Annotated in this window: 40 protein-coding genes; 6 read left to right on the forward strand and 34 right to left on the reverse strand. The window is 70.3% G+C overall.

Features of this window, described 5'->3' with window-relative positions; all coding sequences use genetic code 11:
- Positions 1–153 precede the first annotated feature (153 nt).
- The 3 genes from CJ197_RS09625 to CJ197_RS09635 all read right to left on the reverse strand — a co-directional run bounded on the left by CJ197_RS09625 (position 154) and on the right by CJ197_RS09635 (position 5,487).
- The gene (locus CJ197_RS09625) at positions 154–843 is read right to left on the reverse strand and encodes an endonuclease/exonuclease/phosphatase family protein (RefSeq protein WP_102236529.1); all 690 of its coding nucleotides are present in this window, start codon (positions 841–843) and stop codon (positions 154–156) included.
- Positions 840–4,415, reverse strand: coding sequence for a DNA polymerase III subunit alpha (gene dnaE, locus CJ197_RS09630; RefSeq protein WP_102236530.1), 3,576 nt, complete (start codon positions 4,413–4,415; stop codon positions 840–842). The genes CJ197_RS09625 and dnaE overlap by 4 nt, the downstream gene beginning before the upstream one ends.
- Before the next feature lie 112 nt (positions 4,416–4,527).
- On the reverse strand, positions 4,528–5,487 hold the full coding sequence (locus CJ197_RS09635) for a hypothetical protein (protein ID WP_102236531.1): 960 nt from the start codon (positions 5,485–5,487) through the stop codon (positions 4,528–4,530).
- Positions 5,488–5,608: 121 nt separating this feature from the next.
- On the opposite strand from CJ197_RS09635, the gene CJ197_RS09640 reads away from it, so the two are divergent.
- Positions 5,609–6,364: a DUF6308 family protein gene (locus CJ197_RS09640; protein WP_102236532.1), complete on the forward strand. Its 756-nt coding sequence runs from the start codon at positions 5,609–5,611 to the stop codon at positions 6,362–6,364.
- A gap of 22 nt (positions 6,365–6,386) precedes the next feature.
- Here CJ197_RS09640 and CJ197_RS09645 read toward each other — a convergent pair whose 3' ends face one another.
- The 24 genes from CJ197_RS09645 to CJ197_RS09760 form a co-directional block, all read right to left on the reverse strand.
- Positions 6,387–7,172, reverse strand: a complete 786-nt coding sequence (locus tag CJ197_RS09645) for an alpha/beta hydrolase (RefSeq protein ID WP_233190804.1) — start codon at positions 7,170–7,172, stop codon at positions 6,387–6,389.
- Positions 7,173–7,303: 131 nt separating this feature from the next.
- A complete protein-coding gene (locus tag CJ197_RS09650; protein ID WP_233190806.1) occupies positions 7,304–8,068 on the reverse strand; it encodes a hypothetical protein in 765 nt (254 codons plus the stop codon).
- Positions 8,069–8,415: 347 nt separating this feature from the next.
- Positions 8,416–9,345: an RluA family pseudouridine synthase gene (locus CJ197_RS09655; RefSeq protein WP_102236534.1), complete on the reverse strand. Its 930-nt coding sequence runs from the start codon at positions 9,343–9,345 to the stop codon at positions 8,416–8,418.
- On the reverse strand, positions 9,342–10,055 hold the full coding sequence (gene lspA / locus CJ197_RS09660; RefSeq protein ID WP_233190807.1) for a signal peptidase II: 714 nt from the start codon (positions 10,053–10,055) through the stop codon (positions 9,342–9,344). Before lspA ends, CJ197_RS09655 begins: the two co-directional genes overlap by 4 nt.
- The gene (locus CJ197_RS09665) at positions 10,052–10,741 is read right to left on the reverse strand and encodes a DivIVA domain-containing protein (protein ID WP_102236536.1); all 690 of its coding nucleotides are present in this window, start codon (positions 10,739–10,741) and stop codon (positions 10,052–10,054) included. Before CJ197_RS09665 ends, lspA begins: the two co-directional genes overlap by 4 nt.
- 128 nt (positions 10,742–10,869) lie before the next feature.
- On the reverse strand, positions 10,870–11,160 hold the full coding sequence (locus CJ197_RS09670) for a YggT family protein (protein WP_102236537.1): 291 nt from the start codon (positions 11,158–11,160) through the stop codon (positions 10,870–10,872).
- Positions 11,161–11,169: 9 nt separating this feature from the next.
- A complete protein-coding gene (locus CJ197_RS09675; RefSeq protein WP_102236538.1) occupies positions 11,170–11,652 on the reverse strand; it encodes a cell division protein SepF in 483 nt (160 codons plus the stop codon).
- Between the two features lie 160 nt (positions 11,653–11,812).
- Complete coding sequence (gene pgeF, locus CJ197_RS09680) at positions 11,813–12,550, reverse strand: peptidoglycan editing factor PgeF (protein WP_233190808.1); 738 nt, start codon at positions 12,548–12,550, stop codon at positions 11,813–11,815.
- Complete coding sequence (ftsZ, locus tag CJ197_RS09685) at positions 12,547–13,878, reverse strand: cell division protein FtsZ (protein WP_102236539.1); 1,332 nt, start codon at positions 13,876–13,878, stop codon at positions 12,547–12,549. The genes pgeF and ftsZ overlap by 4 nt, the downstream gene beginning before the upstream one ends.
- A 196-nt stretch (positions 13,879–14,074) precedes the next feature.
- On the reverse strand, positions 14,075–14,968 hold the full coding sequence (locus tag CJ197_RS09690) for a cell division protein FtsQ/DivIB (protein ID WP_233190809.1): 894 nt from the start codon (positions 14,966–14,968) through the stop codon (positions 14,075–14,077).
- Between the two features lie 143 nt (positions 14,969–15,111).
- Positions 15,112–16,644 carry a UDP-N-acetylmuramate--L-alanine ligase gene (gene murC / locus CJ197_RS09695; RefSeq protein WP_233190811.1) on the reverse strand — a complete coding sequence of 511 codons (1,533 nt, stop codon included), beginning with the start codon at positions 16,642–16,644 and terminating at the stop codon, positions 15,112–15,114.
- Positions 16,641–17,771 carry an undecaprenyldiphospho-muramoylpentapeptide beta-N-acetylglucosaminyltransferase gene (murG, locus tag CJ197_RS09700; RefSeq protein ID WP_102236542.1) on the reverse strand — a complete coding sequence of 377 codons (1,131 nt, stop codon included), beginning with the start codon at positions 17,769–17,771 and terminating at the stop codon, positions 16,641–16,643. Before murG ends, murC begins: the two co-directional genes overlap by 4 nt.
- A complete protein-coding gene (ftsW, locus tag CJ197_RS09705; RefSeq protein WP_102236543.1) occupies positions 17,768–19,162 on the reverse strand; it encodes a putative lipid II flippase FtsW in 1,395 nt (464 codons plus the stop codon). The genes murG and ftsW overlap by 4 nt, the downstream gene beginning before the upstream one ends.
- On the reverse strand, positions 19,159–20,661 hold the full coding sequence (murD, locus tag CJ197_RS09710) for a UDP-N-acetylmuramoyl-L-alanine--D-glutamate ligase (protein WP_102236544.1): 1,503 nt from the start codon (positions 20,659–20,661) through the stop codon (positions 19,159–19,161). The genes ftsW and murD overlap by 4 nt, the downstream gene beginning before the upstream one ends.
- Positions 20,658–21,758: a phospho-N-acetylmuramoyl-pentapeptide-transferase gene (gene mraY / locus CJ197_RS09715; RefSeq protein ID WP_102236545.1), complete on the reverse strand. Its 1,101-nt coding sequence runs from the start codon at positions 21,756–21,758 to the stop codon at positions 20,658–20,660. The genes murD and mraY overlap by 4 nt, the downstream gene beginning before the upstream one ends.
- Positions 21,755–23,236, reverse strand: a complete 1,482-nt coding sequence (gene murF / locus CJ197_RS09720) for a UDP-N-acetylmuramoyl-tripeptide--D-alanyl-D-alanine ligase (RefSeq protein WP_102236546.1) — start codon at positions 23,234–23,236, stop codon at positions 21,755–21,757. The genes mraY and murF overlap by 4 nt, the downstream gene beginning before the upstream one ends.
- Before the next feature lie 2 nt (positions 23,237–23,238).
- Positions 23,239–24,825 (reverse strand): UDP-N-acetylmuramoyl-L-alanyl-D-glutamate--2,6-diaminopimelate ligase, encoded by a 1,587-nt coding sequence (locus CJ197_RS09725; RefSeq protein WP_102236547.1) that lies wholly within the window; start codon positions 24,823–24,825, stop codon positions 23,239–23,241.
- 7 nt (positions 24,826–24,832) lie between these two features.
- Complete coding sequence (locus CJ197_RS09730) at positions 24,833–26,599, reverse strand: penicillin-binding protein 2 (protein WP_102236548.1); 1,767 nt, start codon at positions 26,597–26,599, stop codon at positions 24,833–24,835.
- A 1-nt stretch (position 26,600) separates the two neighbouring features.
- Complete coding sequence (locus CJ197_RS09735) at positions 26,601–27,113, reverse strand: hypothetical protein (RefSeq protein WP_102236549.1); 513 nt, start codon at positions 27,111–27,113, stop codon at positions 26,601–26,603.
- 1 nt (position 27,114) lies between these two features.
- Positions 27,115–28,107 (reverse strand): 16S rRNA (cytosine(1402)-N(4))-methyltransferase RsmH, encoded by a 993-nt coding sequence (gene rsmH / locus CJ197_RS09740; protein ID WP_102236550.1) that lies wholly within the window; start codon positions 28,105–28,107, stop codon positions 27,115–27,117.
- Positions 28,108–28,297: 190 nt separating this feature from the next.
- The gene (gene mraZ, locus CJ197_RS09745; RefSeq protein WP_102236551.1) at positions 28,298–28,729 is read right to left on the reverse strand and encodes a division/cell wall cluster transcriptional repressor MraZ; all 432 of its coding nucleotides are present in this window, start codon (positions 28,727–28,729) and stop codon (positions 28,298–28,300) included.
- 445 nt (positions 28,730–29,174) lie between these two features.
- Entirely contained in the window at positions 29,175–29,594 is a 420-nt protein-coding gene (locus CJ197_RS09750) for a DUF3040 domain-containing protein (protein WP_102236552.1), read from the reverse strand.
- Positions 29,595–29,671: 77 nt separating this feature from the next.
- On the reverse strand, positions 29,672–30,925 hold the full coding sequence (gene dinB / locus CJ197_RS09755) for a DNA polymerase IV (RefSeq protein ID WP_102236553.1): 1,254 nt from the start codon (positions 30,923–30,925) through the stop codon (positions 29,672–29,674).
- Positions 30,926–30,976: 51 nt separating this feature from the next.
- The gene (locus tag CJ197_RS09760; RefSeq protein ID WP_233190813.1) at positions 30,977–31,459 is read right to left on the reverse strand and encodes a hypothetical protein; all 483 of its coding nucleotides are present in this window, start codon (positions 31,457–31,459) and stop codon (positions 30,977–30,979) included.
- A 207-nt stretch (positions 31,460–31,666) separates the two neighbouring features.
- Here CJ197_RS09760 and CJ197_RS09765 point away from each other — a divergent pair, with 207 nt between their 5' ends.
- The gene (locus CJ197_RS09765; RefSeq protein WP_102236554.1) at positions 31,667–32,524 is read left to right on the forward strand and encodes a spermidine synthase; all 858 of its coding nucleotides are present in this window, start codon (positions 31,667–31,669) and stop codon (positions 32,522–32,524) included.
- Between the two features lie 71 nt (positions 32,525–32,595).
- Here CJ197_RS09765 and CJ197_RS09770 read toward each other — a convergent pair whose 3' ends face one another.
- Together CJ197_RS09770 and CJ197_RS09775 are read right to left on the reverse strand one after the other, a co-directional pair.
- Complete coding sequence (locus CJ197_RS09770; RefSeq protein WP_010534039.1) at positions 32,596–32,799, reverse strand: cold-shock protein; 204 nt, start codon at positions 32,797–32,799, stop codon at positions 32,596–32,598.
- Positions 32,800–33,081: 282 nt separating this feature from the next.
- A complete protein-coding gene (locus tag CJ197_RS09775; protein ID WP_102236555.1) occupies positions 33,082–34,050 on the reverse strand; it encodes a proteasome assembly chaperone family protein in 969 nt (322 codons plus the stop codon).
- Positions 34,051–34,207: 157 nt separating this feature from the next.
- Between CJ197_RS09775 and CJ197_RS09780 the strand changes: the two genes are divergently transcribed.
- On the forward strand, positions 34,208–36,451 hold the full coding sequence (locus CJ197_RS09780) for an AAA family ATPase (protein ID WP_102236577.1): 2,244 nt from the start codon (positions 34,208–34,210) through the stop codon (positions 36,449–36,451).
- A 211-nt stretch (positions 36,452–36,662) separates the two neighbouring features.
- Here CJ197_RS09780 and nrdR read toward each other — a convergent pair whose 3' ends face one another.
- Both nrdR and CJ197_RS09790 read right to left on the reverse strand, forming a co-directional pair.
- Positions 36,663–37,130, reverse strand: a complete 468-nt coding sequence (gene nrdR, locus CJ197_RS09785; RefSeq protein WP_102236556.1) for a transcriptional regulator NrdR — start codon at positions 37,128–37,130, stop codon at positions 36,663–36,665.
- 28 nt (positions 37,131–37,158) lie between these two features.
- Positions 37,159–37,560, reverse strand: coding sequence for a LysM peptidoglycan-binding domain-containing protein (locus CJ197_RS09790; protein WP_233190815.1), 402 nt, complete (start codon positions 37,558–37,560; stop codon positions 37,159–37,161).
- Between the two features lie 256 nt (positions 37,561–37,816).
- Here CJ197_RS09790 and lexA point away from each other — a divergent pair, with 256 nt between their 5' ends.
- Positions 37,817–38,515, forward strand: coding sequence for a transcriptional repressor LexA (lexA, locus tag CJ197_RS09795; protein ID WP_102236557.1), 699 nt, complete (start codon positions 37,817–37,819; stop codon positions 38,513–38,515).
- Positions 38,516–38,588: 73 nt separating this feature from the next.
- On the opposite strand, the gene CJ197_RS09800 is transcribed toward lexA, so the two are convergent.
- Entirely contained in the window at positions 38,589–40,610 is a 2,022-nt protein-coding gene (locus CJ197_RS09800) for an ATP-dependent DNA helicase (protein ID WP_102236558.1), read from the reverse strand.
- A 103-nt stretch (positions 40,611–40,713) separates the two neighbouring features.
- On the opposite strand from CJ197_RS09800, the gene CJ197_RS09805 reads away from it, so the two are divergent.
- Positions 40,714–41,611, forward strand: a protein-coding gene (locus CJ197_RS09805; RefSeq protein ID WP_369801532.1) for an IS5 family transposase whose coding sequence is annotated in 2 segments (ribosomal slippage) — positions 40,714–41,049 and positions 41,051–41,611 — 897 coding nt in all. Because the reading frame shifts where the segments join, the coding sequence is not laid out codon by codon here.
- A 211-nt stretch (positions 41,612–41,822) separates the two neighbouring features.
- Here CJ197_RS09805 and CJ197_RS09810 read toward each other — a convergent pair.
- Both CJ197_RS09810 and CJ197_RS09815 read right to left on the reverse strand, forming a co-directional pair.
- Positions 41,823–42,695, reverse strand: a complete 873-nt coding sequence (locus tag CJ197_RS09810; protein ID WP_158239428.1) for an alpha/beta fold hydrolase — start codon at positions 42,693–42,695, stop codon at positions 41,823–41,825.
- A gap of 118 nt (positions 42,696–42,813) precedes the next feature.
- On the reverse strand, positions 42,814–44,382 hold the full coding sequence (locus CJ197_RS09815; protein ID WP_102236561.1) for an MFS transporter: 1,569 nt from the start codon (positions 44,380–44,382) through the stop codon (positions 42,814–42,816).
- A 99-nt stretch (positions 44,383–44,481) separates the two neighbouring features.
- Here CJ197_RS09815 and CJ197_RS09820 point away from each other — a divergent pair, with 99 nt between their 5' ends.
- The gene (locus tag CJ197_RS09820; protein WP_102236562.1) at positions 44,482–45,111 is read left to right on the forward strand and encodes a TetR/AcrR family transcriptional regulator; all 630 of its coding nucleotides are present in this window, start codon (positions 44,482–44,484) and stop codon (positions 45,109–45,111) included.
- Positions 45,112–45,265 lie beyond the last annotated feature (154 nt).

Genomic DNA, 45,265 nt, shown 5'->3' on the forward strand with positions numbered 1-45,265 from the left:
ACCAAGCGGTGAGCAGGGACGACGATAGTCGACCGAGCGGCCCGAAGGCACCCGGCATCCGCATGGTCACCCAGTGGTCACCCAGGTTTCACCGCCGGGGTGACTACATGGCGGGCACCCACAGCTCCTATGGACAGCGCGACGGGGGCGCCGTCACGTCTCGGCTGGGGCGGCGGCGCGGGTGTTCATGTCCCCCAGCAGGACAGCGGGGCCGCGCAGCGGAGCCAGGGCCGTCGCGAGATGCGCCGCCTGCGCAGCGCGATGCTGCGCGGTGAAGGCATCGAGATGGGTGGTGATCACCGTGGCCTCTCCCCCACCGCGGCCGGCCAGATCCACGCGCGCAGCGAGCGCGACCCGCGGCTCGGGATCCTTTCCCTCCACCCCGCGGGCCGACGGGAGCGGAATCCGGCCGGGAAAGGCAGCGGACGCGGTCACGGATTCGGCGTCGGGGGCGGGGGCGCTGTGGATGGGGTCGTCGGGGACGGGGGCATCGGGGGCGGGAGTGCCGTCAGACCTCCGGTCCTGCACGGGCAACTCGAGGGGTTCCAGCGGGAGCTTCGAGAGCAGCGCCACGCCGTATTCGCGGGGCTCTGCCCGCCCGCTCGGCGCGGGCAGCGTGATCGCGGGCGCATACAGGGCGTCCATGCTGAGCCCTTCCGCGAGGCGCCCCGGCTGATCCTCGTAGCCGGAGCGTTCCCCGAACCGGCGGTCGACCTCCTGCAGGGCGACCACATCGGCCTCGGTGCCGCGGATCACCTCGAGCGTGCGCGAGAGATCCAGTCGGTTGACGGCGGAGGCTCCATGGCGGATGTTGAAGCTCACCACCCGGAGCCTGCTGCTCATTGCAGGCAGCCCGGCCCCAGCAGCGCCTTCAGCGAGGCATACAGCGCCGCCGACGGGGTGACCGACAGGCGCTTGTCCAGCTGCATGAGGGTGGCTCGCCCGGGCTCCTGCAGGCGCAGCCGCACTTCGGAGGAACCGGGGTTGTCCTCGAGCACGCCGCGCAGCTCCTCGGCCACACGCTGGGTGGCGCGCGCCGCGGGCAGCGCGATGACGACCGGCCCGCCGACGCCGCCGCCGGTCTCCGGGATCGTCATCTCCATCACGCGCAGCTCCGGCATGCCCTTGGAGGTGTCCACCCGGCCCTTCATGGAGACGATGAGGTCCTCAGCGAGCTCGGTCGCGACGGTCTGATAGGTGGAGGGGAACAGCAGGCAGTCGATCGACCCCTCGAGGTCCTCGACGGTGGCGATCGCCCACATGTCGCCCTTCTTCGTGGTCTTGCGGGCCAGCTGCGTGATGAGCCCCGCGATCGTGACCATCTGTCCATCCTGCACGGCGCCATCATCGGCGAGCGCGGAGATGCTCGTGGTGGAGTTCTGAGCGATGACATGCTCGAGCCCATACAGCGGGTGGTCGGAGACGTACAGGCCCAGCATGTTCCGCTCGAAGGCGAGCTTCTCCTTGCGGTCCCATTCCGGCAGGTCCGGGATGGTGATGGTCGCGGCAGACCCGGAGGCCATCGCCTCGCCATCCTCCCCGGCCGCGCCGCCCAGCATGTCGGCGAACAGGTCGTACTGGCCCTGGGCCTCCTTGCGCTTGATGTCCACCACCGCGTCGACCGCATCCTCGTGGACGAGCACGAGGGAGCGACGGTTCGCGCCCAGGGTGTCGAAGGCCCCGCCCTTGATGAGCGATTCGATGGTGCGCTTGTTGCACACGGACAGCGGCACCTTGTCCAGGAAGTCAGTGAAGGAGGTGAAGGCACCCTTCTCCTCGCGGGCGGCGATGATCTCCTCGACCACGTGGGCGCCGACGTTGCGGATCGCCGAGAGGCCGAAGCGGATGTCATCCCCCACGGCAGAGAAGTACAGGCCCGATTCGTTCACGTCCGGAGGCAGCACGGTGATGCCGCGGTGGCGGCAGTCCCCCAGGTACAGGCCCAGGCGGTCGCGGTTCTCCTGGGTGGAGGTCAGCAGCGCCGCCATGTATTCCGTCGGATAGTTCGCCTTGAGGTAGGCGGTCCAGTAGGACACCACCCCGTAGGCGGCCGAATGCGATTTGTTGAAGGCGTAGTCGGCGAACGGCAGCAGGGTCTCCCACAGGGCCTGCACGGCGGCGTCGGAGAATCCGTTCTCCTTCATCCCCGCTTCGAAGGAGACGTACTGCTTGTCCAGCTCCGCCTTCTTCTTCTTGCCCATCGCGCGGCGGAGGATGTCCGCCTGGCCCAGCGAGTAGCCGGCCACCTTCTGGGCGGTCTGCATGACCTGCTCCTGGTAGACCAGCACACCGTAGGTCTCCCCCAGGATCTCTGCGAGCGGCTCCTCGAGCTCGGGGTGGATCGGGGTGATCTCCTGCAGCCCGTTCTTGCGCAGCGCGTAGTTGGTGTGGGAGTTCATGCCCATCGGCCCGGGCCGGTAGAGCGCGGAGACCGCGGTGATGTCACCGAACCAGTCCGGTTTCATCTGCCGCAGCAGGGTGCGCATGCCGGAGCCATCCAGCTGGAACACGCCGAGCGTGTCGCCCTTCTGCAGCAGCTGGTAGGTGGCCGGGTCATCGAACGGCAGGGTCTCGAGGTCCGGGGCCTGTTTGCCGTTGCGTTCGATGTTCTCCACCGCATCGGAGAGCACGGTGAGGTTCCGCAGCCCCAGGAAGTCCATCTTGAGCAGGCCCAGGGTCTCGCACGTGGGGTACTCGAACTGGGTGATGATCTGCCCGTCGGAGGGGCGGCGCATCATCGGGATGATGTCGGTCAGGGGGTGGCTGGACATGATGACCGCGCAGGCGTGCACGCCCCAGCCGCGGGTGAGGCCCTCTACGCCCTTGGCAATCTCCACGACCTTCTGCACATCGGGGTCCTCATCGTGGAGCCGACGGAACTCCCCGGCCTCCGCGTACCGCTTGTGCTCGGGGTCGAAGATACCCGCGAGCGGGATGTCCTTGCCCATCACCGCCGGCGGCAGCGCCTTGGTGATCCGGTCGCCCATCGCGAAGGGGTAGTCCAGCACCCGGGCGGCATCCTTGAGGGAGTTCTTCGTCTTCATGACGCCGTAGGTGACGACCTGGCTGATGCGGTCATCGCCGTACTTCTGCTCCACGTACTCGATAACCTCGCCGCGGCGACGGTCGTCGAAGTCGACGTCGAAGTCCGGCATGGAGACACGGTCGGGGTTCAGGAAGCGCTCGAACAGCAGGCCGTGCTCGAGGGGATCCAGGTCCGTGATCCGCATGGCGTAGGCGACCATCGACCCGGCGCCGGAGCCGCGCCCGGGACCGACGCGAATGCCCTGTTCCTTGGCCCATTTGATGTAGTCGGAGACCACCAGGAAGTAGCCGGGGAAGCCCATCTGGAGGATCACGCCCACCTCGTAGTCGGCACGCTTCTGGACCTCATCGGGGATGCCCGCCGGGTAGCGGTACTCCAGGCCGCGCTGCACCTCCTTGACGAACCAGGACTCCTCGTCCTCGCCGGAGGGGGTGGGGAAGGTGGGCATGTAGTTCGCGCCCTCGGCGGTGGTGGCGAAGGCGACGTCGCACATCTCGGCGATCCGCAGGGTGTTGTCGCAGGCCTCAGGCAGTTCGCGGAACAGCTCGCGCATCTCGCGGGCGGACTTCAGGTAGTAGCCGGAGCCGTCGAACTTGAAACGGTCCGGGTCTGCCAGGCGCGACCCGGAGTTGATGCACAGCAGCACATCCTGGATCGTGGCGTCGGCTTCGGTGACGTAGTGCAGGTCGTTCGTGGCGACCAGCGGGGCGCCGATCTGCTTGCCCACCTCGAGCAGGTCCTTGGTGACGCGCTGCTCGATGGAGAGCCCGTGGTCCATGAGCTCGATGAAGTAGTTGTCCTTGCCGAACATGTCCTGGAACTCGCCGGCGGCCTTTACGGCCTCATCGAACTGGCCCAGGCGCAAGCGGGTCTGGATTTCCCCCGACGGACAGCCGGAGGTCGCGATGAGGCCCGGGGCGTACTTGGCGAGGATCTCTCGGTCCATGCGCGGCCACTTGCCCATCTGCCCATCGAGCGAGGCCGCGGAGGCCAGGCGGAACAGATTGTGCATGCCCTCCGTGGACTGCGAGAGCAGGGTGAGGTGGGTGTAGGCGCCGCGGGCGGAGACGTCATCCCCGGCGGCCTGCTGTTCCTTGGTGCCCCACTGGACGCGGGTGCGGTCGTGTCGGCTGGTGCCGGGGGTCACGTACGCCTCCACGCCGATGATCGGCTTGATCCCGGCGTCGGTCGCAGCCTTGTAGAACTCGTAGGCGCCGAACAGGTAGCCGTGGTCGGTGATCGCCACCGCCGGCTGCCCCTGGTTCACGGTCTCCGCAACGAGCTTGTCGATCTTCGCGGCGCCATCCAGGAGGGAGTAGTCCGTGTGGACGTGGAGGTGGACGAAGTCATCGGATCCCGCAGCAGCCATGCGGTCCAGGGTAGCCGCGGGGGGCGACGGATGAGAGGGCCGGGCAGGTCGCAGAAGTCACCCCGGCGGGTCGACGGCGGGGCGCATCGGGTGCAGGTGAAGAATCGCCGAATCACTGAGCACCATCGGGGCGATCAGCTGGCTCATCGGCTCTCTCTGCGGCCAGCAGATGCGGGAGGCCGGCAAGATCCGAGAAGCGGGCAGCGAGCTTCATCGTCAGCGGGTCCTCCGGGCCTCCGTGCCGACGCTCGAGCGCGGTGATCTCCGATATCGCGTCAGCGCACATCGGCTCACCCGCGCTCGCAGCACCCAGAAGCAAGCAGCAGAAGCTCAGGTAGTAATACTCCTCAGGCACCTCCTGCGCATCTTCTCGCAGTGCCGCAGATTCACGCACCTTACGGGCAGCAAGAAGAATCGCTGGCGCCGCTGAGACGGGGAGCGGCGTGACTCTGGGCGTCAGCAGACGGAGAACCTGCAGCATCCAATAACCATTGATCGGAGATGGAAGCTTATCGCCGTCTCCGCCCACATAATGCTCGACCTCCGCACTGAGATACCGGCCCACCTGCTCTCCCGAAGCTCGTTCGAGAAGCATATCGGTGAGCGCCTCCGGTTGGATCTCCACCCCGACGTCGTAGAGGTCGTCACGGATCCAATGCAGCGGCTCGCGGCCCTCGGCGTCCCGACGCACCGCGAGTTCGACGTATTCCACAAGCGTCGACTCGAGCGTCGCTCGAGCCTCAGCCTCAGCAGCCAGTGAGGCGAGAAGCTGATTCGGATCGTCGTCATCGGCGACGAGGCAGGCGACAAGCACCGCCGCGCCATGAACACACAGATGCTGTGAGGCGGCGAGCGGATCGTTGTACCGAGCTCCGCAGGTGCAGTGGAGCGTCACCGGCCACGACAGCGAGATCCTGGCAACGTGCGGTGGCACCGTTGAGACGATCCCCTCCGCGACGTTGGAGCTATTGTCCATCAGGTAGTCCACGTTCGAGGCACGACGCACAGCCTCCGGAAGGACGTGGAGCCCGGCGAGTCTCGTGAGGTCGCTGAGGCGGATCTCTTTGCTCATGGCAGAAGCATCGCGGACGGGTGTGACAGTGCGAGAGCTGGAGCGATCCGTTAGGTATGTCGGAGCCCGCTCGTACGCTTCTACCCATCTCAGACCGGCGCGTCAGCGAGGAGAAGCCGCCATGACCGACATGAACCTGCCGCGGATCCTGCAGGACGATAAGTCCACGCATCAGGAGGCGGTGGACCGCCTCAGGGACTACTGCTTCTCGACCCGCCTCCTCCCCGCGAAAAGCGGCGCACACGCAAACCCGCTGACATTGCCGTACTTCACGGGATCTCGCTTCGAAAGCTTCGGTCAGCAGCCGGGGACCGAGAACGAGATCACGGCATCAGATCTTCTGTCACTCTCCCTGCTGTCTGTACCCATCAAGGCGGACGCGACGCTCATCATCATCGAGGAGCGCAGAAGCCGCATCACAGAGCTCTTGCAGGAGCTGCCGACGGACAAGGACCTCGGCGAACTGGATGAAGAGACGTTCTGCTCGATGCTCGGTGCAGAACGGACGGCGGGATCGGCCAGTCCTGGCCAGGAGCTCTGGGATCTCCTGCGTGGCAATGGGCTCGACGGGAGGATCGGCATGGGACCGGTGCGGGTGAGCAAGCTACTCGCGCGCAAACGGCCGCGGCTCGTGCCGATCTACGACACGCAGGTCGCGACGGCCTTCGATCTCCGGGACTCACGCGGATACTGGAAAGAGTTCCACAGCATCATGCGACCCGAGGTCGGGCTCGCCGATCGCCTCAGCCGCATCCGCACTGAAGCAGGGGTTGTCGAGTCGGACATGTCCCTCCTCCGCGTGATGGACATCCTCGTCTGGCATGCGCAGAAGTACACGGACGAGACGTGGCGGGATCGCGTGCTCTCCACGCCGTGAGTTGGCGACACGCGCCAGTCCCTCACCCCAGCAGGAACTCCGCCACGCGCGTGATGTAGCCGGGCCGGTCCGCGAAGTAGGAGCCGCAATGGCCTGCACCCTCGGTGAGCTGGAGCGTCGTCCCCTCCCCCGCGGCGGCGGCGAGCTCGTGGGCATGTGCGACGGGAACAACCTCGTCGGCCGTGGAATGGAACAGGAGGACCGGGCGCGGAGCGATGCCTCTGATCGCCTCCGTCGGCCGCACCTGCGCAAAACCGTAGCCATACACGGCGCGGGTCGCGGCATCGACCAGACTCGCCGCCGCGCCGGGCAGGCGCATCGCCGCAGCGGCCGCGGCGATCACCCCGTGCATGTGGGCGAAGGCGGAGTCCGCGACCACGCGTTCGATGCCGTCGTCCTCTGCCGCGACCAGCAGCGAGACCGCCGCGCCCATCGAGAACCCCACAAGCGAGATGCGCGCCCCCGGCACCCGGTCTCGTACCCAGGCGATTGCGGCGCGCAGGTCCTGCTGCTCGTGGAAGCCGAGTGACTGCTTCCCGTCGCCGGACTCGCCGTTGCCGCGGAAGTCGTACAGCAGCACGCTTATCCCGGCTCGTCGCAGCCCCGTACCGATGCCCAGCAGCTGCGACTTGTCGCCACGAAACCCGTGGGAGGCGATCACCACGTCAGCGCTGCCGGGCGCTTCCATCCACCAGCCACGCAGCTGTGCCCCATCAGCCGCGGTGAACTCCACGTCCTCGAACGCGGTCTGCAGTTCGAAGGGCGTGAAGGTGTACAGCAGCTCGGGACGATGGGGGCCGTTGATCATGCGCGCTCCCACCAGCCCACCCGCGACGCTGAGGACGGCGGCACCTGCGGCGGTGGTACCGAGGACGGATGCGAGCCGAGAGCTGGACCAGCGAGGCCTGATGCCCGCCGCGTCACGCGAATGCTGTGCGCTCATGCGTCGGGCCCGTCCTGTTCCGCGTCGCGCTCGCGCCGCATGTCTGCCACCAGGGCGTTCATGTAGTCGTGGACGTCCTCGTAGCTGAGCGCCTGCTCGTCGCGGCGCGGTGGGATGCCTCCCTCGAAGGCACCGCCGTGCCAGGCCATCGAGTCATCCGGCAAGCTCGGGTCATCATCGCGCCACAGGTCCAGCGGGATGTGGTGTGCGGCGAGGTCACGGGCAATGACATCGGCCCCGGCTGCATCACCGGCCCGTTGCAGCACGTCCACGAGCAGGGACTGCGCCGCCCAGGCCGTCGCATCGAGCTCCCGGTCCGCGCCCGGTGTGATCGACTCCTGCACCAGCGCGATGAAGCTCGCCGCGAGATCCTCCGCGCCGTCCTCGTGATGGTCCTTCGCGACCCTAAGGGCGACCTGCGGCACGAGCTCTCGCACCTCCCACAGCACTGCGGCGCCCACCAGGGCCATGCCGACGCCGGTCGGGAAATCCGGGTCGAGCGCGATCGCGGAGGTGGGGGCACGGCCCGCCCGACGGGCGTCATCGGCGGCGAGAAACGCCTCCACGGCATTGGCGATCGCGGCGCGCGCCCGCTCGGGGTCCCGCAGCGTGACCTCCGCATCACCGCGCGGCAGGCCCAGCCGACGGGCCACGCGCTGGAACGGGAAATCCGGCCGGTCCAGGCTCGAGGCGCGGGCACGGTCGAGGGCGGAGTGCTCGTCCGGAGCGGCGCGGTAGGCAGGGCGGGGATCCTCGCTCATCGCTCCACCGTACCCGGGCCAGGTAGCGCGCTCGCGCGCCCGCTCACGGCGCCCGCTCACGGCTCGGCCAAGTCGCTATCGTGCCGCCACGCCGCCGCTGGTCGACACGCCGTCACGCCGTCACGCCGTCGGCGGCCACCACGCCGACACGCCAACGCAGGCCGCCGAGTGCACCGATCTGAGCCGAATCGGGCACGAAACGGTGCACTCGCGCGTGGGAGATGGCGTGTCGAGCGCAGGAAGGAGGTTCAGACAGGCGGGGAGCACCAGCAGGAAGCGGGTCAGTGCCCAGGCCAGCGGCCGATGGGCACAGCGCCCCGGACGGTGCGCCGAGCAGGCGCTGGGGCTCAGTGTCCTCGCAGGCGATCCAGGGCCTGCTGCAGGTCTTCCGGGTAGCGGGAGGTGAAGGTGACCTCCTGGCCGCTGGCCGGGTGGATGAAGCTCAGCTCCATCGCGTGCAGCCACTGGCGTTCGAGCCCCAGGCGCGTGGCGAGCGTGGGGTCCGCGCCGTACAGCGGATCCCCCACCAGGGGGTGGTGCAGCGCGGAGAAGTGCACGCGGATCTGGTGGGTGCGGCCGGTCTCGAGCTCGATGCGCAGCAGCGTCGTGCCCGGCAGCTCCTCGAGCGTCGAATAGTGCGTGATCGAGGGCTTCCCGCCGCGCGCCACCGCGAACTTGTAGTCATGGTTCGGGGACCGGCCGATGGGCGCATCGATCGTGCCCTCGGGCTGATCCGGGGCACCCTGGCAGATGGCGTGGTACACCTTGCCGACCTCGCGGGCGCGGAAGGCATCCTTGAGCGTGGTGTATCCGCGTTCGGTGCGGGCGACCACCATGAGCCCGCTCGTGCCCACGTCGAGGCGGGAGACGATGCCCTGCCGTTCCGGGTCGCCGCTGGTGCGGATCGTGACCCCGGCCGCGGCCAGATGCCCCAGCACCGTGGGCCCGGACCAGCCGGCGCTGGGATGCGCGGCAACCCCGACGGGCTTGTCCACCACGACGATGTCCTCGTCCTGGTGGATGAGGCTCATGCCAGGGGCGATCTGCGGACTCACCTGCACCGCGGGCTTCTCCTCGGGCAGCTCGACGTAGAGCATCGCCCCGGGTGCGAGCCGCTGCGATCGGGTGGCGACCACGGCGCCGTCGATCTCCACGAGCCCCGCGGTGACGAGGTCCGCCGCCCGCGTCCGGGAGAGTCCCAGCATGCGCGAAAGGCCGACATCCACCCGCTCTCCGGCCAGGCCGTCCGGGATCATGAAGGTGCGCGAGCTGCTCACGATTCCCCCTCACGGCGCGCCGACGTGGGCTCCGCATCCACCGGGCCCGCGTCACGCAGCGTCCGGTCCGCGCGTTCCTCCCCCTCGTCGCGCGTGGCGTCCTGCTCCTGCGCGGCCTCGTCGGACCGACGTGCCTCACGCTCGGCGGGCTCCTCGGCCTCGGCACGCGCCGGGTCGGCGGCCACGCCGAACAGGCCCAGCGCCACCACGAGGATCGCGCCGCCCACCACGGCCATGTCCGCCACGTTGAACACCGGCCAGTTCGGCAGTTCGAGGAAATCCACGACGGCGCCGCGGAACGGCCCGGGCTCGCGCAGCAGACGGTCATAGATGTTGCCGAGTGCCCCGCCCAGGATCAGCCCGAGCGCCGCCGTGTACCACAGCGAGCGCACCGAGGTGACGGCAAAGATGATCACGCCCAGGACGATGAGGATCTGCAGGATCGTCACCACCGGGGTGATCTCCGCGCCCATTCCCCAGGCTGCCCCCGTGTTGTACAGCAGGGTCAGCTGCAGCAGCTCGCCGATCAGCGGCTGCGGCTCCAGCAGCGGCAGGTTCGCCTCCGCCCAGTTCTTGGTGATCTGGTCGATCACCGCGAGGACCGCGCCGATCAGCCCCATCAGCATGAGCACTCGGGCACGGCTCAGACGGCGACGAGCGCCGGACCCCTGGGGCCCGACGCTCGCCGCGGTGGAGCGATGGGAACTCACAGGCCGAAGTTCGCCTGCTTGTCCTGCGTCTCGCTGGTGTCGAGATCGCGCAGCTGGTTCTCCAGGTAGTTGCGCAGACGGTTGCGGTAGTCGCGCTCGAAGTTGCGCAGGCCCTCGATGGTCTTGTCGAGCTCGGCCTTGCGGCTCTCGAGGTCGGCGAGGGTGGTGCGGGACTTCTCCTCGGCCTCGCCGACGATACGGCGGTGCTCCTCATTGGCCTCGGCGATGAGTCGATCGCGCTCATCCTCACCGTTCTGCACGTACTCATCGTGCAGGCGGTTCGCCAGGGCGATGATGCCCGCGGCGTCGGTGGGGCGATCAGCGCCGGCGGCGGGAGCCTCGGCGACCGGGGCGGGCTGCTCGTCGGCGACCGGCTCCACGGCGGCGGTGTCCTCCTCCGCCGGGGCAGGCTGGTCCTGCGAGGCATCGGCAGGAGCGGCGAACTCGTCCTCGTGCACGTCCTGGCTGCCATCGGCCGCGGCCGCAGCGCCGGACTCGAGCTCGGCGATGCGGTTGTGCGCCTCCTCGAGCTCCTTCTTCAGGCGCTCGTTCTCCGCGATCAGCTCCTTCAGACGAGGCTCGACATCGTTGTCGAGGAAGTTGTCTACCTCGTCCATGTCGTAGCCCTCGGAGAAGCGGACCGGGGTGAACCGCTGATTCTGCAGGTCTTCAGGCATCAGAGCCATGGGTCACCTTTTCATCGTTCTCAGTCATGGATGCGCTGATGCGCGCAGTGCGTTCAGCCTAACCGATCACGGCCCCTCGGCGAATCAAGGCAGGTCCCGACGCTGCCGAGAGCCCGGCCTTTCTCAGTTCACAGCGCGAGCGGCGCGAGGATGCGCAGCAGGATCCAGCCCACCAGCAACAGGAGCATGAGGCTGAGGTCCAGGGCCACGGCGCCGATGCGCAGCGGTGGGATCAGACGGCGCAGGAACTTCACCGGTGGGTCCGTCAGCGTGTAGACCACTTCGAACAGCACCAGCACCATTCCGCGGGGCCGGAAGTCGCGCGAGTACCCCCGGATCCACTCGAGCACCAGGCGCGCCAGCAGCAGGAGCAGATACAGCAGCAGCGCGATATACGCCACCCCTGCCAGCAGCTGCACGGCGGCCGCTCAGCTCTGGTTGTAGAAGCTGCCCTCGTCGGCGGAGGTGTCTCCGTCGACCTGGACGAACTCCGGGGAGAGCAGGAACACCTTGGAGGTGACGCGCTCGATCGTGCCGCGCAGACCGAAGACCAGGCCGGCGGAGAAGTCCACCATGCGCTTAGCGTCGCCGTCCTGCATGTCCGAGAGGTTCATGATCACCGGCACACCATCGCGGAAGGACTCGCCGATGGCCTTCGCGTCGTTGTAGGAGCGCGGGTGGATGGTCGTGATGCGGTGCATCGACTCCTCCGCGGCCGGGGACATGGTCACCACATTGTGATTGTGGTGCTGACGGATCGGGGTCACCTGGGCCTCCCGTTCTCCTGCGGGCTCGGGACCGCGCTCGGTGCGGCGGGACGGGTAGGTCTCCTCCGGCCCGTCCTCGTAGTACTCGTCGTCGACCTCATTGGCGAGGCCGAGTGCGACCATGGCGTTGCGCCAGCTTCCCATCGCAGTTCTCCCAGTTGTTGTTCGCGCTGACCTGGGCTCCGGGGAAGCACGGGGAGTGCGTGGGAGCCCTTGTGCTGCAAGCTACCGCAGCCTGTTCCCAGCGCCGGGGAGGTGCCCGGCGTGTCGTGGGTGTGTCGGGCGTGGCACGGCCGACGAGCGCTCAGGCCCGATGGATCACTCCGGCGAAGCGCCCCGTGCGCGAGCTGCGGCGGTAGGAGTAGAAGCGCTCGTCCTCGAGGGTGCAGGGCGCAGCCGCGTCGATCCCCTCACCAGGCACGCCGGCACTGACAAGGGCCTGCACCGCACCGGCCCGCAGATCCAGGGCCGGGGTGCCCCAGGAGGTGGTGGCGGCCGTGGCACCAAGCCGCCCCGCGGCGTCCTCGCGCATCGCCGCAGGCACTTCGTAGCAGTGCCCGCAGATGGAGGGGCCGATGGTGACCTCAAGGTCCGCGGGCTGCGCACCGAGCTCCCCCATGGCATGGACGGTCTGCTGCAGGATGCCGTCCAGCAGGCCGCGCCGACCCGCATGCGCTGCGGCGATGACGCCGGAGACCGGATCGGACAGCAGCACGGGCAGGCAGTCGGCGACCATGATCGCGAGCGCCACATCCGTCCGATCGGTCACCAGAGCATCGGCGGTGCGCAATGGCACATCGCCGGTGACCGGCAGGGTGTGCACGTCAGCAGAGTGGACCTGCTCCACGAACACCAGCGGCAGCCCGACGTGCGCGGCCAGCAGCTCGCGGTTGCGCGCCACCGCGGCGGGCTCATCGCCGACGTGGCGGGCGAGGTTCAGCCCCGCGTGCTCCCCCGCGCTGACACCTCCGCGCACGGTGGTGAACAGGGCACGGGCCCCGCGATGCCGCGAGGCCCGTGCCAGGTCAAGACCGGGGGTCACTTGAGGAACGAGGGCAGATCCAGGTCGTCGTCGTCCTGCGGGGGCTCCTCGATGTGCGGGGGCCGCTGCGGGGAGTGCTGCTCCGGGGCGCGCGGGGCCGGCTGCGGGGAGTAGCCGCCGCCCTGCGGGGCGTCCTCGGCATCGGCCGCATCGAGCACCTCGGTCTCGGGCTCCGGGGCGCTGGGCCGGGACGGCGAGAACGTCTGCTGCGGCTGGCCCCAGGCACCGGCGGCGGCCGCCGGGCGCGGCACCTCGGAGCGCTGCTCGGAACCACGCTGCGGCTCCGGCCGCGGCGGCACGGCGGGACGCTCTCCGGCGCCGCTCTGGTCGCCGCGCGGAGCGGGACGCTGCTGCGGGGCGACGTCGGGGCGCGGGGCGGGGTTGCCGCCTTCGAAGCCGGCGGCGATGACGGTCACGCGCACCTCGTCGCCCAGGGCGTCGTCGATCACGGAGCCGAAGATGATGTTCGCATCGGGGTGCGCGGCCTCCTGCACCAGGCGGGCGGCTTCGGAGACCTCGTACAGGCCCAGGTCGCTGCCGCCCTGGATGGACAGCAGCACGCCGTAGGCGCCGTCGATCGAGGCCTCGAGCAGGGGGCTGGAGACGGCGAGCTCGGCGGCCTGCAGGGCCCGGTCATCGCCGCGGGCGGAGCCGATGCCCATCAGGGCGCTGCCGGCTCCCTGCATCACGGACTTCACATCCGCGAAGTCGAGGTTGATCAGGCCCGGAGTGGTGATGAGGTCGGTGATGCCCTGCACGCCGGACAGCAGGACCTGGTCGGCGGACTTGAAGGCGTCGAGCATCGAGACCTGCTTGTCCGCGATGGACAGCAGACGGTCGTTGGGGATGACGATGAGGGTGTCCACCTCGGCCTGCAGGGCGGCGATGCCGGACTCGGCCTGGGTGGAGCGGCGCCGTCCCTCGAAGGTGAAGGGGCGGGTGACCACACCGATGGTCAGCGCGCCGAGGCTGCGGGCGATCTTGGCGACCACGGGGGCGCCGCCGGTGCCGGTGCCGCCGCCCTCACCGGCGGTGACGAAGACCATGTCGGCCCCGCGCAGGACCTCCTCGATCTCCTCGGCATGGTCCTCGGCGGCCTTCTTGCCCACCTCGGGGTCTGCGCCGGCGCCGAGCCCGCGGGTGATCTCCTTGCCGACGTCGAGCTTGACGTCGGCGTCGGACATCAGGAGGGCCTGGGCGTCGGTGTTGATCGCGATGAACTCGACGCCCTTGAGGCCGGACTCGATCATGCGGTTGACGGCGTTGACGCCGCCGCCGCCGACGCCGACGACCTTGATGACTGCGAGGGAGATCTGGGTTCCGGCCACGTTTGGTCCTTGCTCTTGTCGTTCCTGGTGGAGAGGGCCCGCGGGCCGCCTGGTCTCGATCCTCCGAAACCCTCGACCTCGAGTTGAGGTTCAGACTTCGGGGCTCCTCTCCTTTCCCTCGACGCTAAGGACCGGTGCGACCTGGTGCAAACACCACGGGTGCGTGTCGCCGAGCGGAGCACCTCCGGGGCAGCGTTCAGCGGGTGACGGGCGCAACCGGGGAGGAGACGTCGATGACGCTGCCGGGCTCACCCAGCAGCGCCTGGACCACATCGGCCTTGAGCGCGGCGTCCTCCGCATCGCCCCACACCACGGTCTTGGTGCCGCCGTCCTCGAGCTGGAGGGTGAGGGTCACATCGGCGTCGGAGGAGGCGGTGATCTCGGTGGTCGCGCCGCGCAGCGGATCAGGCAGGGTCTCCAGCACCGCGATCATCGCGGCGGCGGCGCCCTCGGGATCGGCCGACGGGGTGGTGATGGCCAGCGGCATGAGCGATGCGCCGTCCGCCGCGGCCTCGGGCAGCTCCTCCCCCGTGCTGTCCAGGATGGCGGTGGTGCCGTTCGAGCGCTTCAGCTGTGCGACCGGGGTGCCTTCGGTGACGGTGACGACCACCCCGTCGGGCCAGGAGCGCTCCACTTCGGCGGTGCTCACCCCGGGGACCGCTTCGACATCGGCGCGGATCTGGTGTGCGGGCAGCAGCAGCAGGGGGCCGTGGGCCTGCTGCGCGGCGGCCTGCTCCACGGCGGCGGGGTCGACGTAGCCGGTGCCCTGCACGTCGATGCGCGCGATCTGCAGGGCGGGGAGGAACACGGCGGCGGCGAGCGCCGCGCCGAGCACCAGCGCCAGGCCAGCGAGCGAGGCGATCATCTGGCGCCGACGGCGCCGCCAGGGCCGCCCGGTCACGAGCTCGCGGAACCGGTCGGCGGCCTCGACCACCCGGCCGCGCGCGGGGGTCTCCTCGGCGGGGGCGGGCTCGGGGCGGGGCCGTCCGACGCTGCGCGATCCCTGCGTCGGGCGGGTGAGGGTCCCCTCCGCCGTCGACGCGCTGCTCTTCGCCTGCCGAGGTGCAGGTGCGGTCGGCGGTGTGGCCACACCGGCAGGCGTCGGCGATGATGTTCGCCGCCGCCGCGCCGTCCCCTGCGGCGCCGTCCCCTGCGGCGCCGTCCGCGGCGGAGTGGGCCGGGCCGACGACCGGCCGGTGCCGCGGGGGCGCGGGGCGCTGGGCCGACGAGCCATCACGGGGCCTCCGCGGCGGCGAGGGCGGTCATCACGCCGGGGGTGAGCTGGTCGATGCTGCCCGCGCCGAGCATGAGCAGCACATCCCCCTCGGCAGCGACCGCAGCGACCGCCGCTGCCGCCTGGTCATCCGCCTCCAGCGAGGTGACCTGATCTCCGGCGAGCTCGGTGATGGTGCGCGCAGTGACGGTCGGGTCGGGGTCCTCGCGGGCGGCGTAGATCGGCAGCACCCAGGTGCGATCGGCGTCTTCGAGAGCACTGGCGAACTGTGCGGCGAAGTCGCGGGTGCGGGAGAACAGATGCGGCTGGAACACGGTGAGGACGCGCCCGCCCTGCTGCGCGGCGGTGACGATGCCGCGGGCGGCGGCGATCGCGGCAGCCACTTCCCGCGGATGGTGGGCGTAGTCATCCACCACCGTCACCCCTGCGACGGTGCCGGCCACATCGAAGCGCCGGGCGGCCCCCGTGAACCCGGCGAGCCCCGCGGCGAGGGCCCGGGGATCGGCCGACGGGTCCGCGGCTGCGGTCGCGGCGAGGGCGCCGAGCGCGTTCAGGGCATTGTGGTGGCCGGTGACCGACAGCTCAAGGTCGAGCGGACCCGCGGGACTGTACACGGTGATCGCAGTGCCGCGCGGGCCGGGCTGTTCGCGGACCAGGCGCCAGGCGGCGTCCTCGGCCGTGCCATAGGTGAGGACCGCGATGCCCCGTGCCGCGGCCCGGTCCCCGAGGGCGCGGGCCCCGTCGTCATCGGCACACACCACGAGGGTGCCGCCGCCCGCGATCCGGGCGGTGAGGGCATCGAAGGCCGCGGTGAGATGCGCGGCATCGCCGTGGAAGTCCAGGTGATCGGGCTCGAGGTTCGTCACCACGAGGGAGCGGGGCGTGAAGGCGAGGAAGGAGCCGTCGGACTCATCGGCCTCCACGACCGCCAGACGCTCCCCCGCCGCATCGCCGCGCGCCGGATCCGCAGCGAACCCGGCGTTGCGGCCGAGGTCGGGGACGGCCGCGCCCAGCGCCCAGGCGGGATCGTGCCCCGCACCACGCAGCGCCGCGACGGCCATGCCGGTGGTGGTGGTCTTGCCATGCGTGCCAGCGACGGCCACGAGCTCTCGCGAGCCCAGCAGCCCGGCGAGCGCCGCGGCACGGTGGATGACGGGGATGCCGCGTTCGCGGGCGGCGCGGACCTCGGGGTTGTCCGCCCGCACGGCGGTCGAGACAATCACGAGATCCAGGTCCGGGGCGAGCAGCGCGGCGTCGAAGCCGATGCCGATGCGGGCCCCGGCCGCGCGCAGGGGGCCGATGAACTGGCCGTCCTGGGAGTCAGAGCCGCTGACGGTGTACCCGGCCTCGAGCGCGAGGCGGGCCACAGCGCTCATGCCGGCACCGCCGATGCGCACCACATGCACGGAGCGCACCGGCAGCTCGGCGGGCCAGTCGGGTCGGGTGATGACCTCGCCGGGACGCAGGATCGTGCGAGGCGTCAGGGGCTCATCAGCACTTACCTGCCCAGTGTCCATCGGCCCAGCGCTCATCGGCCCATCTCCTGGTCCGCGGGCGGCAGGGGCGGCTCCTCACCGCGGACGGCGGCGATGATGACATCGGCCATCACCTCCGCGGCGTCGGTGATGCCGAAGGCGCGGGCGGCGCGCGCCATCTCATCGCGGCGGTCGCCGTCGCGCAGCAGCGGCAGCACGGCGGTGCGCAGATGCTCCGCATCCAGCTCGGCATCGGGCACCATGAGCGCTCCCCCGGCCTCCACGACATCCTGGCCGTTCAGAGCCTGCTCGCCGTTGCCGATCGGCAGGGGCACGAGCACGGCCGGTAGGCCGACGGCGGTCAGCTCGCACACGGTCCCTGCTCCAGAGCGGGTCAGAGCGAGGTCCGCGGCGGCATAGGCGTCTTCCATCGCGGAGACGTATTCGAGCACCCGGTAGCCGGGGACCTCGGTGATGCCCTCGGCCTTGCCGCGGCCGGTGATGTGGAGGATCTGGGCGCCGGCGGCGGTGAAATCTTCGGCGGCCTCGGCCACGGCGGTGTTCAGCCGCTGCGCGCCGAGGGAACCGCCGGTTGCCAGCAGCACGGGCCGGGCCGGGTCCAGGCCGAAGCCGCGCAGGGCGTCATCGCGGCGGGCGGCGCGGTCCAGATGGGCGATGCCCTCACGCATGGGCATACCGATGCGGTGCGCGCCGGGCAGGGTGGAGCCGGGGAACGCGGTCAGCACCGCGGCGGCGCGGCGGGCACCGAGACGGTTGGCGAGCCCCGGCCGGCGGTTGGCCTCATGCACCACCAAGGGCCGTCGCAGCGAGCCGGCCGCGAGGTAGGCCGGCGGGCACACGTATCCGCCAAACCCGGCGACCACGTCGATTGCGCGGTCGCGCAGCAGGCGCCGCACCTGCCGCACGGTGGCGGCGAAGCGGACCGGGAAGCGCACCGCGGCCCCGTTCGGACGGCGCGGGAAGGGGACCTTCTCGATGGTGGCGAGCTCGTACCCGGCGGCGGGGACGAGATCCGCCTCGAGTCCCTCGGCGGTGCCGAGCACGAGGATCTCCGCCTCGGGGGTGCGGCGGGAGAGCTGGGCGGCGGTGGCGAGCAGCGGCGAGACATGACCGGCGCTGCCGCCGCCGGCCAGCAGGATGCGGGGCGCGGCGGTGGTGGTCATCGGGTCCTTCGAGATGCGGTACGGCGGGAGCGCCCACGGCGGCGGCGCGTGCGGGTCCGTCCGGACGCGGGCTGGGTGGGGGGCGCAGAGGTGGAGCGGGCGGGGGCGGGCAGGATCGAGATGGAGCGGCGCACCGTGCCCATGCGGGCGCCGATGGCTTCGGCGGCGCCCGGTTCGCGCCGCGCGAAGGACAGCAGCACGCCCAGCGCGGTCATCGAGGCCAGCAGTGCGGAGCCACCGGAGGAGATGAAGGGCAGGGGCACGCCGATCACGGGCAGCAGCCCGGTGACCACCATCATGTTCACGAAGGCCTGCCCCAGCAGCCAGGCGCTGATACCGGCCACGGTGATCTGCTGGAAGTGATCCTCCAGGCGGTTGATCATGCGGAACATGATCAGGGCCAGGGCCGTGAAGAGGGCGAGCACGCCGAGGGTGCCGATGAGCCCCAGCTCCTCGCCGATGATCGCGAAGATGTAGTCGTTCTCGGCGGCGGGCAGGCGCCCCCACTTCTGGCGGGATTCGCCCAGGCCCACGCCCCACCAGCCGCCTTCGGCCAAGCCCATCATCCCCTGCTGGGACTGCAGGCAGGAGTCGCCTTCACAGGTGCCGTGCAGCCAGTTGTTGATGCGGGCCATCCGGTTGCCGCTGGTGATGGTCAGGGCGATCACTCCGGCCAGGCCCACGAGGCCGGCACCGACGAACCAGCGGCGCGGCACTCCCGCCACCCACACGGCGCCGGCCACGAGCATGCACATCACGAGCGTGGTGCCGAGGTCATGCCCCCACACCACGAGCCCCAACGCGAGTCCCGCACCGGGCACAAGGGGGAACAGCAGGTGCCCGGGCCGGTTCAGCAGCGGTCGCTTCATGGCGAGCAGTGCCCCGAGCCAGATGGCGAGCGAGAGCTTGAGGAACTCCGAGGGCTGGAGGGTCTGGCCGGCGATGCGGATCCAGTTGCGGTTGCCGTAGACCTCCCAGCCGAGGCCGGGCACATGCACGAGGCACTGCAGCCCCAGGCCCAGGGCAAACAGGATCCAGGCGGTGCGCCGGTAGAAGCCCGGGGGCAGGATCGCCGCGGTCACCAAGCCCACCAGACCCATGGCCGCGAAGGTGCCCTGGCGCAGCAGGCCGGCGAATCCCGAGTCGCCGCGGGAGATGTTTCCCACCGAGCTGGAGGACAGCACCATCACCAGGCCGATCCCCACCAGCAGGGTGCCCACCACGATGAGGGCGTAGAAGTCCAGGGCCGGGGAGCGCAGCCACCCGGCGAGCTCCTCGCGGGCGCGGCCGCCGATATTGCCCAGCGGCTGTTCCTCATCGGGACGCAGCACCTGGGTGGAGCGGCGGCGCGGGGCCTGTGAGGCACGGCGCCTCGTGTCCTCCATCGTCATGCGCGCTCTCCTGGCAGTCGGGACACGGCCGCCGCGAACAGATCCCCCCGTTCCGCATAGTCACGGAACTGGTCAATGCTGGCGGCGGCGGGGGCCAGCAGCACCACATCACCCGCGGTGGCGAGCTCGTGGGCAGCGGCGACAGCCTCCTGCATGAGCCGGGATCTGTTCCCGACATCGTCAGTGTGGCCCGGATCGACCCGGTGGACGGGGACCTCGGGCGCGTGTCGGGCAAGTGCCTGGGTGAACGCGGCGGCCTCCGTGCCCAGCAGCACCACGCCCACAAGACGCGAGGCATTGTCGGCCACGAGCGCGTCGACGTCCGCGCCCTTGGTATCCCCACCGGCGATCCACACGGTGCGCTCGGCTGCGCGCAGCGACGCGGAGGCAGCAGCGGGATTGGTGGCCTTCGTGTCATCGACGTAGCTCACGCCGTCGATGGTGGCCAGGTGCTGGGCACGGTGTCCGCCCAGCTGATAGCTGCGCAGGCCCTGCTGGACAGCGATGGGCTCCACGCCGTAGGCGCGGGCGAGCGCCGCGGCGGCCAGGGCATCGAACACCAGGTGGGGGCCGACGCCGTGGGGCGCGAGGTGGGTAAGGTCCTCGAGGGTGGCGAGCTCGGCGGCGGCGCGGCGACGCTCCGCGATGAAAGCGCGATCCACAAGGATGCCGTCGACCACCCCGAGCTCACTGAGCGCGGGGGTGCCGAGCGTGAGGCCGATGGCTCGCGCGCCCTCGGCCACATCGGCCTGTTCCACGAGGTGCCGGGTGGCGTCATCGGCGACGGTGTAGACGCAGGCGGTGCGCACGCCCTCAAAGATGTGGCCTTTCGCGGCGGCGTAGGCCTCTGCGCCACCGTGCCAGTCCAGGTGGTCCTCGCTGATGTTCAGCACCGCGGCGGCCTCGAGGTCCAGATGCTCGGTCCAATGCAGCTGGAAGCTGGACAGCTCGAGGGCCAGCACGTCATACCCCTCGGGGTCCAGGGCCGCTTCGATCACCGGCAGTCCCACGTTGCCGCAGGCAGTGGCGCGCAGTCCGGCCGCGCGCAGGATCGAATCGAGCATCGTCACGGTGGTGGTCTTGCCGTTGGTGCCGGTGACGCCCAGCCACGCGGGACCGTCGGCGGCCTGCATGCGGCGGGCGAGCTCCACCTCGCTCCAGATCGGGATGCCGGCCGCGGCGGCGGCCGCCAGCAGCGGCTGATCGGGCCGCCACCCCGGGGAGGTGACCACGAGGTCGATCTCCCGATCCGTGGGCAGAGCGGTGGTGTGCTCGGCGCCGAGGCGTACCTCAACCCCGAGGACCTCGAGGATGCGGGCGCGTTCGCGCACCTCCTCGGTGTCCTTGCTATCCACGGCGAGCACGTGGGCGCCGCGCTGCATCGTCTGGTCGGCCACGGCGTAGCCGGAGACCCCGAAACCGGCCACGAGGATCCGCAGACCGCTGACGTCCAGGCCGGGCCACGGCCGCTGCAGGACGGGCACGACCGGGGCGGTCATGCGTTCAGCCCCGGCAGCGCATCGAGGTAGAAGATGCCCAGACCCAGTGCCGCCAGCACACCGGCGACGATCCAGAACCGCACCACAATGGTGACCTCGTTCCAGCCCTTGAGCTCGAAGTGGTGCTGCAGCGGCGCCATGCGGAACACGCGCTTGCGGGTGAGCTTGAAGCTGGTGACCTGGATGATGACCGACAGGGAGATGGTGACGAACAGGCCGCCGATGATGGCGCCGAGGATCTCGGTGCGGGTGACGATGGTCAGGCCCGCGATCGCCCCGCCCAGGGCGAGGGAGCCGGTATCGCCCATGAAGATCTTCGCCGGAGAGGTGTTCCACCACAGGAAGCCGACGCAGGCGCCGATGATCGCGGCGCACAGCACAGCCACGTCCAGCGGATCGCGCGCAGCGTAGGCGGTCGCGGGATCCGCGGCGCCCTCAAGGATGTTCATGCTCTGGCGCCACTGCCAGAAGCTGATCACCAGGTAGGCGGTGGTGAACAGGATGGTCGCGCCCGTGGCCAGGCCGTCGAGCCCATCGGTCAGGTTCACGCCATTGGACCAGGCCGCGACGAGGAAGTTCGCCCACAGCGCGAAGAGGATCACGCCGATCACGGTGCCGAGGAACGCCAGGTCCAGCCAGGTGATATCCCGGACGAAGGAGATCATCGTCGAGGCGGGCGTGCGGCCGAGGTCATCCGGGAACAGCAGGGCCAGCAGTGAGAAGGCGGTGGCCACGACGAACTGCCCGAGCAGCTTGTAGCGGGGTCGCAGTCCGGTGGAGTCCTGCTGGGAGATCTTCAGGAAGTCATCCAGGAAGCCCACGATGCCCAGGCCCACGGCGAGGAACAGCACGAGCATCACGGAAGCGCTCGGTGATGACCACAGCACCAGGTGGGTGCCGAAGTAGGCGATGAGGACCGCGAGGATGATCGCGACGCCGCCCATAGTGGGGGTGCCGCGCTTGGTGGCGTGCGTGGTGGGGCCGTCATCGCGCACGAATTGTCCGTAGCCGCGGGCGGAGAGGAAGCGGATGTACAGCGGGGTGCCCAGGAATGACAGCACCAGCGCGGCGGCACCGGCGACGAGGATCGCGATCATGCGTTCTCTCCCGTCCGTGCGTCGGTCTCACAGGGGTGGCTGGCCTGCAGATGCTCCAGGAGCGGAGCGGTGATGCGGCGCAGTCCTGCGTCGCGCGAGGACTTCACAAGGACGACGTCACCGGGCTGCACCACCCGTTGTAGCACGGCGATCGCCTCATCGACGTCGGCGAGCAGCTCGGACTCCCCACCGAAGCTGCCCTCGAGGCTCGCTCCATGGTGCATGGCCGCCGCCCCGGAGCCGACGGCGTACAGCTGGGAGATGTTCAGCCGCACGGCCAACCGACCGATCTGGTCGTGCAGCATCGTGGACTCCTCCCCCAGCTCGAGCATCTCGCCGAGCACCGCGATGGTGCGGTGGCTGCGGCCCAGGTGGGCGAGGGTCTTGAGCGCCTGCCGCATGGAGTCGGGGTTCGCGTTGTAGGCGTCATCGATGATCATCGCGCCGCCGGCGCGGTGGACCTGCATGCGGTGCCCGGAGCCCAGACGCGCATCCTGCAGGGCCGCTGCCGCGGCGGCGGGGTCCACGCCTACGCTGATCGCGGCGGTCAGGGCGGCCAGGGCATTGCCGGCCTGGTGCTCGCCGAGCAGGTCCGGGCGCACCGCGTGCTCGCCGGGCGGGATGGGGGCGCCGTCCACGGTGGTGAGCCCCGCGGGGATCTGCAGGGTGAAACCGATGCGTGCCTCATCGTCCAGGGTGAGGTTCTCTCCGCGCACCTGCCCGGCATCGAAACCCCACGTGACCGACGGGGCGTTCGTGCGCTCGGCCATCGCGGCGACGCGGTGGTCCTCGGCGGCCAGCACAGCGCGGCCCGTCGGCTCGAGCGCCTCGACGAGCTCGCCCTTGGCCTGGGCGATCGCCTCCACGGACCCGAATTCGCCCAGGTGTGCGCTGCCGACATTGAGCACGAGCGCCACATCGGGGCGGGCGATCGCGGTGAGGTGGGCGATGTGGCCGATACCGCGGGCGCCCATCTCGAGCACCAGGAACCGGGTGGCGGGGGTCAGGCGCAGCACCGTCAGCGGCAGACCCAGCTCATTGTTGAAGCTGCCGACGGGGGCGATGGTCTCCCCGGCGCTGGCGAGCACGGTGCCCAGCAGGTCCTTGGTGCCGGTCTTGCCGGCGCTGCCGGTGATCGCCAACACGGTGAGCTGCGGGTTCTCCCGGCGGGCGCGCTCCAGCTGCGCACGGGCCAGAGCGGCGAGTGCCTCCTGGACGTCGCTCACCCGCACCGCGGGCAGGGTCAGATCCTCCGGGACGGTGCTCACCAGGGCCAGGGTCGCGCCGGCCGCGCGTGCGGCCTCCAGGTAGTCGTGGCCGTCGGCCTGCTCCCCGGCGAAGGCAGCGAAGAGATCACCGTCCCGCACCTCGCGGGAGTCGATGCGGGCGATCCCGGTGACCGTCTCGTCGCCGCGGGCACCGCCGACGAGCTCACCACCGGTGAGGTCAGCGATCTGCCGTGCCGTGGTCTCGAGCATGCTCAGCGTCCTTCGTCCGTGGGGGTGGTCTCGGCGGCTCCGTGCGGCGCAGCGGCGGCCGTGAGGGCCTCGCGCAGCTGGGCGCGGTCATCGAACGGCTGGACGATACCCCTGATCTCCTGTCCGCTCTCGGCTCCCTTGCCGGCCACCAGGATGGTGTCGGACACGTCGGCGATCTGCACCGCACGCCGGATGGCCTCTGCGCGGCCGTCCACCACGAGGACCTGGGCGGGGCTCGTCGCGGGAATGCCGGCAGCGACCTGCTCGCGGATCGCGGCGGGGTCCTCACTGCGGGGATTGTCATCGGTGACGATCACCACGTCGGCGAGCCGCCCGGCGACCTCCCCCATCAGGGGGCGCTTGGTGCGATCCCGGTCCCCGCCGGCCCCGATCACAGCGATGATCCGACGGGTGCTGGGCACCGCGCGCAGGGTGCCGAGGGCCTTCTCGAGGGCATCGGGGGTGTGGGCGAAGTCGACGACGCCGAGCACGGGCTGCTGGGCGACGGCCTCCATGCGGCCGGGCACGGTGCCGTGGGCGGCGAGCGCCGCATCGACCTCGTCTCCATGGTGTCCGAGGCCCGCGAGCAGCAGGTGCGCGGCGACCGTGTTGGCGACGTAGTGCGCTCCGGGCAGAGCGGCGTGCAGCTGCCGGGATCCCTCCGGGCTGTCGAGCTGGAAGGTGCTGCCGTACCCGTCGGGACGCACCTCACGGACGGTGTGATCAGCCTCGGTGCCGGGGATGGTCGCATAGGTCGTCACCGGGATCTGGGCCTCCTCGGCGAGGCGGCGGCCCCAGGCATCGTCCACGCAGATCACGCCGCGCCGGGCATGCGCAGGGGTGAACAGCTCGCGCTTGGCGGCGTAGTACTCCTCCATCGTCCCGTGGAAATCCAGATGGTCCTGGCTGAGGTTCGTGAACAGCGCGATGTCGTAGATGACCTCGTCAGCGCGGTGCAGGACGAGGGCATGGCTGGAGACCTCCATCGCGGCGATCTGCACACCGTCCTCAACCATGCGCGCGAAAATGCCGTGGACCTCCGGGGCCTCCGGGGTGGTGCGAACGGTCGCGATACGGTGCTCATCCCCATCGGCCCCGGTGTAGGTGGTGCCGGAGGTGCCGATCATGCCGCTCGGCACACCGAGGGCCTGCAGCGTGTGTACCACGGCGGTGGTCACCGAGGTCTTGCCGTTGGTACCGGTCACGCCGATGATGGCGAGCTGCCGGGCGGGTCGGCCCAGCACGGCAGCGGCCGCGAGCGCAGTGACGGCGCGGGGATCGTTGACCACCAGCGCGGGAAGGCCCGCCTGCGTGCAGCGCGGAGCCCCGGCGGCGTCGGTCAGGGCGAGGGCGGCCCCGCGCTCCTGCGCCTGGGCGGCGAAGTCGGCGCCGTGGGCGTTCGCACCGGGCAGGGCGCACCACAGGTCCCCCTCCTGGACGGAGCGGGAGTCGAGGGTGACACCGGTCAGCCACACTGCGGGGGCAGGGGGCTCCACACAGAGCAGCTGGGCAAGGTCAGTGGAGCTCATGCCTGCCGGGGTGCGGGGGCGGGCAGGCTCAACCGGACGGTTCTCATCGGGAGAGGTCATGCTCAGCTCACCACTCGTTCTCGAGCTCGCGGCCGGGCTGGCCAGTGGGGGCGATGCCCTGGTTCTGCAGGGCGAAGGCGGTCAGCTCCGAGAACGCCGGCGCGGCGGCCCGGGAGCCGGAGATGTAGCTGTTCAGCCCGAAGACGAACACCCCGACCACGAGCTCCGGGTCATCGGCCGGTGCGAAGCCGATGAAGGAGGCGGTGTAGGTGCCTCCGGGCACCTGGGCGGTGCCGGTCTTGCCGGCCACGGCGTAGCCCGGGATCGCGGCCGCATGCTCATCATCATCCACGGCGTTGTCCATCAGCTCGCGCATGGTCGCGGCGGTCTCGGAGGAGACCACGCGCGTCTGCTCGGGCTCACCGAGGGGCTTGATGCTGCCATCGGCCTGCCGCACTCCCTGGATCAGGGAGGGCTGCACGCGCACCCCGTCATTGGCGAAGGTGCCCACGGCGGAGACCATCTGCAGGGCGTTCACGGAGTAGCCGTGACCGAAGGCGGTGGTGTAGCGGGTGCGGCCGGACCACTGCGACACGGGGTGGACCACCCCCGCGGCCTCAGCCGGCAGTTCGATGCCGGTGCGCTCCCCCAGACCGAAGGCGCGCAGGTAGTCGTAACGCACTTCGGGGCTGACGGTCTCGGCGATCTGCACCGTGCCCACATTGGAGCTGTTCTTGAGCACCCCGGCGGCAGTCAGCCGCTGCTCGGGGTGCTGATGGGAGTCCTTGACCCGCTCACCCTCGAACCACATCTCGTAGGGGATCTCGTACTGGCTCTCCGGGGTGACCGCCCCTTCCTCGATCGCTGCCGCGAAGGTGAAGAGCTTGCCCGTGGATCCGGGCTCGAAGACATCGGAGATGGCTCGGTTGCCGCGGTACTCCTCATCCGCGGCCCCGGGGTCATTGGGGTCGTAGGTGGGGTGCTCGGCCAGGGCCAGCACCTCACCGGTACGGGCATTGAGCACCACGGCGCTCGCCCCGGTGGCACCCCAGCTCTCCATCGCCGAGGCCGCCACCTGCTGCGCCTTCCATTGCAGGTCACGGTCGATCGTGAGCGCCACATCGCTGCCGTCGACGGCCTCGGTGGTCTCCTGCTTGCCCGTGGGGATGATCTGGCCCTGCGCACCCCGCTCATAGCTGGTGCGCCCATCGGTGCCCCGCAGCTGCTCATCGAAGGTCAGCTCGGTGCCGGCCCAAGCGGTGCCGTCGTCACCGACGAAGCCGAGGACGTTGCCGCCCACGGCTCCGGCGGGATAGATCCGCTCGGGCACCCGATCGGAACCGATCCCGGGGATCTTCAGGGACATGGCGGCATCGCGGACGGCCGGCTCCACCCCTTTGGCGAGGTACTGGAAGCCACGCTCGCCGGTGAGGGCCTCGCGGGTCTTCGCTGTGGACCAGCCGAGCACGGGCGCGAGGTCCCGGGCCGCCGCCTCCACACCCTCCAGCGGATCGTCGTCGCCGTACCCGGTGTACTGGTCCACCTGGAGCTGGTTGACCCACATGTCGTAGCGCTCCACGGAGCTCGCGAGCACCTCGCCGCGGCGATCCACGATGTCTCCGCGCATGGCGGGGATGACACGGGTGACGGTGCGCTGCTCGACGGCCTCCTGGGCGAGCGCCGTCGCGTCCAGGCCCTGCACCCACACCAGGCGCCCGGACAGCGCGAGCACCGCCACCATGATCATGACGATCAGGAGGCGGTGGCGGGTGCTGGGCTCCCCCACCCGGGCGGGTGGGATCAGCCCTCGGCGCCGACGTCGCGCTGCGGCCATATCAGTTCCCTTCGTTCCCCATGCCGTGGTAGGGCTCGGGCTCGTCGTAGATCTGGGCCGGCGGGACGGCTTCCTCGGCGGGCACCTCCGCCAGCTGGGGCGCACCCCCAGTCTGCTCCGCCGGGGCCGTCCGGCCGATGATCTGGCCCGTGTCGAGGTCGATATATCCGGGATCGGTCACCGGCACCATGCCGATCTCGCGAGCCTGCCGCTCGAGCTCCTGCGGGGTGCCCAGGCGCTCATTGGTCTCCTGCAGCCCCTGCTGCTCCTCGGTGAGGCGCTGGGACTGGATCTGCAGGCGGGTGATGCGGTAGCTCGCATCGGACATCTGGATGTTCATGAACAGCAGCGCCGCAAGCGTGGCGGTGACGATGAGGGTGCACAGCAGCGCAAACGGCAGGGAGCTGCCGCTGGCCTTCGGAGTGGCGACGACGGTGAGCTTCGGGCGCGCGGCGGCGCGGCCCTTGCGCACCGGGCGGAGGGCGGGCGCGTGAACGGCGGTGGTGCTGGCCATCTCAGTGTGCTCCCTGGGTGATGCGGGTGCGGACGAGGGCGCGCAGCCTCACGGAGGCGGCGCGGGAGTTGGTCTCGCGCTCGTGGGCGTCCGCCTGCCGGGCGCCGCGCACGAGTGGGCTGAAGGTGGGGCGGTGCTCCTCGAGCTCGACCGGCAGGCCGGGCGGCGCGCTGGAGCGGGTGCGGCGCGCGAACGCCGTTTTGACCAGGCGATCCTCACCGGAGTGGTAGGACTCCACGAGGATCCTGCCGTCGACCGCCAGGGCATCGAGGGCGGCCTCGAGCGCGGTGGCGAGGATCTCGAGCTCCGCGTTGACGGCGATGCGCAGCGCCTGGAACGTGCGCTTGGCCGGATGGCCTCCGCTGGCCTTGGAGGCGGCGGGGATCGCGGCATCCAGCAGCTGCACGAGCTGTCCGCTGCGGGTGATCGGAGCGTGCTCGCGCTGGTCGACGATGCGGCGGGCGATACGGCGGGCGAAGCGCTCATCCCCGTAGTCGCGCAGGATGCGCGCGAGCTCGGTCTCGTCGAGGTCGCGCAGCAGATCCGCGGCCGTGGGGCCGGTGGTGGGATCCATGCGCATGTCCAGCGGGGCGTCGGCGGCGTAGGAGAAGCCGCGCTCGGCGGTGTCGATCTGGAAGCTGGAGAGCCCCAGGTCCATCATGACGCCGTGGACGGCGGGGATCTGCAGGTCCGCGAGGACGTCGGGCAGCTGGTCGTAGGTGGCGTGCACGAGGGTGGCGCGCTCACCGACGCCGTCGTGGGCCAGGCGCTGCCGGGCGAGGTCCAGGGCCTGCGGGTCGCGGTCGATGCCGATCAGGCGGGCCTGCGGGCAGGCGCGCAGCACCTCGCTCGCGTGGCCGCCCATACCGAGGGTGGCATCCACGTGCACGGCGTCGGGGCGGTCGAGGGCGGGAGCGAGGAGCTGGACGCACTGCTCGAGCAGGACCGGGACGTGGCGCTCAGCGGCCGTACGGCCGGCGGTGGTCGGTTCCATGTCCCCCCTTCCCTGGATCGTGCGTGCTGTGTGCTGATGGCAGTGCGCTCCGGTCGCCCGGAGCCGGTCCCGCGCTGCGGGGCGGGGCCGTCCTGCCAGATTCCCCGTCGTTCCCGACCCGCCACCGGGGAAGTTGCGTCGGGGCGGGAACGACGAGAGGTCTCACAGGACGGAGTTCGGGCTCTCGGGCTCAGAACAGGCCCGGGATCACCTCCTCGGAGGTCTCGGCGAAACCTTCCTCCTTCTGCTCGAGGTAGGTCTCCCAGGCCGGGAGCGACCAGATCTCGAGCCGGTCGAGAGCGCCGATGACGGCGCATTCCCGGTCCAGCCCCGCATAGGTGCGCAAGTGGCCCGGGATGGTGATGCGGCCCTGCTTGTCCGGGATGACGTCCTCCGCGCCGGACAGCAGCACGCGCAGGTAGTCGCGGGTGCGCCGGTCGGTGGTGGGCGCCCGACGGGCCTCCTCGAGCTTCTGGCGGAACTCCATGAGCGGGTACACGGCGATGCAGTGCTCCTGCCCACGGGTCATGACCAGTCCCGAGGCGAGCTCGTCGCGGAACTTGGCCGGGAAGATCAGGCGCCCTTTCTCGTCGAGCTTGGGCGTGAAGGTGCCGAGGAACATCCGCGACCTCCTTCACCCGCCGCGCACGGCGATCCGAGCCCATCTCCTCCCAACGCGCCCCACTTTACCCCACTCCTCCCCACTAAAAGCCAGACCTTCCCGCGAACTGCCCGATTTCGGCTGCATCTTTGCAGGTCACGAGGGTGGGGAGAGGTGGAGGGAGATCCACGTCGCGTGGCGCAGATGGAGACAGTGCGGCGCCCTCACCGACCGCCTCCCCGCCGCTCTGAACGACCGGGCGCTCTCATCAGTGCAGGTCAGAAGCCCGCGGTGCAGGTATTGCGCGACGCGGGGAGTCCGGTGGAGGGATGGGGAGGGTCCCGGTGGAGGGATGTGGGGAATGGCGTGGAAAGGGCGAGCGGAGCTGCTCGCAGCGTGCACGACGACGGCCCCGGCTCACAGGGAGCCGGGGCCGTCGGGGTTCAGATGCTCAGCGCCGTCCGCGTCAGACGCGGCCGTCCTCATCAGCCCGCTTCTCCCAGCGCTCCTCCATGCGGCGCATGAAGCTGCCGGAATCTCCGCCGGGGGCGGGCGGAATCTCGGGCCCTCCCCCGCCATCACCGCCGTCGGCGCTGTCGGCATCTTCGGCGGGGCTGCTCGGGGTGGTGACCGCCAGCACCGCTCCGCCCAACATGCCCAGGAAGGCGAGCACCCCGAGCCACACGGCGGGCAGAGAGACAGCCAGGACCAGCACACCGAGGCCGACGACCACGATGCCGAGACCCAGGAGGATGCGGCGGCCGCTGCGGCGGGAGGAGGGACGGCGGCGCTGCGGCGCAAAAGCACGGGCCAGTCGCGGATCGTCCGCGAACAGCTGGCGTTCCATCTCGTCGAGCATCTTCTGCTCGTGCTCAGACAGCGGCATGGTCCCGCTCCTTGTCCCCGTCCTGCGCGCCCCGCGGGCGCCTTCGCGCCGTGACGGCTCAGGGCCGACATCGGCGGTCAGTCCAGTTTAGGCCGTTCTGCTGAACGTTGTGAACCGTGCCCGGAAGCGGGCGGGTCCGCCGGAGTCACGGTGGAACCGCGGGCCAGGCTGCTGCGGCCGAAACGCTCGACCGCCTGGTCCATCGCAGCTTCCAGTTCGTGCCAGCCCGCCGACCTGCCGGTCAGCTCAGACTGGGCGAGCCCACCGGCATGACGTTCGAGATGCGTGGCGCGCACACCGGCCAGGCGCACGCGCGGCATCGAGGCTCGCTCTCGCTCCCACAGCGCCACGACGTGCTCCCGCAGCCGTTCCCCGCTCGCGGTGGGCTGCTCGAGGGTCACCGAGCGGGTGATCGTGGTGCCGTCGGGGCTGCGCAGCTTCAGCACTGTCCCGCGGGCGATCAGTCCGCGCCGACGCAGGTCGCGGGCCACGTCGTCGGCCATGACCGTGAGGCGGCGGCGGACCTCGGCAGGGTCGGTGAGGTCCTCATCCCAGGTGCGCTCGGTGCCCAGCGAGCGGTCCCGCACCCGTCGGCCCAGGCCTGTGCGGTCGGTACCGTCGGCGATTCGGGCGATCTTAGGGGCGCGTGGCCCCAGCACCCGGGCGAGCGTCGAGAGCGGCAGCTCGCGCAGCTGCCCGATGGTGCGCACTCCGAGCTTCTCGAGCCCGGCCTGGGCGCGGGGTCCCACCCCGGAGATCACGCCGACCGGCAGCGGGGCGAGGAAGGCGGCGGTGCGCTGTGCAGGGACGATGAGCAGGCCATCAGGCTTGGCCTGAGCGGAGGCGATCTTCGCGACCGCCCGGGATACCGAGCCGCCCACGGAGCTGGGCAGCCCGAGCTCCTCGCGGATCCGCTGCCGCAGCAGGGCAGCAACCTGCTCCGGCGGGCCGAACAGACGCTGGGCGCCGCGCACATCAAGGAAGGCCTCATCGACGCTGATCTGTTCGACCTCTGCCACGACGGTGTGCAGCAGCTCCATCACCTGGGCGCTCACGCGGCGGTAGTGGTCGATGCGCGGCGGCACGATGACGAGATCCGGGGCGAGGCGCCGCGCGGTCGACATGGGCATGGCCGAGCGGATGCCACGCTCGCGCGCTGGGTAGCTGGCGGCGGCGACGACGCCGCGGGCACCGGCCCCGCCCACGACCACCCGACGTCCCTGCAGCGCGGGGTCATCGCGCACCTCGATCGAGGCGAAGAAGGCATCCATGTCCAGGTGGAGGATGCCCGGGATCTCTGTCCGGTCCTCGCCCGTACGAGCTGCCTGCATCGCCACCTCCCTGAACCCGCACTGTACCGGGTGTGTGCAGCGCGCCCGCGATTACTCGGCGGTGAGTTCGGCCAGCGGAGCCGGCAGCTCCTCGACCAGCCGGGCGGCGACCTGGTCCAGGTGGGCGGCGGTCAGCCTCAGATGCTCCGTCAGCAGCTGCGGGTCAGGGCGGGCTCCCGGTGCACGGTCCAGGCGCTCGCGTTCGGCGACCATCGGGGCGGCCTGCTCGGCACGATCGGCATCGGCTCCCCCGAGGCGCGCGAGGGCATCCCACACGTTCAAGGGCAGGCGACGGCGCCGGGCCCGATTGGCGCGGGCGGCGATCACGCCGGCGCCGCGCAGTGCGGCGCGGTGGACCAGCTCGAAGGCCTCCCGCGGATCGCTGTGCTGTAGGCGCTCGCCCTCGGCCAGGAGAGCGCGGGCACGGTCGAGGTCCGCCTGATCCTGGTCCAGACGGGACAGCAGCAGGCGCAGCGGGACCGTCGCGACACCGGATGCCGAAGCGCGGGCTCCTCGGGTGCGGATGGCGCTCATGTCTCCTCCTTCTGGGCTGGGCCTGTGCTCGACGGGTCTGGGGGCGGTGATGGCCATCGGCCGGGGCGATCCGTGGTCGCGTTCCGTGCTGTGCACGCTATGCGCGGGGTGTGACAGACGAGGTGCCAGAGCGCGGATTGTGGATGACGCACCGTTGTGGAGGAGAGGTGCGGACCGCTCCGCTGCGACGCGCTCTACAGTGGGGCGATGCCCCGCCGTGACCGCCCGCGCCGCACCAGCTTCGTCAGCCTCGGGCCGCTCGAGACCCCGATCCCGATCTCGACCGGCACCGCGCGCCTGAGCGTCGAGAACGACGGCTCCGTGCTGCTGGAGGTCAACGGCGTGCCCTCCTCCCATCTGCATCCCGAGCCGGAACACCTGGTGTTCGAGTACATGCGCTGGATGCTGCTGGTGATCGACCGGCACCTGGGGCTCTCCCCCGCCGATGGCGCATCCTCCGCCGCCGGTTCCGCGCGCAGCGCCGCGCAGATCGCGCACCTCGGCGGGGGCGGCTGCTCCCTGCCGCGTGCGATCACAGCCCGTCACCCGGCCTCCCGGCAGGTCGTCGTGGAGGTCGATGAGCTGTTGGCTCAGCAGGTGCGCACATGGTTCGATCTGCCGCGCTCCCCACAGCTGCGCCTGCGCATCGAGGATGCCGCGACCGCCCTGGCCGCCTGGCGGGAGGACCGCTTCGATGTGCTCGTGCGCGATGTGTTCGTCGGCGCGACGACACCGTCCTCGCTCACCTCGCTGGAGGCGGCGTGCCACGTCTCACGGGTGCTGCGGCCCGGCGGGATCTACCTCGCTAACTGCGCGGCCCCACCCGGCAGCGGGCTGATGGCCGATGAGGTGGCCACGCTCAGCGAGGTCTTCACCCACGTCGGCGTGATCGCTGAGCCGGCGCACCTCAGCGGCAAGCGGCGCGGCAACTGCGTGCTGCTGGCCTCCCAGGCCGAGCTGCCGGACGGGATCGATCGGGACCTGCGCTCCGACGCGGTCTCCGTACGCCTTGCCCCGCGCGCCCAGGTCCAGGCGCTGGCGCGCGAGGGCCGGGTGCTGGGCTGAGCATGCGAACGGCCCGGCCAGAGCGGGATGCTCTGGCCGGGCCGTGATGCTCGTCCCGAAGGACGCAGAGATCAGAGCGGGCGGACCTGCTCGGCCTGCGGGCCCTTATCTCCCTGCGTCACCTCGAACTCCACACGCTGGCCCTCGTCCAGCGAGCGGTAGCCGTCCATGTCGATCTTGCTGTGATGCACGAAGACGTCAGCGCCGCCCCCGTCGATCTCGATGAAGCCGTAGCCCTTCTCGGCGTTGAACCACTTGACCGAGCCCTGTGCCATACCTGTCACCTTCTGTGTCGTCCATCATCGGTCGCCTGGCGCGACCGCGGTGCCGCGTGAAGCCGTCCCCCGCAACAGCGGGTGGCGCATTGGTGCTCACCGCACAGGGATGCCGAAGCACCCGTGACGGACCGTCCTGCTGGAACTGCATCACCGCAACGCCGTCCATTCTGTCACGGCCGTGGCCTCCTTCACAGTGCGGAAGCTTCTCCGCGGTCACGAAGGAATAACGAACCGGCCGACGGGTGACCTGCCGGAGACATCGGCCCACGACCCGCGCGCTCAGCGGCCGCGCAGATCCTCCGGGCCGCCCTGGTCGTGATCGGCCAGGAAGCGCTCGAAGTGCTCGCCGATCTCATCGGCCGTGGGCAGATCCATCGTGGTCGCCAGCGGCGAATCCCCGTCGGAGTTCGCCACGGCGTCGTACTGCTCCTCGAGCGCGGCGACAATCTGGCGCACTTCGGCGTTCTGCTCCACAGTGGCCTGCAGCGCCGCAGCCGCCGCATCGGTCAGGTCCCCCAGATGCACGAGCGGCAGATCCAGCTCGGCGGCCTCGCTCACCCGGCGCAGCAGCGCCAGCGCCCCGGCCGGGAAGTCGGTGCGCGTGAGGTAGTGCGGGACCTGCGCGGCATACCCCATCGCGGGATGCCCGGCCCGGCCCAGGCGATGCTCCAGCAGCGCGCTGAAAGCTGCCGGCAGCACAAGCTCCACCCCGTCGGGATCCGGTCCGGTGCCCGGGGCGGGGGTGGCCCCGCTGCCCGGGCGGCCCAGCAGCTCCGGGTCATTGGCGTGGGCGAACAGGCCGATGGGCCGCGTGTGCGGCACCGCCATCGGCACCGCCTGCATGCCCACCACGCGCTCCACCTCGAAGTACTCCACGAGGTCGATAAGCGCCTCGGTGAGGCGCACCCACTGCAGGTCCGGTTCGGGCCCGGCGAGAAACAGGAACGGGCGGTCCGCCTCGTCGTACATGAGCGAGAGGGTCAGCTCCGGCAGGCCCACCTCGGTGTACGAGGTGCCATCGAACGTGGCCTGGGGGCGGGCGCCGCGGTAATCGATCAGCTCATCGGTGTCGAAGGTCACCAAGGGCAGGGTGCGCAGCTCATCGCGCAGATACTCGGCGGCGATACGGCAGGCACCACCGGCGTCCACCATCCCGGGCAGCGCATGCACGAGGGTCAGCCCGGTGCGGGGCACTGCCTGCAGCACCTCGCTGCTCTCGAAGCGGTAGAGGTCACGAGGGTCGCGCACGATCCACTCCTCCCTGCTGGTCGGCCTGACGAACGGCACCTGATGGCACACGCTCACAGGCCTGTCCACCATAATGGACCACTGCGCTCCGCCGCCGATCCGTGCGATCGCGGGGGGCGGACGCCGCCAGGACCACCTCGCTGAGGGGAGCAGCACCGTGCAGGATGCGGAGGACCGGATCGCCCGGGAGATCGGGAAGGAGCAGGCCTACGCCGATGTGCTCTACACCCGGTTGGATGAGCTGATCAGCCAGGTGGAGCGGAACCTCGATGAGATCCAGGGCTCGCAGCAGGCGTCCACCCATCAGAACCGCTCCGAGCGGGATGCCTTCATGACGCTGTACGAGGATCGGCTGTCGCTGCTGCGCTCGGTCTCCCGCAGCGTGGTGTTCGGGCGCTTGGACATGGATGATGCGGCACGCCACTACATCGGTCGCATCGGCCTGTTCACGCCCGAACGGGAGCAGCTGCTGGTGGACTGGCGCGCCCCCGCCGCCGCGGCGTTCTACCGCGCCACGAGCACTGAGCGTCTGGGCGTGCGGCTGCGCCGGCACCTGGTCAGCCGGAACCGCACCGTGGTGGGTCTCGAGGATGACGTGCTGGATCAGAGCGTGCTCGAGCAGGACCAGGGGGACCTGGTGCTGCAGGGCGAAGGGGCGTTGCTCGCCGCGGTCTCCGGCAAGCGCACGGGCCGCATGGGGGACATCGTCGCGACGATCCAGGCGGAACAGGACCGCATCATCCGCTCCGGCAACCGCGGCGTGCTGGTGGTGCAGGGCGGGCCGGGCACCGGTAAGACTGCGGTGGCGCTGCATCGGGCCGCGTATCTGCTGTACACGCATCGGCGGCGTCTGGAGCACACGGGCGTGCTGATCATGGCACCGACGGCCGGGTTCCTGCGCTACATCGAACGGGTGCTGCCGAGCCTGGGCGAATCGGGGGTCGTGATGATGACGCCGGGCGACCTGTTCCCCGGGGTGCAGGCCACCGAGCATGACGATGATGAGGTGGCGCGTCTGAAGGGCGATGCGGCGATGGCCCAGCTGCTCTCGCGCGCGGTCAAGCAGCGCCAGCTCGTCCCCGAGCGCGATCAGCAGATTCGGCTGGATGGCACTGCACTGACTCTGGCCGCGGCCGATGTGCGGGCAGCCCGCAAGGAGGCCCGCGCCTCGCACAAGCCGCACAACGCCGCACGCACGGTGTTCGTGCGGGCGGCGTTAGACCGTCTGGTGGAGCGCTATGAGAAGGCGCTGCTGGCGGCCGGTACGACCGTGCTGCCGGAGGACCGCGGTGAGCTGCTGTCGGATCTGCGGCATGACCCGCAGGTGCGGCGCTGGTTGAACCTCGCGTGGCTGCCGTACACCCCGCAGGGCTTCCTGCGGATCCTGTTCGCGCACCCGGAGCGGCTGCGGGCTGCGGCACCGCGGGCGATCGCGGACCGGGTGGAGCTGTTGGTGCGGGACAAGGACGCCGCCTGGACCATCGAGGATGTGCCGCTGCTGGACGAGGTCGCCGAGCTGCTGGGCGAGGATTCCGCGCCGGCGGAGGCGAAGGCGCGCGATGACGAGGACCGTCGGCGCGCCGATGTGGAGTACGCCCGGCGGGTGATCGAGAACATCGATACCTCCGGCATCGTGCGTGCCGAGGATCTGGCGGAGCGGGTGAATCAGGTGCGCGATGGTCGCACGCTGGCCGAGCGGGCCTCCGCAGAGCGCTCCTGGACCTACGGGCACGTGGTGGTGGATGAGGCGCAGGAGCATTCGGCGATGTCCTGGCGCGCTCTCATGCGGCGCGCTCCGACGAAGTCCTTCACAGTGGTGGGGGATGTCGCGCAGACCTCCGCCGCGGGCGGCACCGCCTCGTGGACCGATGCCTTGGGCCCCTACGTCCAGGACCGCCTGGAGGTGGAGCATCTGACGGTCAACTACCGCACCCCGGCGCGGATCATGGATCGGGCGCTCGCGATGGCAGCGGCGCATGACCTCCCGGTGACCGAGGTGAGCTCGGTGCGTGACGGTGAGCGGGACCCGCTGTGGCAGCGCGTGGAGGCCGACGGCCTGGCCGATGGCGCCGCGCAGGCGGTCGCGGATCTCCTCGATGAGCGGATCGGACGGATCGCGGTGATCACCGTCGGCTCCCGCGTCGAGCAGGTTGCGGCGGCGCTGCGGGAGAAACCGCAGATGCCGACGGTGGGCCTGGGATCTGCCGGGGTGGATGACGAGGTCGCGGTGATGACGGCACAGGATGCCAAGGGCCTGGAGTTCGATGCGGTGGTGATCGTGGAGCCGGCGGAGCTGATCGATGAGCACGGCGCCGGAGACCTCTACGTGGCGATGAGCCGACCCACGCAGCATCTGGGGGCTGTGCACGCACGGGCGCTGCCAGCGGGCCTCCCACGCTGAGCCTCGGGCAGAGCCCCAGGCCCGGGTGCGCAGGAAAAGCCCTGGGGCCCGGGTACGAAAAAGATCGGCGGCCGTGGCTTCCCCTCCACGACCGCCGACCGGCGTGCACCTCAGCGGTGCACGAAGGACATCCTAAGCGCACCCGGCCGATGCTTTTGACCACTTTCCAGGATTCATCCGGCCCGTCGTATGGACCGGACCGGATCACGGCTCAGGCGGCGTCGTCGGGCGCGGAGGACTGCTCGCGCAGCCGCTGGATCGCGGCCTCGAAGTCCTCCAGGGTGTCGAACCCCTGGTACACGCTGGCGAAACGCAGGAATGCCACGACGTCCAGCTCCTGGAGGGGCTGCAGGATCGCCAGGCCGACGTCGTGCGCGTCGATCTCGGCGACGCCGCTGGAGCGGATGTCCTCTTCGACCCGCTGGGCGAGGACGGCCAGCTGATCGTCGGTGACGGGGCGGCCCTGACAGGCCTTGCGCACCCCAGAGATCACCTTGGCCCGACTGAAAGGCTCGCTGACTCCGGAGCGCTTGAGCACTGACAGCGAGGCAGTCTCCGCAGTGGAGAAGCGGCGTGAGCAATTGGGGCACTGGCGACGTCGCCGGATGGTCGCGCCGTCATCGGACGTGCGCGAGTCCACAACGCGGGAGTCAGGGTGGCGACAGAACGGGCAGTGCATCCGCCCAGGGTACCGGCCCTGCTCAACATCAGCGCGCGGTTTCCGCCTCCGGGAGCTCGAGCACCTGACCGGCGGCGACCCGCGGGGTGCTCAGCTTGTTCAGCAGGCGCACTTCGGTGATGAACTCCTGCTCGCTCATGCCCGCGGGGGCATGGTCCTGGGCGAGCTCCCACAGGGTCTCGCCCTCCTGCACGGTGATCGTGACCGGGGCGGTGGCCTCATCCCCCGCGCGGGCGGAGGAGAGATCCAGGCTCAGCATCACGCCGACGGCGACCAGCAGCCCGAGCACGAAGGCGAGCGCCGTGAGCAGACGCCGACCCCGACGGGTGGGTTCGAGTCGAACGCGTGCGCGAGCGGCGGGCTCTGCCCGCTCGTCCTGCGCGGGGAAGGGAAGGACTGTGGCGGTCCCGTTGCGCATTCCGGTGCTCATATCCGAACTCCTGTTCGATCGAATGTGTGTGCGACGCTACCCGGGAGGAGTGCGACACGCAAGAGGCACCTCGAACATATGTTTGGATCGTGATGCGTGTCGCCCTACTCTGGGGTGCATGGACCACACAACCGCAGGGGTCCGACAGACGAACCGCGCCGAGCTCTGATCAGCCAGGATCAGGCAGAGTCGGCGCGGGGCGACCAGGCACGAACGACCGCATCCGAGAAGGACGAGCCACGCAGGAGGCCGCACGATGACGCCGAGCACCCCCGGACCCACCCGAGCGCAGGGTGACGTCCCGGCCGATGAGCGCACCGCAGGCCTGACCCGCCGCCAGCGGCTGATCCTGCAGACCATCACTGAGATCGTGGCGCAGCGCGGCTACCCGCCCTCGATGCGGGAGATCGGCGATGCGGTGGGCCTGACCAGCTCCTCCTCGGTCGCGCATCAGCTGCAGACCCTCGAGGTCAAGGGCTTCATACGCCGCGATCCCAAGCGCCCGCGGGCGATGGAGGTGGTGATGCCGGAGGCCGATGACACCCCTGCTGTCCCGGAACCCGTCCCTGAGCTGAGCCCGAACTCGGTGTCCGTGCCGCTTGTGGGCCGGATCGCAGCCGGCATGCCGATTACTGCCGAGGAGCAGATCGAGGACGTCTTCACCCTCCCCCAGCGCCTAGTCGGCGATGGCGAACTGTTCCTGCTGCAGGTGGTGGGCGATTCGATGATCGACGCCGCGATCTGCGATGGCGACTGGGTGGTGGTGCGCTCGCAGGCGCATGCGGAGAAGGGCGAGATCGTCGCGGCGATGATCGACGGTGAAGCGACCGTGAAGACCTTCGTGCAGCGCGATGACCACGTCTGGCTCATGCCCCATAACCCCGCCTTCGCCCCGATCCTGGGCGACCACGCGGAGATCCTCGGGAAGGTCGTCGCGGTCCTGCGCGCCGTGTGAGCGGTCTTTGCACCGGGGCCGTCGGCGAGCAATCCGGAGCGGCCTGCGCTCCGTCGAGCCTGGTGGCCCGAGGTCAGCTGTCGGCGAGACGACGCAGCGCGCCGAGCGCGATCTGCGGATCTGCGGTGGGCCACAGCGGTGGCATCGCCTCCCGCAGGAAGGAGCCGTAGCGGGCGGTGGATAGGCGCGGATCCAGCACCGCGACCATGCCTCGGTCCTCGACAGTGCGGATCAGCCGCCCCGCCCCCTGCGCCATGAGCAAGGCCGCATGCTGGGCGGCGACGCGCATGAATCCGTTCCCTCCCTGCTGCGCCACCCGCTCCTGCCGGGCGGACATCAGCGGGTCATCGGGCCGCGGGAACGGGATCCGATCGATCGTCACCAGGCGCAGGGAGTGTCCGGTGACATCCACCCCCTGCCACAGCGTGATGGTGCCGAACAGGCTCGCATCCTCGTCCTCACGGAAGATCCGCACCAGGTTCGCCATGGAGTCCTCGCCCTGGACCGCGAGCGGCAGGTCGAGGCGGGCGCGCACATGTTCCGCGGCGATCTCCGCCCCGCGGCGCGAGGAGAACAGACACAGCGCCCCGCCACGGGAGGCGTCCACCAGCTCCGTGAGGTGGTCGAGCATCGCCAGGCTCGGTCCGTCCCGGCCGGGCGCGGGCAGATGCGCGGCGGTGTAGAGGATGCCCTGGCGTCGGTAGGCGAAGGGGCTGCCCACGTCCAGGCCTGCCCAGGAGCCGGCATCGGGCAGGGGTGGCAGGTCCTCGGGGCCGATGCGGTCCGCCCGAGCGAGCCCCACCTCCCCGGCGGCGGGTTCGAAGCGACCGCCGAGCGCGAGGGTCGCAGAGGTCAGGATGGCGGTGCGGTCCTCGAGGATCGCCCCGCGCATGGCTCCGGCGACGCTGAGCGGGGCCACCTGCAGGCTGGTGCGGCCGGTGGCCTGAGAGCGGGATACCGACACCACGTCATCCTCGGCCGGATCCAGCAGACGCTCGCTGACGTCAATGATCTCCTGCAACGCGGCACGCGCGCTCTTGCGAGCCCCGGCCTGGGAATCATCTCCAGCGTCTCGGGCATCGGAGTGGGCGGTGCGCGCCTCGGTGCGCACCTGCGCGATCGCATCGGCCAGACGCTCGGGCAGATCGGTGGTGACCCGGCCGTCGGGGGCGAGTTCGAGGGCGGCGCGCAGCTCCTCCCCGGCATCATCGAGGGCGGTGGCGGCCACGCCGATGCCGCGCAGGTCCCGCACAGTGCCGCGCAGCATCCCGGGGGTGAGCTGTTCGGTGACGGCGCTCGTGACGCGGGAGGTGAGGTCATGGGCCTCGTCGAACACCACCACATCGTGGTCGGGGATGATGCCGTGGCGATCGAAGGCGTCGATGGCCAGCAGCGCATGGTTGGTCACCACGAGATCGACCTCTCGCGCGAGCTCGCGGGAGCGTTCGGCGAAGCAGTCCTCGAGGAAGGGGCAGTGGGAGGATATGCACTGGGTGCCGGTGACTGAGACCTGCCGCCAGGCGCGGTCGGAGACGGCGTCCTCGAGGGAGTCGCGGTCCCCGCTGTCGGTCTCCTCCGCCCAGGCGCGCAGGCGCTTGACCTGGTCTCCCAGGCGTTCGGTGCCGGTGCCATCGCTACCGCGGGACGTCTCGGCGAACAGGGCGCCTGGCTCGATGTCCACGGGGTAGCCGCCGGCGAGCTTGTGCTTGCACACATAGTTCGCCCGCCCCTTGAGCAGTGCGAAGGTGGGAGTGCGCGGCAGGTGCGGGGCCAGGGCCTCCACCAGGCGTGGCAGGTCCTTGCGGACGATCTGGGTCTGCAGCGCGATGGTGGCGGTGGAGACGACGACGGGGCGGCCGCTGACCAGGGCGTGGCGCAGGGCCGGGACCAGGTAGGCGAGGGATTTGCCGGTGCCCGTGCCGGCCTGGACCAGCAGGTGGCGCTGGCCGGACATGGCGGTGTCCACCGCTTGGGCCATAGCGCTCTGGCCGGGCCGGGGGCTGCCGCCGATCGCCTCGACGGCCGCGTCCATCAGCCGTTCCAGGGGGATGTCCGCCGCCGTCGGCGCGCTGGGGTGTGGCTCGGGGGCGGTCATCGCATCAGGCTAGCCGGGGCACGCCGGGTCCCCGCACCCGCCGCGCCGCCGGGCTAGGGCGTGTCTCCTAACCTTGCGGGTTGGTTGACGGCAGGCTTGACGCGTGTCGCGTACTCGTGTTCTCTCGGATGCTGCTTGGGCTCGGATCGAGCCGTTGATGCCGGTCGCCTCCCGCAAGGGCGGCCGGCCGTTCCAGGACCATCGCCGGGTCGTGGAGGCGATCGTGTGGCGGTATCGGACGGGGTCTCCGTGGCGGGACCTGCCGGCGGAGTTCGGGCCGTGGCAGACCGCGTGGAAGCGGCATCGCCGGTTCAGCGGTGACGGCACGTGGGATGAGATCTATGCGGAGATCCTCGCCGAGGGGGACGCTGCCGGTGAGATCGACTGGGCCGTGAGCGTGGACTCCACGATCAACCGCGCGCATCAGCACGCGACGAACCTCCCGCGCGACACGGGGGGCTCTGTCGAGTTACAAGAATCTGCGCGAGGAGCCTCCTGATCATGCGATTGGCCGGTCACGGGGCGGTTTGAGCACCAAGATCCATCACCTCGTCGACGGGCGCGGGCTGCCGCTGGTCGTGCTGGTCGGCCCCGGGCAGGCCGGTGACGCGCCCATGTTCCCGGTGCTCATGGATCACCTCAGAGTCGCCCGGCGCGGCCCGGGCAGACCGCGCTCGAGGCCGGACCGGGTCCGCGGCGACAAGGCGTACTCGTCGCGCGCGATCCGCACCCATCTGCGGGACCGCGGGATCGTCGCAGTCATCCCCGAGCCCGCAGACCAACAAGGCCACCGCCTGCGCCGGGGCTCCCGCGGTGGCAGGCCGGTCAGCTACGACGCCGAGGACTACAAGGGCCGCAACGTCGTCGAACGCGGCTTCAACGAAGACAAGCAGTGGCGCGGGCTCGCAACCCGCTACGACAAACTCGCTCTCACCTACCGCGGCGGAGCAGTCCTGCGAGCCATCACCCTCTGGCAGAAACGGTTAGGAGACACGCCCTAGGCGACTTTGTACCTGTAGGTCAAGAATCAGCCGTCGGCGCACTGCACGAGCCATGCGCCGCCCGGCGTGTCTCGAATGCTCCACGTGAGGTGAGTCCCGAGCGGTTACGCTGGAAACCGCAGATTTGAGCCGATCACGACCGACTACTTTCGCGGCTCCACGGCGTGCTTTGCTCTTGGACGTAGCGCGTCGGCTATGAGTGGCCGTCGTGTTAGGGATGCTTCTCGCTCGATTCGCGCGACCAGTTTTCGACTGCGCTCACGACAGTCTCGGGTTCGTGTCGTGCCCATCGGATGTGGTCGAAGGCCTTGGCACGGGTGCTCGTGAGTCTGCGATGCTCGCTGTGAGCTGGGAGTCGGCGTGCCAGGTGGGCGGCAGCCGGTTGGGTGATGATGGGGTCGCCTTCGAGGCTGAGCAGAAGTACCGGTTGCCTGATCCCGCGCAGCGCAGACTCGTACTTGGTGTCGTCACCGTCGAGTCGGTATCGGCCGTAGACGCCCTCGTAGCACCAGTCGCGCATGAGGCTGCGAGGTTGACGACCACCGAAGCCGAGCCGGTGACCGGGCCAGAAGCCCAGGGCGGCCGAGACTGCGCGGATGAACGCCACTTGTCCGCGCCGTGAGACGTGGCCGAGCCTGGTGCTCTTGGCCGTGGGTGAGCTCGTGCCGCTGGCGATCGCGACGACCGCTTCGGGGGTGACGGTGCCTGCAGCGGTGGCGAGGAGGGCCAGTTGCCCGCCAAGGCTGTGCCCCACAAGCATGTAGTTGTGAGAGTCGGGCAGCAGGGAGTCGATGACGGCGGGCAGGTCGTCGCGGACGATCGTGGAGTAGCCGAACCGCTGGGGGCGGGTTCCCGAGGTGGGAGTGAGGGGCATTCCGCGCTGTTCGACGGCGACGATGTGCCGCCCTGTGTGCGACCAGTGCTCGAGCATGCCGGAGTAGTACCCGAGAGGAACCCCGAGCGCCGGGAGGAACACCAGGGTGGGAGCAGGGGCCGCTTGAGGCGTTCTGCCGAACTTCATCACCCCGATCCGGGTGCCGTCACGCGAGCTCACCGAGGTCGTGATGGGCGCGCTCGCAGACATGCCTCCATTCTGCCTTGGCGCCTTGCTTGAACCGCGCGAGGCGACCATGCGCATAGGAGAGGACGCAACCTGGAGATGACCCCCCTCTTCGGCATGGTCGATAGTCAATGGTATCCGCTCAGAGGTCGGATCGGGTGGCCTCATCCGGTGCCTCGGTACCGGTCGTGGGCGTGTGGTGTCTCGCCAGTGCGGTTGCGGCGAGGGTGCCGATGGTGGCGAGGACGATGGCTGCGGTGGTGAAGGCGGTGGTCATCGCGTCGGTGAAGGCGGGGCGGACGAGGTCGAGCAGCATTGCGGCGCGGTCCTCGGGTAGTTGTTGGGCGGTGGCGACCGCAGCGCCGAGGGTTTCGGTCACCGCGTCGGCGATGTCGGGTGGGGTGTCGGCGGGTAGGGCGTCGGTGACCTGGGTGCGGTAGATGCTGGTGCCGAGGGCTCCGAGGGTCGCGGTGCCGAGCGCGCCGCCGAGCTCGTAGGCGGTCTCGCTGATGCCGGCTGCGGCTCCGGCCTTCTCGGGTGGGGCGGTGCCGACGATGACGTCGTTGGAGAGGGTGTCGGCGATCCCGATGCCGGCCCCGACGAGCGCTCCGCCGGTGAAGGCGATCCAGGCGATGCCGTCCAGGCCGAGGGCGGTGAGCGTGAGGTATCCGCCGGCGGCGAGGATGAGGCCGCCGCCGATGAGCCACCCGGCCCCGATCACGCGGGCCAGGGTCGCTGCGATCAGCGACCCGAGGATCGCACCGGCCGCGATCGGCAGCGCCCAGAGTCCGGCGGTCAGGGGCGAGTGGCCGAGGACGAGCTGGAGGTACTGGGGCAGGTAGTACAGCAGCGCGGTGAGCGCGAACACCCCGGCGACGTTCGCGATCACCGCGGTGCTGAACGGCAGCGACCGGAACAGGGCGATGTCGATGAGCGGATCGGACAGGCGGCGTTGCCGGAGCACGAACACCACCGCCAGCGCGAGACTTGCCGTGACCCAGAGGGCGGGAGTGATGCCCCATCCGTGTTCGGCGGCGCCTTTGAGGCCGTAGACGCCGGTGAGCATCGCGGCCATCAGCAGGCCGGCGGAGAGCAGGTCGAACCGTCCGGGGGCGGGGTTGCGGAACTCGGGCACGAGCGGCGGGGCCGCGATCAGCAGGGCGATCATCACCGGCACGTTGATGAGGAACACCGATCCCCACCAGAAGTGCTCCAGCAGGAACCCGCCGACCACCGGGCCCAGGCCCGCACCACCGGCGAACGCCGCGACCCAGACCGAGACCGCACGACGCCGCTGGGCGGGGTCGGTGAAGATGTTGCGGATCAAGGCCAGCGTGGAGGGCATCAAGGTCGCTCCGCCGATGCCGAGCAGGGCGCGGGCGGCGATCAGCACCTCGGGTGACCAGGCGAACGCGGCCAGCATCGAGGCCGCCCCGAACGCGACCGCACCGATCAGCAGGAGTCTGCGCCTGCCGATCCGGTCGCCGATGTTGCCCATGAGCACGAGCAGTGCGGCGAGGAAGAACCCGTAGATGTCCACGATCCACAGCAACTGCGTGCCGGTCGGGGCGAGGTCTTCGCTCAGCTCGGGGATCGCGACCGCGAGCACGGTCAAATCGATGCTCATCAGCAGCACCGGCACGGTCAGGGCCGCAAGCGCGGCCCACTGGCGGGCGCCGGCGCGCTGGGGAACAGGTACGGGCGCGGACATCAAGGGCTCCTCTCCTTCGGCGGACACCTCAAACTATCTTGGCCATATGGCCAAGTCAAATGGCCAAGTCGTTTGGCCAAGGTTCGGTAGAGTGGGGCCATGGAGACAGAGGAGCCCACCGAGACGCGCACGCACATGCGCGCAGACGAGCGCCGTCAGCTCCTCGCCCAAGCCGCGCTACGGGTGATGAAGCGCGACGGGGTGAAGGCGGCATCGACCAGGGCGATCTGCGCCGGGGCGGACATGCCGCACGGGGCGTTCCACTACTGCTTCCGATCCAAGCGAGAGCTCTACGCGGAACTGCTCTCAGCCGACATCAACGTCGACCTCGACCACGCCTGGGCACAGATCGACCCCACCGGCGAGGTCCGCGCCAGCATCCACGCCCTCTTGGACGCCTACTGGCGCACCGTCGAGGCCGACCCTGCGGCGCAGATCGTACTCACCGAGCTGACGACCCTCGCCCTGCGCGACCCCGAACTGCGCGAGCTGCCCGAGTGGGAGCAACGCGCCTACCACCGGCGCGTCACCGAACACCTCGAACGCTTCGCCGCACGCGCCGACATCGAGTACGCCATCCCCGTGGCGCTGCTGGCCGAGATGATCCTCGCCGCGCTCTCGGGCATCACAAGCTCCTGGCTCTCGGCACGAGACGACGAGAACGCCAGGCGCGCCCTCGCCGAGTTCGCCGACGTCTTCGCCACCTACGCCCACAGGACCACCCGATAGGCACTGTCCCCCTGCAGCGCACGTCCACAGGTTGACGATGTAGGCACTTCTGCCGCAGTACGGGGTGCGCCTCTCCACCTAGGGCGTGTCTCCTAACCTTGCGGGTTGGTTGACGGCAGGCTTGACGCGTGTCGCGTACTCGTGTTCTCTCGGA

Origin of the sequence: Brachybacterium sp. UMB0905, assembly GCF_002871795.1 — a bacterium.
Taxonomy (GTDB): Bacteria; Actinomycetota; Actinomycetes; order Actinomycetales; family Dermabacteraceae; genus Brachybacterium.

Excerpts from the sequence above, each read along its gene's own strand:
- CJ197_RS09800 (WP_102236558.1), bottom strand. The coding sequence starts at position 40,610 with ATGACCGCCCCCGAGCCACACCCCAGCGCGCCGACGGCGGCGGACATC.
- murG (WP_102236542.1), bottom strand. The coding sequence starts at position 17,771 with ATGACCACCACCGCCGCGCCCCGCATCCTGCTGGCCGGCGGCGGCAGC.
- CJ197_RS09725 (WP_102236547.1), bottom strand. The coding sequence starts at position 24,825 with ATGACCTCTCCCGATGAGAACCGTCCGGTTGAGCCTGCCCGCCCCCGC.
- CJ197_RS09640 (WP_102236532.1), top strand. The coding sequence starts at position 5,609 with ATGACCGACATGAACCTGCCGCGGATCCTGCAGGACGATAAGTCCACG.
- CJ197_RS09675 (WP_102236538.1), bottom strand. The coding sequence starts at position 11,652 with ATGGGAAGCTGGCGCAACGCCATGGTCGCACTCGGCCTCGCCAATGAG.
- CJ197_RS09760 (WP_233190813.1), bottom strand. The coding sequence starts at position 31,459 with ATGAGCGCCATCCGCACCCGAGGAGCCCGCGCTTCGGCATCCGGTGTC.
- mraZ (WP_102236551.1), bottom strand. The coding sequence starts at position 28,729 with ATGTTCCTCGGCACCTTCACGCCCAAGCTCGACGAGAAAGGGCGCCTG.
- dinB (WP_102236553.1), bottom strand. The coding sequence starts at position 30,925 with ATGCAGGCAGCTCGTACGGGCGAGGACCGGACAGAGATCCCGGGCATC.
- CJ197_RS09790 (WP_233190815.1), bottom strand. The coding sequence starts at position 37,560 with ATGAGCACCGGAATGCGCAACGGGACCGCCACAGTCCTTCCCTTCCCC.
- dnaE (WP_102236530.1), bottom strand. The coding sequence starts at position 4,415 with ATGGCTGCTGCGGGATCCGATGACTTCGTCCACCTCCACGTCCACACG.
- CJ197_RS09645 (WP_233190804.1), bottom strand. The coding sequence starts at position 7,172 with ATGATCAACGGCCCCCATCGTCCCGAGCTGCTGTACACCTTCACGCCC.
- mraY (WP_102236545.1), bottom strand. The coding sequence starts at position 21,758 with ATGATCGCGATCCTCGTCGCCGGTGCCGCCGCGCTGGTGCTGTCATTC.
- CJ197_RS09750 (WP_102236552.1), bottom strand. The coding sequence starts at position 29,594 with ATGCCGCTGTCTGAGCACGAGCAGAAGATGCTCGACGAGATGGAACGC.
- murF (WP_102236546.1), bottom strand. The coding sequence starts at position 23,236 with ATGCTCGAGACCACGGCACGGCAGATCGCTGACCTCACCGGTGGTGAG.
- murC (WP_233190811.1), bottom strand. The coding sequence starts at position 16,644 with ATGAGCGCTGGGCCGATGGACACTGGGCAGGTAAGTGCTGATGAGCCC.
- CJ197_RS09625 (WP_102236529.1), bottom strand. The coding sequence starts at position 843 with ATGAGCAGCAGGCTCCGGGTGGTGAGCTTCAACATCCGCCATGGAGCC.
- CJ197_RS09810 (WP_158239428.1), bottom strand. The coding sequence starts at position 42,695 with ATGTCTGCGAGCGCGCCCATCACGACCTCGGTGAGCTCGCGTGACGGC.
- CJ197_RS09665 (WP_102236536.1), bottom strand. The coding sequence starts at position 10,741 with ATGGCTCTGATGCCTGAAGACCTGCAGAATCAGCGGTTCACCCCGGTC.
- CJ197_RS09730 (WP_102236548.1), bottom strand. The coding sequence starts at position 26,599 with ATGGCCGCAGCGCGACGTCGGCGCCGAGGGCTGATCCCACCCGCCCGG.
- murD (WP_102236544.1), bottom strand. The coding sequence starts at position 20,661 with ATGACCGCCCCGGTCGTGCCCGTCCTGCAGCGGCCGTGGCCCGGCCTG.
- CJ197_RS09770 (WP_010534039.1), bottom strand. The coding sequence starts at position 32,799 with ATGGCACAGGGCTCGGTCAAGTGGTTCAACGCCGAGAAGGGCTACGGC.
- CJ197_RS09820 (WP_102236562.1), top strand. The coding sequence starts at position 44,482 with ATGGAGACAGAGGAGCCCACCGAGACGCGCACGCACATGCGCGCAGAC.
- CJ197_RS09735 (WP_102236549.1), bottom strand. The coding sequence starts at position 27,113 with ATGGCCAGCACCACCGCCGTTCACGCGCCCGCCCTCCGCCCGGTGCGC.
- lexA (WP_102236557.1), top strand. The coding sequence starts at position 37,817 with ATGACGCCGAGCACCCCCGGACCCACCCGAGCGCAGGGTGACGTCCCG.
- CJ197_RS09765 (WP_102236554.1), top strand. The coding sequence starts at position 31,667 with ATGCCCCGCCGTGACCGCCCGCGCCGCACCAGCTTCGTCAGCCTCGGG.
- rsmH (WP_102236550.1), bottom strand. The coding sequence starts at position 28,107 with ATGGAACCGACCACCGCCGGCCGTACGGCCGCTGAGCGCCACGTCCCG.
- CJ197_RS09635 (WP_102236531.1), bottom strand. The coding sequence starts at position 5,487 with ATGAGCAAAGAGATCCGCCTCAGCGACCTCACGAGACTCGCCGGGCTC.
- CJ197_RS09815 (WP_102236561.1), bottom strand. The coding sequence starts at position 44,382 with ATGTCCGCGCCCGTACCTGTTCCCCAGCGCGCCGGCGCCCGCCAGTGG.
- CJ197_RS09650 (WP_233190806.1), bottom strand. The coding sequence starts at position 8,068 with ATGAGCGAGGATCCCCGCCCTGCCTACCGCGCCGCTCCGGACGAGCAC.
- nrdR (WP_102236556.1), bottom strand. The coding sequence starts at position 37,130 with ATGCACTGCCCGTTCTGTCGCCACCCTGACTCCCGCGTTGTGGACTCG.
- ftsW (WP_102236543.1), bottom strand. The coding sequence starts at position 19,162 with ATGACGATGGAGGACACGAGGCGCCGTGCCTCACAGGCCCCGCGCCGC.